The 56,493-nt window shown below is 65.0% G+C and carries 51 protein-coding genes and 1 tRNA gene (2 of these 52 cut by a window edge); 21 read left to right on the top strand and 31 right to left on the bottom strand.

Annotation, left to right across the window (positions count from 1 at the left end):
* Window positions 1–16 carry the end of a helix-turn-helix domain-containing protein gene (locus ACAM55_RS02965; protein WP_369654598.1) on the top strand. Its footprint begins 290 nt before the window's first position, so the window shows 16 of its 306 coding nt (coding positions 291–306); its start codon lies beyond the left edge, outside the window; its stop codon occupies window positions 14–16.
* A gap of 382 nt (window positions 17–398) precedes the next feature.
* Window positions 399–2,237 carry a hypothetical protein gene (locus ACAM55_RS02960; protein WP_369654597.1) on the top strand — a complete coding sequence of 613 codons (1,839 nt, stop codon included), beginning with the start codon at window positions 399–401 and terminating at the stop codon, window positions 2,235–2,237.
* Window positions 2,238–2,324: 87 nt separating this feature from the next.
* Here the strand turns inward: ACAM55_RS02960 and ACAM55_RS02955 are convergent, their stop codons facing one another.
* The 7 genes from ACAM55_RS02955 to ACAM55_RS02925 form a co-directional block, all read right to left on the bottom strand.
* Entirely contained in the window at window positions 2,325–3,449 is a 1,125-nt protein-coding gene (locus ACAM55_RS02955) for a PIN domain-containing protein (RefSeq protein WP_369654596.1), read from the bottom strand.
* 1 nt (window position 3,450) lies between these two features.
* Window positions 3,451–3,990: a hypothetical protein gene (locus ACAM55_RS02950; protein WP_369654595.1), complete on the bottom strand. Its 540-nt coding sequence runs from the start codon at window positions 3,988–3,990 to the stop codon at window positions 3,451–3,453.
* Complete coding sequence (locus tag ACAM55_RS02945) at window positions 3,987–5,510, bottom strand: DEAD/DEAH box helicase (protein ID WP_369654594.1); 1,524 nt, start codon at window positions 5,508–5,510, stop codon at window positions 3,987–3,989. Before ACAM55_RS02945 ends, ACAM55_RS02950 begins: the two co-directional genes overlap by 4 nt.
* A 151-nt stretch (window positions 5,511–5,661) precedes the next feature.
* Window positions 5,662–8,019: an ATP-binding protein gene (locus ACAM55_RS02940; protein ID WP_369654593.1), complete on the bottom strand. Its 2,358-nt coding sequence runs from the start codon at window positions 8,017–8,019 to the stop codon at window positions 5,662–5,664.
* Window positions 8,020–8,065: 46 nt separating this feature from the next.
* Complete coding sequence (locus ACAM55_RS02935) at window positions 8,066–8,458, bottom strand: very short patch repair endonuclease (RefSeq protein WP_369656325.1); 393 nt, start codon at window positions 8,456–8,458, stop codon at window positions 8,066–8,068.
* Between the two features lie 55 nt (window positions 8,459–8,513).
* Window positions 8,514–9,473 (bottom strand): Eco29kI family restriction endonuclease, encoded by a 960-nt coding sequence (locus ACAM55_RS02930; protein ID WP_369656324.1) that lies wholly within the window; start codon window positions 9,471–9,473, stop codon window positions 8,514–8,516.
* Entirely contained in the window at window positions 9,473–10,633 is a 1,161-nt protein-coding gene (locus tag ACAM55_RS02925; RefSeq protein WP_369654592.1) for a DNA cytosine methyltransferase, read from the bottom strand. The genes ACAM55_RS02930 and ACAM55_RS02925 overlap by 1 nt, the downstream gene beginning before the upstream one ends.
* A gap of 830 nt (window positions 10,634–11,463) precedes the next feature.
* Here ACAM55_RS02925 and ACAM55_RS02920 point away from each other — a divergent pair.
* Complete coding sequence (locus ACAM55_RS02920; RefSeq protein ID WP_369654591.1) at window positions 11,464–12,162, top strand: hypothetical protein; 699 nt, start codon at window positions 11,464–11,466, stop codon at window positions 12,160–12,162.
* 270 nt (window positions 12,163–12,432) lie between these two features.
* Here ACAM55_RS02920 and ACAM55_RS02915 read toward each other — a convergent pair whose 3' ends face one another.
* From ACAM55_RS02915 to ACAM55_RS02880, 8 genes are all read right to left on the bottom strand, one after another.
* A complete protein-coding gene (locus ACAM55_RS02915) occupies window positions 12,433–13,152 on the bottom strand; it encodes a hypothetical protein (protein ID WP_369654590.1) in 720 nt (239 codons plus the stop codon).
* A complete protein-coding gene (locus ACAM55_RS02910) occupies window positions 13,149–13,613 on the bottom strand; it encodes a Panacea domain-containing protein (RefSeq protein WP_369654589.1) in 465 nt (154 codons plus the stop codon). The genes ACAM55_RS02915 and ACAM55_RS02910 overlap by 4 nt, the downstream gene beginning before the upstream one ends.
* Window positions 13,614–15,532: 1,919 nt before the next feature.
* Window positions 15,533–16,279, bottom strand: coding sequence for a lysophospholipid acyltransferase family protein (locus tag ACAM55_RS02905; RefSeq protein ID WP_369654588.1), 747 nt, complete (start codon window positions 16,277–16,279; stop codon window positions 15,533–15,535).
* A gap of 25 nt (window positions 16,280–16,304) precedes the next feature.
* The gene (locus tag ACAM55_RS02900; RefSeq protein WP_369654587.1) at window positions 16,305–17,591 is read right to left on the bottom strand and encodes a dihydroorotase; all 1,287 of its coding nucleotides are present in this window, start codon (window positions 17,589–17,591) and stop codon (window positions 16,305–16,307) included.
* A complete protein-coding gene (locus ACAM55_RS02895) occupies window positions 17,588–18,550 on the bottom strand; it encodes an aspartate carbamoyltransferase catalytic subunit (RefSeq protein WP_369654586.1) in 963 nt (320 codons plus the stop codon). The genes ACAM55_RS02900 and ACAM55_RS02895 overlap by 4 nt, the downstream gene beginning before the upstream one ends.
* Window positions 18,550–19,047 carry a bifunctional pyr operon transcriptional regulator/uracil phosphoribosyltransferase PyrR gene (gene pyrR / locus ACAM55_RS02890; protein ID WP_369654585.1) on the bottom strand — a complete coding sequence of 166 codons (498 nt, stop codon included), beginning with the start codon at window positions 19,045–19,047 and terminating at the stop codon, window positions 18,550–18,552. The genes ACAM55_RS02895 and pyrR overlap by 1 nt, the downstream gene beginning before the upstream one ends.
* Window positions 19,044–19,490: a Holliday junction resolvase RuvX gene (gene ruvX, locus ACAM55_RS02885; RefSeq protein WP_369656323.1), complete on the bottom strand. Its 447-nt coding sequence runs from the start codon at window positions 19,488–19,490 to the stop codon at window positions 19,044–19,046. The genes pyrR and ruvX overlap by 4 nt, the downstream gene beginning before the upstream one ends.
* Before the next feature lie 11 nt (window positions 19,491–19,501).
* Window positions 19,502–20,101 (bottom strand): YqgE/AlgH family protein, encoded by a 600-nt coding sequence (locus ACAM55_RS02880; protein ID WP_369654584.1) that lies wholly within the window; start codon window positions 20,099–20,101, stop codon window positions 19,502–19,504.
* Here ACAM55_RS02880 and ACAM55_RS02875 point away from each other — a divergent pair, their 5' ends adjacent.
* The gene (locus tag ACAM55_RS02875) at window positions 20,102–21,604 is read left to right on the top strand and encodes a deoxyribodipyrimidine photo-lyase (RefSeq protein WP_369654583.1); all 1,503 of its coding nucleotides are present in this window, start codon (window positions 20,102–20,104) and stop codon (window positions 21,602–21,604) included.
* 41 nt (window positions 21,605–21,645) lie between these two features.
* Here the strand turns inward: ACAM55_RS02875 and ACAM55_RS02870 are convergent, their stop codons facing one another.
* The 6 genes from ACAM55_RS02870 to ACAM55_RS02845 all read right to left on the bottom strand — a co-directional run bounded on the left by ACAM55_RS02870 (window position 21,646) and on the right by ACAM55_RS02845 (window position 31,618).
* Window positions 21,646–27,654 (bottom strand): Hpt domain-containing protein, encoded by a 6,009-nt coding sequence (locus tag ACAM55_RS02870; protein WP_369654582.1) that lies wholly within the window; start codon window positions 27,652–27,654, stop codon window positions 21,646–21,648.
* 28 nt (window positions 27,655–27,682) lie between these two features.
* Window positions 27,683–30,007, bottom strand: coding sequence for a methyl-accepting chemotaxis protein (locus ACAM55_RS02865; RefSeq protein WP_369654581.1), 2,325 nt, complete (start codon window positions 30,005–30,007; stop codon window positions 27,683–27,685).
* Between the two features lie 42 nt (window positions 30,008–30,049).
* A complete protein-coding gene (locus ACAM55_RS02860) occupies window positions 30,050–30,583 on the bottom strand; it encodes a chemotaxis protein CheW (protein ID WP_369654580.1) in 534 nt (177 codons plus the stop codon).
* A 19-nt stretch (window positions 30,584–30,602) separates the two neighbouring features.
* The gene (locus tag ACAM55_RS02855; RefSeq protein WP_028259710.1) at window positions 30,603–30,968 is read right to left on the bottom strand and encodes a response regulator; all 366 of its coding nucleotides are present in this window, start codon (window positions 30,966–30,968) and stop codon (window positions 30,603–30,605) included.
* Window positions 30,968–31,366 (bottom strand): PleD family two-component system response regulator, encoded by a 399-nt coding sequence (locus ACAM55_RS02850; RefSeq protein WP_028259709.1) that lies wholly within the window; start codon window positions 31,364–31,366, stop codon window positions 30,968–30,970. The genes ACAM55_RS02855 and ACAM55_RS02850 overlap by 1 nt, the downstream gene beginning before the upstream one ends.
* Window positions 31,367–31,447: 81 nt before the next feature.
* Complete coding sequence (locus ACAM55_RS02845) at window positions 31,448–31,618, bottom strand: rubredoxin (protein WP_007838397.1); 171 nt, start codon at window positions 31,616–31,618, stop codon at window positions 31,448–31,450.
* A 111-nt stretch (window positions 31,619–31,729) separates the two neighbouring features.
* Between ACAM55_RS02845 and ACAM55_RS02840 the strand changes: the two genes are divergently transcribed.
* Both ACAM55_RS02840 and hemL read left to right on the top strand, forming a co-directional pair.
* Window positions 31,730–32,692, top strand: coding sequence for a hydroxymethylpyrimidine/phosphomethylpyrimidine kinase (locus ACAM55_RS02840; RefSeq protein ID WP_369654579.1), 963 nt, complete (start codon window positions 31,730–31,732; stop codon window positions 32,690–32,692).
* The gene (gene hemL / locus ACAM55_RS02835; RefSeq protein ID WP_369654578.1) at window positions 32,692–33,987 is read left to right on the top strand and encodes a glutamate-1-semialdehyde 2,1-aminomutase; all 1,296 of its coding nucleotides are present in this window, start codon (window positions 32,692–32,694) and stop codon (window positions 33,985–33,987) included. The genes ACAM55_RS02840 and hemL overlap by 1 nt, the downstream gene beginning before the upstream one ends.
* Window positions 33,988–34,012: 25 nt before the next feature.
* Here hemL and purH read toward each other — a convergent pair whose 3' ends face one another.
* From purH to dusB, 3 genes are read right to left on the bottom strand one after another with little or no spacing between them, the layout of a single operon-like run.
* Window positions 34,013–35,620 carry a bifunctional phosphoribosylaminoimidazolecarboxamide formyltransferase/IMP cyclohydrolase gene (gene purH, locus ACAM55_RS02830; RefSeq protein ID WP_369654577.1) on the bottom strand — a complete coding sequence of 536 codons (1,608 nt, stop codon included), beginning with the start codon at window positions 35,618–35,620 and terminating at the stop codon, window positions 34,013–34,015.
* Window positions 35,621–35,636: 16 nt separating this feature from the next.
* Window positions 35,637–35,873, bottom strand: coding sequence for a Fis family transcriptional regulator (locus ACAM55_RS02825; RefSeq protein ID WP_007838304.1), 237 nt, complete (start codon window positions 35,871–35,873; stop codon window positions 35,637–35,639).
* 23 nt (window positions 35,874–35,896) lie between these two features.
* Window positions 35,897–36,955 (bottom strand): tRNA dihydrouridine synthase DusB, encoded by a 1,059-nt coding sequence (gene dusB, locus ACAM55_RS02820; RefSeq protein ID WP_369654576.1) that lies wholly within the window; start codon window positions 36,953–36,955, stop codon window positions 35,897–35,899.
* 181 nt (window positions 36,956–37,136) lie between these two features.
* Between dusB and ACAM55_RS02815 the strand changes: the two genes are divergently transcribed.
* Entirely contained in the window at window positions 37,137–37,607 is a 471-nt protein-coding gene (locus ACAM55_RS02815) for a YqaA family protein (protein WP_369654575.1), read from the top strand.
* Window positions 37,608–37,623: 16 nt separating this feature from the next.
* On the opposite strand, the gene ACAM55_RS02810 is transcribed toward ACAM55_RS02815, so the two are convergent.
* Window positions 37,624–38,298, bottom strand: coding sequence for a glutathione S-transferase (locus ACAM55_RS02810; protein ID WP_369654574.1), 675 nt, complete (start codon window positions 38,296–38,298; stop codon window positions 37,624–37,626).
* A gap of 10 nt (window positions 38,299–38,308) precedes the next feature.
* Entirely contained in the window at window positions 38,309–39,400 is a 1,092-nt protein-coding gene (ychF, locus tag ACAM55_RS02805) for a redox-regulated ATPase YchF (RefSeq protein ID WP_369654573.1), read from the bottom strand.
* 203 nt (window positions 39,401–39,603) lie between these two features.
* Here ychF and ACAM55_RS02800 point away from each other — a divergent pair, with 203 nt between their 5' ends.
* The 6 genes from ACAM55_RS02800 to rbsD all read left to right on the top strand — a co-directional run bounded on the left by ACAM55_RS02800 (window position 39,604) and on the right by rbsD (window position 45,690).
* Complete coding sequence (locus tag ACAM55_RS02800) at window positions 39,604–40,560, top strand: sugar ABC transporter substrate-binding protein (RefSeq protein ID WP_369654572.1); 957 nt, start codon at window positions 39,604–39,606, stop codon at window positions 40,558–40,560.
* A 35-nt stretch (window positions 40,561–40,595) separates the two neighbouring features.
* Window positions 40,596–42,215: a sugar ABC transporter ATP-binding protein gene (locus ACAM55_RS02795; RefSeq protein ID WP_369654571.1), complete on the top strand. Its 1,620-nt coding sequence runs from the start codon at window positions 40,596–40,598 to the stop codon at window positions 42,213–42,215.
* A complete protein-coding gene (locus tag ACAM55_RS02790) occupies window positions 42,212–43,207 on the top strand; it encodes an ABC transporter permease (protein WP_369654570.1) in 996 nt (331 codons plus the stop codon). Before ACAM55_RS02795 ends, ACAM55_RS02790 begins: the two co-directional genes overlap by 4 nt.
* 28 nt (window positions 43,208–43,235) lie before the next feature.
* On the top strand, window positions 43,236–44,333 hold the full coding sequence (locus tag ACAM55_RS02785) for a LacI family DNA-binding transcriptional regulator (RefSeq protein WP_369654569.1): 1,098 nt from the start codon (window positions 43,236–43,238) through the stop codon (window positions 44,331–44,333).
* Window positions 44,334–44,401: 68 nt separating this feature from the next.
* On the top strand, window positions 44,402–45,298 hold the full coding sequence (rbsK, locus tag ACAM55_RS02780; protein WP_369656322.1) for a ribokinase: 897 nt from the start codon (window positions 44,402–44,404) through the stop codon (window positions 45,296–45,298).
* Entirely contained in the window at window positions 45,295–45,690 is a 396-nt protein-coding gene (gene rbsD / locus ACAM55_RS02775) for a D-ribose pyranase (protein ID WP_369654568.1), read from the top strand. Before rbsK ends, rbsD begins: the two co-directional genes overlap by 4 nt.
* A gap of 18 nt (window positions 45,691–45,708) precedes the next feature.
* Here rbsD and ACAM55_RS02770 read toward each other — a convergent pair whose 3' ends face one another.
* Window positions 45,709–46,590, bottom strand: a complete 882-nt coding sequence (locus tag ACAM55_RS02770; RefSeq protein ID WP_369654567.1) for an MOSC domain-containing protein — start codon at window positions 46,588–46,590, stop codon at window positions 45,709–45,711.
* 75 nt (window positions 46,591–46,665) lie between these two features.
* On the opposite strand from ACAM55_RS02770, the gene ACAM55_RS02765 reads away from it, so the two are divergent.
* The 4 genes from ACAM55_RS02765 to ACAM55_RS02750 all read left to right on the top strand — a co-directional run bounded on the left by ACAM55_RS02765 (window position 46,666) and on the right by ACAM55_RS02750 (window position 51,258).
* A complete protein-coding gene (locus ACAM55_RS02765) occupies window positions 46,666–47,811 on the top strand; it encodes an FAD-dependent monooxygenase (RefSeq protein WP_369654566.1) in 1,146 nt (381 codons plus the stop codon).
* Between the two features lie 20 nt (window positions 47,812–47,831).
* Complete coding sequence (locus ACAM55_RS02760) at window positions 47,832–48,554, top strand: DsbC family protein (RefSeq protein WP_369654565.1); 723 nt, start codon at window positions 47,832–47,834, stop codon at window positions 48,552–48,554.
* Window positions 48,554–50,404 carry a M61 family metallopeptidase gene (locus ACAM55_RS02755; RefSeq protein ID WP_369654564.1) on the top strand — a complete coding sequence of 617 codons (1,851 nt, stop codon included), beginning with the start codon at window positions 48,554–48,556 and terminating at the stop codon, window positions 50,402–50,404. The genes ACAM55_RS02760 and ACAM55_RS02755 overlap by 1 nt, the downstream gene beginning before the upstream one ends.
* A gap of 74 nt (window positions 50,405–50,478) precedes the next feature.
* A complete protein-coding gene (locus ACAM55_RS02750; protein WP_369654563.1) occupies window positions 50,479–51,258 on the top strand; it encodes an enoyl-CoA hydratase in 780 nt (259 codons plus the stop codon).
* A gap of 45 nt (window positions 51,259–51,303) precedes the next feature.
* Here the strand turns inward: ACAM55_RS02750 and ACAM55_RS02745 are convergent, their stop codons facing one another.
* Together ACAM55_RS02745 and ACAM55_RS02740 are read right to left on the bottom strand one after the other, a co-directional pair.
* A complete protein-coding gene (locus ACAM55_RS02745; RefSeq protein ID WP_369654562.1) occupies window positions 51,304–52,521 on the bottom strand; it encodes a hypothetical protein in 1,218 nt (405 codons plus the stop codon).
* The gene (locus tag ACAM55_RS02740) at window positions 52,518–53,186 is read right to left on the bottom strand and encodes a sigma-70 family RNA polymerase sigma factor (RefSeq protein ID WP_369654561.1); all 669 of its coding nucleotides are present in this window, start codon (window positions 53,184–53,186) and stop codon (window positions 52,518–52,520) included. Before ACAM55_RS02740 ends, ACAM55_RS02745 begins: the two co-directional genes overlap by 4 nt.
* Window positions 53,187–53,332: 146 nt before the next feature.
* On the opposite strand from ACAM55_RS02740, the gene ACAM55_RS02735 reads away from it, so the two are divergent.
* Window positions 53,333–53,409 (top strand) — tRNA-Met (locus tag ACAM55_RS02735).
* Window positions 53,396–53,539: a hypothetical protein gene (locus ACAM55_RS02730; RefSeq protein ID WP_369654560.1), complete on the top strand. Its 144-nt coding sequence runs from the start codon at window positions 53,396–53,398 to the stop codon at window positions 53,537–53,539. The genes ACAM55_RS02735 and ACAM55_RS02730 overlap by 14 nt, the downstream gene beginning before the upstream one ends.
* Before the next feature lie 119 nt (window positions 53,540–53,658).
* Here ACAM55_RS02730 and alkB read toward each other — a convergent pair whose 3' ends face one another.
* Window positions 53,659–54,309 carry a DNA oxidative demethylase AlkB gene (gene alkB / locus ACAM55_RS02725; RefSeq protein WP_369654559.1) on the bottom strand — a complete coding sequence of 217 codons (651 nt, stop codon included), beginning with the start codon at window positions 54,307–54,309 and terminating at the stop codon, window positions 53,659–53,661.
* Window positions 54,306–55,757 (bottom strand): PLP-dependent aminotransferase family protein, encoded by a 1,452-nt coding sequence (locus ACAM55_RS02720; protein ID WP_369654558.1) that lies wholly within the window; start codon window positions 55,755–55,757, stop codon window positions 54,306–54,308. Before ACAM55_RS02720 ends, alkB begins: the two co-directional genes overlap by 4 nt.
* Window positions 55,758–55,855: 98 nt before the next feature.
* Between ACAM55_RS02720 and ACAM55_RS02715 the strand changes: the two genes are divergently transcribed.
* A complete protein-coding gene (locus tag ACAM55_RS02715; RefSeq protein WP_093016889.1) occupies window positions 55,856–56,044 on the top strand; it encodes a DUF2970 domain-containing protein in 189 nt (62 codons plus the stop codon).
* Window positions 56,041–56,493, top strand: partial view of a cytochrome c gene (locus ACAM55_RS02710; protein ID WP_369654557.1) — the 5' portion only. The gene runs 264 nt beyond the window's last position; 453 of the gene's 717 nt are visible here — the first part of the coding sequence; the start codon lies at window positions 56,041–56,043; the stop codon falls past the right edge of the window. The genes ACAM55_RS02715 and ACAM55_RS02710 overlap by 4 nt, the downstream gene beginning before the upstream one ends.

Raw genomic sequence — 56,493 nt, 5'->3', positions numbered from 1 at the left:
CCGCCGAGCCGGCTAGCAGCCCCAGTCACACTCAGACAAGGTACGTCGTCGAGCCGAGTAATCCTCCGGCAATCTACAGGCAGCGCAGGCATCGATTGACCGGCCTTCTCACTCGCCCACTGTGAAGGTGCTCCTGGTGCTGGGGGAGCGACCCGCCAACCAAGTACAGGAATGTTGCAGCGGAGCTCGGAATAAAGGTGATTGAAAAAACGTCAAGATCCCAAGCCTGCGCTATCGATTGAAAGGCGTACCGTCCTCCTTCTAGCGACTTCTCTCCCGCGACCCCGCTCTCAACGCAAATTTCTTCAACTTCGCACACCACCGTCAACGGAGTTCATCATGCACAGGTCCAACCCAGTGCAAATTGGGTCAAAAAATCAGAATAGATTGGCGTAACAGTGACCGCAAACACCATCGTAGATTTTCTCCGCGCCGCTGCAGACTCGGAGCTGGCAAGACTGGAAAGTGTGCTACCGAGCGATCCCACATGGAGATTTCTTCTATTTTTAGAAATCCAGCGCGTGTTCGACGTGGCTTGCGTCCAACAGGCCTTGCGCAACGAGGAACATTACAACGGCAAGCATCATTTTGACATCCTCCGTTGGGGTATGAATTTGGCAACGTCGCTTTTGCTTACTCCAATCGAGACTTTACATAGTGTGCCTATAGTTGCAACTTCAGATGAATATCGAACGGACGCAAGAAATTTGCTATGGAATTTCGGTGCCATTTCCCTTGCCCAGAGAACGGCCGATATGGTGCATCGGGAGTTCTTGCTAGCAGAACGGGATGGGAAATCAATCAATCTCAGGGATTCCGGCAGCGGTCCTATTCAATACATGGATCACATTGAGATTGACTTATTGCGACGATCAGAAGCTGCTATCTTCAAGGATAAGGCTTCCGCGCAAGGTTGGACAGTTTGCAACCCTGAAGAAATCAATGATAAACTAAAATCACAAGGCAACTATATTGCTCGCCAGCATAAAAATTTCGGTCCTTTGCTCCATCAGGAGGAGTTGAAAGCACTTATGCTTCCGCTCATATTCCCATGGATTACCCCGGGCGGAACGATGATAGGCTATGGGGCATCGGATGAGGTAGACGCGCATTTCCTGCTGGAAGCGCAGCCGATTATTGATGATTTTCGAATGGATGCTGGTATTCACGCAAACGTGAACTTCGGCGACTATTCAGGTTGGGATGTAATAGTAGTCGCAACTGTACTTCTAAGCTTCTTCCGCAAGCACGTTGCCTTCGTTCTCCTCGCGCGCCAGCACTTCCCTGAAATAAGCACCCGCGAATGCTTGACAATCTGGGGGCCCAAAGATGGATTAGCGGAATCTGTTCATCTGGCCTCCCAGCTTCCAAAGGATCGGATTGAAGCGGTCCTGAAATCGCTGACGTTGACTATGGAAGATCTCGGACGCCTGAAAAGCGATACGACACCCCTTCTGCCCATGCTAATCGATCTCGGTAACGGCTTTTTTCTTAAGCCGACATCAGGCATTACGAAGAATCCATTGGCAGCGTTCCTCAAGATCGCCCAGTGGCGCAACCCATCAACTCGCAACTTGATTTCGTTGCCGAGAGAGTCCTGGTTCCGACAAGAACTGTACAGTTTATTTCGAGGATCCAGATATTGGTGCGTCCCAGGCAATATCACTTTGCGCCATGCCGGGAAGCGACTTACCGATGTCGATGCTGCGGTATTCGATCGCACCACAGGCGAGCTCACGCTATTTCAGCTTAAATGGCAAGACTATTCGACGAACAACATCGGCGAATTGCGAAGCAAGGCTAGCAATCTCTCTTCTGAAGTGGATGCATGGGGCGAGCGTGTCACGGAGTGGATCAGCAACAACCCTCCTCATCAAGTTGCGAAGGCGCTCAGACTCAAAATCCGTGGGAATCGGGGAATTACCGCCTTGTTCCTGGTATGTGTATCTCGTTCCATTGCAAGGACACATGGCTATGGTTTTCCCTTGACCAACCCTTACCTTTCGATAGCATCGTGGTCACAGTTCCAGCGTGTAAGAGGCGAAATCGGCCCTGCACCCAGGGTATTGTCAAAAATCCACGAACTGCTCAGGGACGAGGAGCATTTGTCGCCGGTGAACGGGACGCCGCACCGGGTGACGGTCCAACTCCGAGACTTTGAAATGAATTTTGAGGATCTTTGGAACAGCTGGGACGACGGCGATGTCAAAGGGAAACCGTACAAGCGGACGTCCTAGCTTCCGGGAACAGTCTCAACATTGCTCAGCGCCGCAACAAGCGCGGCACCACAGAGAATTCGGGGTTGGGGTGCTCGCTAGTACGAGTTAAATTTCCCGACCGAGCTCCAAATCCTCGCTCGACGCATCTTCAACGCGCAAACGCCCGACAACACGCTCCAGCTCATCATCGATCAAACGGAGCTTTTCCCGCAACTCCGTCTTGTTCAGCATGGATCTGACACCATCAACAGACGGAGCCCCCGAGAGCGTAGAAATAATGGCATCTCGATCATCCTCAAGTCGTACGATGCTTTCGCGCAATGCTTTGGCGCCTGCAAGATCGATCACGCGCTTGCGAGCCAATCCGTCGCTTAACAGGCTTTTCTCTATCTGATCGACGCCACCTTGAATTTCAGGGTGACGTTCCGCCGCGATGCGCAGAAACTGCGTGAACTCGTAGATATGGAAATCTTGCCCCGTCGCCTCGCGAAATTCCTCCAGCAAATCAGGGCGGGCGCCGAGCTTCCGCCCCCGATGTATCCACCACCAATCTTCCTTCGCGTCATCGGAGATGAAGATGACCGGGCGTTTCTCCGCCTTGGACTTCTCGATCACATCTTTCCAAATGATCAGATCCCCATACTTGTCGAACTCCCCAGCATCCTTTTTTGCGTCCTTGTAGCCTGGCGGAATCTTTCGCGCATATCGATCCTCCCCCTCTTTTTTGATGGTCGCCAAGCGGTCGGACTTCCATTGCGATCCCACCCGGCCCGCGAACAATTCAGTGAGGCGAGTCACCGCCGAGGCTATGTCGTTGGTGGGATGACTGTCGCGGGCGATCGCCATGCGTTCACGAAAATCCTCCATGGCCATATCCAACGCCGCGACCTCCCGCTCCACGTCGATCGTGGGATGCGCCCGCAGTTGGCGAAGCTTCTCCTTTGCTTGTCCCAGCGCCGTCTCATGGTCCTTGATGAGGCGGTCGTAAGCATCTTGCGCGCCGAACTCGACCTCAAGGCGATTTCGATGGAATTCGAGTCCCACCTGATATGGAATCCATAGCGACTCCTTGAGGACTTCAAAAACGCGCAAAAGCTCATCTCGCACGGGGGCGGGATGCCGCAGACAATGAAGGAGGACGTTCGTGTCGGGAACGAAGATGGCGCGCTCCCAGATTTTCGCCAGCTCATCGGGCGTCTTGGGAAACCAGCCCGGAAAATCCGCTTTCATATCATGCCTCCATCCATTCGATCCGTTCGATGCCCAAGCGGTGAGCCGCATCGCGCACAAGTTCTCGCTCCGCTGGGGCCACGGTCTTTCCAGACTCGAACAGGATGACCGCGAACGGCCTCGCCCCCCTGTTCCGCTTGCCCCTCTCGAAAGACGCGAAAAGAATCAATTTCCAGTCGCGGCTCTTGCCCCAACAAATCACACGACCATCATCGAGCAGCATTCCATGCGGTTTGATGAAGTTGCCAATGACCGAGGAGGTTCGTGGGTCCATGGACAAGGCCCTCCAAACGTCGCCTTCCGTCAAGGACAAGCGCTTGCGCTCGTAGGGTTTCAGCAAGGAGTCCTTGATGTAGACACGGACCTTGCGAGGGTCCATGAAATGCCCCAACCGAGCCCCGATCTCGGCGGAGCGAGTCCATTTCTCATAGTGACTTGAGCGATCCACATCGGATATGGTCGACCATCCGAGCTCATCTGCTTCCGCCCAGAGCTTCGCGCGAATATCATCTCGTATCTCCTCCGGAATTCGCATTGTCATTGGATATTTCCTGGAGGTGGCGATATCGGGAAATCGAAGGCCGGGAGTTCGAGCCGAGCATCACCTTCGCGCGCGAACAGATCGGCTTGATCTTTCATCCAATCAAGCATGAAGGTGCCGGCGCTCTCGTCTCGAAACTGAATCACTCCGGGCAATCGCAGGCGCTCGACATCTCCACGAGCCGCTTTTTCCAACTCGATGACTTCCGCGATCCGTCTGAGATCGCTCACGAAATCGAGAACGACGACTTTGGACTTTCTCGGGCTCACGCGCAGCCCGCGCCCCAACTGCTGCACGAAAATTCTGCGACTGTGGGTCACTCGCATGAAAGCGATCATGTCCACGTCTGGGACATCGACGCCCTCGTTGAATAGGTCTCTGGTCGTCACCACGTCAAGATTGCCCTTTCTGAATGCGGCCATCACGCGATCACGCTCTCGCGGGGGCATCTCGCCAGTGATCGATTCGGATCTCAGACCGAACAAACCCAGCATCGCGGCGAAGCTCTTGGCGTGAAGAACGGTCGAGCAGAACACGATCACTGATCGTCGCTTCTCGCTATCGAACACAGCGCGAATACTTCTCGCCGCCTCCTCGTCGCGTGTGGGTAGAAGGAGAAGTCGATTCAGCTGAGTGATCGAGTAGTTGTTGCGCGAGTGTGTCTTGACGAACTTCCAGTCGATGTTGTCCGCGAGCAACCGATAGTCCGCCTCGCAAAGAAACCCTCGTCGCAGTCCTTCAGCGATACCAATTCGAACTACGGGCGGCCCCAGAAGGGCATCGATGTCGTACCCGTCACCACGCCAAGGCGTCGCGGTGGCACCGCCGATCAACGCGTCAGAAAACTGGTCCGTGACCCGCTTGAATGTGTCCGATCCCACATGATGCGCCTCGTCGATCAACAGCACCCCGAAGCTTGGGAGGGTATCCAACTTGGACACGGCGCTTTGCACGGTTGCGAAGGTGATGCCGTCCCAAAAAGATGGCACCTCCCCTCCGACGAGCCGGTGCGTCGGAATCCATTTAGGCAACTGATCCCAGAAGGATCGCTGCAACTGATCAACAAGTTCCCTTGTGCCGGCGAGGACAAGGGCGCGGCCATGCGGCACGGCTTCGTCGCGAAAGAGTTGGGCGAGCGCCTCGGCCATCACCACCGTCTTTCCCAAACCAGTCGCCAGAACCACTTGCCCGCGGCCGGTCTCTCGCAGGGAGGCCACAAGCCCCTCGATCGCCTCGTCCTGGTAGTCGCGTGGCTCACGGCGAGCGCGAGGATATTCAGGGCTACGGCGAGCCATTTCGAGCAATGCCCCTGGCCCCAGTATCTCGATCTCCATTCCCAGCGTGCGCCAACGTCGCACCGCAACCAGGGTAGCCGGCCCCGCAGGCCGAGAGGACGCCACGAGAATTCGATCGGCCTGATAGTAACGAGCAGCCTCGGCGACATCATCAACGACCGTCGCGGACGGAGACCCCGCGACGGCGTACTTGCAGCGGATCACCCACAGCTTGCCTTGCTTCACTCCAAGCACGTCGGCGCCACCGTTCCCCGGACTCCCCACCATTCGAACGTCCTCGAAAGCGTTAGAGACTAAAAGGCGAGCGACATCCCTCTCGAATGCCTGCCATGGCCCTTTCAGTAGTCGACGCGCGTCAAGGAACGGTTCTCTCATCTCATTCGGAGAGGTCCGGCCTCAGCAATCGCAATGAACAAGTTGCTCGAATGATGGCGTCTCGATCCGCGCGCTCCAGCTCAGTGGGTGTTTGGTGCGTGAGCCAGACCGCATCCCCGAGATACGCGTCATAGCGCGATCGGACGCGTTCCCTGGCTTCCTCGGTGATCCTTGGCGAGCCAAAGTCGATCGTCTCGTAAGGGTCCTCCCAGTACTTTCCATCCAGGAAGAGCTCGGGGTGGCGCACGAAGCAAGCTCTGACCGACTGCGCGTCCGCGTAGTCCCAGAAACGACCATCCGCGATGACCGGACGATGGTCGGTGACGCCGCGCGCGGCCATCCGACTGGTAATGGATTCACGCTCCTGATCGGTCAACTCCGAAAAGAGCGCCGCCCCTTGTCCGGCGGGAAGGCGTTGCGAAATCGCTCTGCCGATATCACCCATGACCGTGGTTGCCTGGGCGATGATCCCATTCGGATCCAAGCGGCTGTCGACACAGTACTGATTGCGAAAGTCGGAGAGCACCTTCGCGATGGCGACATCCGGGAGTTGTCCCTTGAGGAATTCAACGGTCCGATAGGACAGCTCGGTCAGCAGCGCGTCAAGGGGCGTCATCGTGGTCGAGCGGAAGACATCGTTTCCAACCTCGACAAGGAACCCATAGGTTCTGGTCGCGACATCGTCCAGCTTGAGCAGCCACGGCACACCTGGCGGCAATTCGGGATCGTCCACCTCAACAGCGAACGCCTGAATCTCGTATTCGACCCTGTATGTCGGATGCGCGTACTTCCGGGTCAACTCATACAACGGCCGTCTTGGTGGAGCTACCGGGGGAGCTTCGGGGGACGGGTCCGCGTTTTCCGACGCTCCTGAATCGTCATTTGGTGGGGTATTCCCACCGGAAACGGTATCGCCACCGCCCAGGAAACCTTCCGGGACGCCCGAGTCTCCACCCTTTGGATCCGGCGATCCGCCGTGGTCACCCAGAGCCTCCCGATCTTGTTCCTCCACCAATTGCCACCAGCGCTCGTCCGTCAGATAGTCAGCGTCACCAGTCGCGAAGGACTCGGCCATTTGCATCGCGCGGTCGTTGTCCTTCACCACCATGACTCGCGACCATAGTCCGTTCTTTCCCTGTGGACTGGAGCGGCGGAAGGCCTGAAACAACCGATAGAGAGGACTTTGATTGCCGTCATATCCGCGCTGCTTCGCCGCCACCGGTCTCAGCGGCCCCTCTCCACGGACAAGGCGGACCATCTCGTTCCAAGCGGGGTCGTCGCGTTCGAACCGATCCTTGGTGTAGCTGACCCGGCAGTGGTCAAGATGAATCTCGCCCACGAAGCGCCCCCGATTGCGCGGGTCATCAATCGGATATTCCTCCTCTGAGTTCTCGCCATCGCTCCAAGTAAATAGGTCTTTGTTGGCGATCTCGATCTTCCGTCCGTTGCGAATGAAGTCGATACCAAACTCGGTTTTATCAAGGTATCTTTGCAAACCGATCCAACCACGCAAACGTCGAGGCGTTTCGATGATTTCGCACTGAGGACTGCTCGTAGGGCACGCCTCCTCATCCCGACCCAGCGTGCGCATGCAGTGCTTGCAATACCGCCGAGGGGCCAAGGACACATCGATTCTTTCTACGGCATGGACCGTCGTGCCGTCGGGCAACTCGACGGACCGCTGTTCATCCCAAACACAATGCCGCTGCGCGTTGATCCGCGTGTTGTTGACCAGCAGTCGAATCCTTCCGGCATCCGAGTTCTGCAACAGTGCCGCGTAGGTTCGCGCCAGTTGCTTTCGGATAGTCTTGAGATTGTTAGCGCGTGCCAAGTACGCACGTTGATCGGGTTTGAGTCGCGAGATGATGATCTGAGTCCCATGCTCGGTATGCTCCCGCTTCGCTTTGGTCTGTCGAGGCACCTTGAAGCTTTGCGTCGTTCGCAAGGCGTGCAAGTCGATGCGGACGCCCACCCATTCCGGGTCGCCCGCCCGTGTCGTCCAGACTTCGGTAACGAGGCCAAGGCGGGCGGTCGCGATGTTGAAGCCCATCCCGAACAGACCAAGATTCGATAGGGGATCATTCCCCGTCCATCCCGCGCGGACAGCTTTTTCGAGAGTTTCGAGAGACATCCCCGGGCCGTTGTCCTTCACCACGACTTGACTCGAATCGCTGTCCATCGTTGGTATCGACACGGAAATCTCTGGATTGTCTACTTGATTTCCCGCCCGAGTCGCGTGCAGGAAACCGTCCATGCCGTTGTCAATCAGCTCGGCCAAGCAACGCCACTGCTGTAGATTGATCTCACCAAGCATTTGAAGCACGCGCGGGTCCGGCGTGAGATCGAGATCTTGCGGCATTGATGGAAACCCCTCTTAAATTTGATATCGATTTTCTTCGAAGAATTTATTGCTTTCGCGCTCTCCCGCGCTTACGCGCTGGGAAGGCCCGCGCCGCCCTTGGCTCCACGGCGCGAATTCTCTGGGCCAAATCACTTAGCGCGCTGAGGTCCCTTGTCTCGCATTCCCATATCACCAGCACGGTCCACCCGATAGCTTCAAGCGCTTCTCGCTGTCGTTGATCCCGCAAGACATTCGCCGTCAGCTTCGGCTCCCAGAAATCCAATCGAGATTTCGGCAGCCGCGCCGCAGGACACCCCGCGTGGCGGTGCCAGAAGCAACCGTGGACGAACAACACCACTCGCCGCGAAGGAAACACCAAGTCAGGAGAGCCAGGCAAACTGCGGTCATGAAGTCGGTAGCGAAGCCCGGCGGCGTGCAAGGCGCGACGAACGCGCATCTCCGGTTTGGTATCGCGCGCGCGCACAAGCGCCATTTGCGCGGACCGCGCCGAATCAGTCGGGGGCGAAGAGGCCTTGGGAAGCGTCATCTTCCGCTACCGCCGCCAACGCGACAGCATCGTCATCCGCAACCTCCTCGCCAGGCGTCATGGCGGCGTTCTGCGCGAAGGTCGCAAGAAAGTCACGGACGATCCGAGCTCGGCTCGTGTGCGGCGGATTGTTATCAAAATGCTCGCCGATCCGCTGGACGATGAGCTCTGGGGACATCTTGTCCTCCAAGTCCTCGGACATCGCCCACGCTCGGCCAGGGTGCATTACGTCCCATGGAGACCTCTTGTTCGCGCGCGTTTTGGCGGCGTCCCCATGCTTACTAATTCCCCAGCAAATCCCAATCTCGTTGTTCCATATCGGCCTGAACATGCTGATCAGATGACGCTCCGCCACCAACTGCGCGTTGGTCGCGCAAACGAGACGGCGACATTCGAAATCCTCGACCCGCAAAGGATCTCGCAAATGAAGCTTGACGGCATAGCTTCCGACTGTGCGGATCATTCGCCGATGGTCGGCAAGTCGCCCATACAACTGGGGGCCTTGTTCGCGCGCGGTTCGAGCATCGGCCTGCTTGGGATCCGCCTTCCCGACATAGATTGGCGTCTCGGTCCTCGATACCGCGTGGTAAGCAGGATGATCGCCGCTGTAATAGATCGCGTAAACCCCGGAGCCATAGGTGCGCGCGATACGCTCGATGGGTACTCGCTCCTGTGCCATAAGCGCCAAGGAGACGAGGCGCCCCGCCGTATCGGGATTCGCGGGGTCGAACGACGCGCCGGGCTCCTTGATGGGATCCATGCCCGCTCGCGTGGCCTCGATTTCACCCGTGAGCGCGAGCAGCTCCGCCATCGCCTTGGTCGCGGCTGGTCGTGACAGCGAAGGCAACAGCGAGCGCAGTTGACCGAGTCGCTCGCGAATTTCGCCGATGACGGCTTGCTCAGGCTTCCGAGACCTCGTCACCATCACGCGGCGATTCGTTGCCGATCGTCCGTGTCGTCCAGAATTCGGACGAGCCATTTCCCGACAGCCTCCGCCAACTGAGAGGGAACGGCGTTTCCAAGTTGCCGCATGCTCTCCGTCCACGAGCGAGGGAAATGGTAAGTATCCGGCAACCCTTGGAGGCGAGCGGCTTCCCTGATGGTGAAGTACCGCACCGAACCATCGTCGCGCACCATCATGTTTTCACCACCCGGCACGCCATGGTCGCCAGCCTTCAGCGCCTTGGCTGGCTGATCGAGAGGGCTACCTGTATGACCAGGGTAGACCCGCGCGCCATCCTGGAACACATGATTGGTCTTTCCGTCCGGCTCGCCGAGACCATGCAACGCATCGCGCACGGTGATCCACGCGGCTTCATCCGGTGCTTCATCACGAATGCGGAGCCTCTTGACGGTGGCGAGGTCGGAAGACGCGATTTGTGTATCGTCCGGCTGCCGCATGCCATGCCGGCTCCAATACTCCCCCGTCACCCATTGTTCCCAAAGCAGGCGCTCACGCGAATGGGTCGGAACGAGAGGAGACAGCACAGCGCCAAGATCCGCGCGCACACCAGCGATGATGACGCGATGGCGCTTCTGCGGCGCCCCATAGTCTGCGGCGTTCACGCGCGCCACAAGAACATCATAGGTTGGCGCGTGCCGCAGATCGCCCAGTCGCGCCGTGTGCGTGATGTGATCCTCGCCAATGAGCCGCGGCACTTCGGGATGGTGCAAATGAGCGACGATCCAGCCAAGATAGTCAGCGAAAGCCGCCCGCGTGAGCCCTCGCACATTTTCGAAAAGAAAGGCCCGCGGTTGTGTCTCGCGGACGGCCCGAATCGCCTCGGGCCACATATCCCGCGCATCGTCTTGCCCCTGATGCTTGCCCCCTATCGAGAATGGCTGGCAAGGAGGCCCGCCGGCCACCAGATCAAGGCGGCCGGCGAATCGGTGCCAATCGACGTCACGCACATCCGCCCGTTCGAGTGGCCAATCGCGCACATGTTGAATGCGACGACGTCGGTTGTGGTGAACAGTCGCAACCGCTTCCTCATTCCACTCCGCCATCAACTCATGATGAAATCCAGACCTCGAAAGGCCCAGGGCCAAGCCACCACAGCCACTGAATAACTCGATACTACGCATGGGTGTGTCCAATCTTGGTGATCCTCTGGCCATCGAAAGCCGCCGGAGAGAAGTTGCAGTGGACTCTCATGTTCTTCTGCTCTTTCCCTTCACAGGGGGTCGAATACTAGTGACCTCGTCCCTCATAGGCTGAACTGAAACGCTAGCGGTGAACAAGCTGGATTGCTTGCCGCCACCGTTGTGCTCGGCGAAAGACCTCATGAACTCCCTAAGAACGTCGGATGCATGCCTGTTCTCCGCGACGCATGCGCCTTGGAACGCATCGCGAAGCTCCTTTTCCACACGGATCCGAATCCCGACGTCCTTCGATGACATAAAGCATGCTAGCATGGATACACATATGTGTATCCATATGCATGATACTGTATTTTCATACAGTGTCAACTGAGGATGCACCATACCAAGGCGTCGGGCACGCCTTGTCTTCCCGCGAAAGGGAGCCATGGAAACCACGGATCTTGCGGCGAACTGGGTCGGCCTAGGGCACAGTGGCATCGACGGGCCGCCAAGCGGAGTCAAAGATCGACGCCGGCTGGATGCGCTCTGCGGGCGGTCATGGCATTTGGTGCCGACAATGCCGCACTACCCGGATCGCCAGCGATACGAACCCCTCTCAGCTTTACATCTTATGGCAGGCGGAGCCGCCGATACCCTCTCTTAGTTACTTGACTAGGAATGTCGCGGTGACGCGAAATGCCGCTGTTGCCACGGATATCGCTGCGGCAAAGGCCAAGTGACATGCTTGAAACGTTCCGTTTAGCACCTGCGGCCAACCTACTGGGCAATACCCGCACTTCGGCGCCGCTCGCCGCAGACGTTAGGCGGCCATCATGACGCGTTCCTTTGGGCTCGTGGATTACAAGGTTCAGGAAGCGGAATTCTTTCTGCTTGAAATTCATCGCCACGGTCGAAAGATCGACTTTTGGGCAGTTCAGTTCTGCGTTTCCGCGTTCGTCTCCGCAGCGCGCAGCGTCACGTTCGCGATGCAGGCAACCCTCAAAGGCCATCCGGAATTTGATGCGTGGTACGTCCCTCGCCAGCAAGCGCTGCGAAAAGACCCCTTATCGCGCTTCTTTCATGAGTTTCGAACAGTGTCACAGCACCTCGGAGAGAACCTTGTCTCCGGCGGGTCTCACAGCAAGGCGGGCACCTTCTACTACTTCGTTCCCTGCCGAGACTTGCCGAACGTCCCAAACTTGGACGTGATCACCGCATGCGAAACATACTTCAACAGCGTGCTTGAACTCGTCTATGAGTGCTACGACCATTTGCGATGCATTGTTGACGGTCAGTGGTACTTCACGGAGGAAAACTTCGCGCGCATGGGCAAGACTATCGAGGATGCCGAGGAGGAACTTGGCATGCCGCGTGGCTGGACCGATATCAAACAGCCGGGGATCGAGCCGCATCGTTGGCACTTGTTGAGACGGAATGCAGACAGCTGCAATATTCAAGTCCAGTTTCACAAATGGCTGGAAAAGGATCTTGAGCGGCCCCCGGCTCCGCCGCCATATGTACCGGGCGTCTAAACAACTCTCGTCACGGATATTGAGCGTCTGCTTCCAGAACTGCCGCTCGACCACTCGCGGAGCGAAGGAGCACCGGGTGATCGCATTGCCGCGCGCCCCGTTACCTTCTGCATCCACCCTGCAGTCTTCCCGTAGCCACCCCCATGATTGAAGGTGTTGCGGCGACCGACTTAGCGGCTAAATTTCCCGTCCCAACCTTGGTTGGCAGAGAGGGGATTGCGCAGCCTGCGAGGTAGTCGCTGATCAAGCGCATCGTCGAGTAATCCGCAGTCAAAAAGAAGGCGCTTGGCCAGCAGCGGAAAGCGCCAAGTTCGATGCGACTGCTGCGCCAGCGTTTGCGAATTGCTCGTAGAGCTCGTCGCGTTCCTTGCACACTGCTTCGAATTCGCCACGAAGCGCGTCATGGTCGTCGTGGAGCTTGCGGTTTTCATCACGCACCACTTCAACGCAGGCCGGGGAGAAGCCTGGTACCGTCGCGTATTCGCGATGCGTCTTCGGCTTCTCGCCGGTCCGTGGGTAGAGGTTGTGGGCGGGGTCGAACCAGATGACGTGGAATGACTTGTTCCAGACGAAGCCGTGGATACGGCCGTAGCCCTTGCCGTGGACGCGGACCTCGAACGCCGTAGCAGCGACCTTCTTGGCGTTCTCGTCCGGATCGCCGTTGTTGGCGAGCTCCGCGCCAAACTTCGCCTTGATTTTGTCGACCAACCCTTCCGGGAAGGAACTTCTGATGCCCTTCTCATTCCGAAAGATGGGTTTCGGAATCAGGCTTTCGTGCGTCTGCTGGAGGATGTCCGCCTCGGTGCTTTGGCCGAGCTTGTCGATGCAGTTGAAGATCTTCTTGTAGTGGTCGAGCTCCAACCCATGGAGGAAGAACAGGTCAGCCGTGTCCCAGTCGACGAAGTCGAAGGACACGCGCAGTCGCGTCGATTCAACCTCCTTGTGGTCGTCTTCGGAGATACGTAGAAGCTTGTCGCGCTTCGACTTCATTCTTCCCCGCGGAGTTTCCGGGCGAAGAAGCGCTCCATCGTGTCCTTGCTGATGGTGGCTTCGCTGTTGGCGGTTTCGGGCAGATCGCCGCGAGCCGATGCCCAAGGCCGTTCGCGATGCGTCATCGTGCTGAGCGCCGCGCCGTCGTATCGCCCATACGCAGCGACGATGCCTTCCAGATGCTCGATTACCTGCGGCTCCATCTTCGGCGGCTCAACTTCCGCCGCGATAGGCCGCCATTTGAGATCCTTGTATTCCTGATACATGTCCGGAACGACGGGGCCGTGCTGCCAAGCTTGGAAGTCGTCCTTGAAGAGCGGCTTCCCTTCGGCCAAGGCGTAGCCCTGCGCGTAATAGCACAGTTTTTGTAGCTTCATCGGCGAGGGGCTCTCGTCGAACAGCTCCCTGTGAATGTCGAGGATGGCCTTTTGGACGGCATCCAGTTCGGGCGACATTGCCATTTCTATTTCCTAGCGGCGACTAAGCGCCGGACAAGTGCAGCGGCCGACCATGGGGATCGGCAATTCGCGCATTTCGACGGGCAGGGACGGGATTTCTCGCCGGCAAGCGGCGGCCTCGGACTGAAGCATTGTCGCAGCATCCAGAATTCGTGCCAATCGCGCATCCGCCGCAGTTAGCAAGGGGAGAGCCCGAATCAGTGAGTTTTTCGGCCGCCACAAGCGCGTCAAAGTTCGAGCGGCAACGCGCCACTCAGACAGCAGGGACTCTTCGGGCGGAGGCGCCATGTGCAGGCCCACCGGGCGGCTGCTTCCAGCCGGGCGGAAGGTTGATCTCGGAAGGCCCGTCGACCGCAGCGTCGACAAAATCGGCTCGAAGCGTCCTCATGCGATGCATCCAAGCCATGCATTGAAATTTATCGGTACTTTTGCCGGTATCTTTTTTCTGCCAGTGTGAAGAATCCAATATCCATGCAGATTTTTGACATACGTGCGATTCCTGTCGAAGCACCAAAGACCCGCATCACGGCGTCTCACTCCACCTCAGAAACCCGCACGCTCCAAGGCGTAGCGGGTTTTTCTTTGCCAGAGGGCGTCATCGCGCGGTGCTGCACCTAAACCCAAGCACTGTCAAAAAGCCAGCCTGTGACATGACAAATGCCCCTCGCACTCACACCTTTGCCGACTTAGGCTATCGATGCACTCAATCGAAAGGCGGTCGACATGGACGTACTCGAATGGATCATTCTCCACGCGGTAGTTCTGATCATCGCCGCAGCCATCTACGACTTCTGGCGAGGCTGCAAGGGCCTGTGAAGGTTGCGATCCGTGAAAGCTACCTTGCCGCAACTGCCAGCCGTTGCTTCGCCGCCCGCGGCTCACGCGGTGGGTGCCGGGAAGCGCGGGGCTGCGATGGCAATTTCAAGGTGCTTGCGTCAGGGGGTGCGTCGCCTGTTCGTTGCGTTCCAGTGGGCGACGGTAGTCCTGGTTCTCGCCGTAGGGTGGACGGCGCGTCCCCAGCCGATCGAACAGCTGATTCCATGGGAAAAGAACGGGAGTGCTTTTGCCGGTCCGCGTCTGATACCCGCCAACCACGACCCCTTCGCCGTGAAAGCCCTGCCTGCGCCCAGGCGCGAAAAGCCTGTCAACTTCCCGGCGCAGCCGGCGTCTTCGAGTCCTGCGACGCCTGCTGGCGTTGCGGTGGACCGACCAGTGCGGCGGGTCCGGTCTGCTCGCCCAGGTCTTTGCGCCCAAGACCTCTCACGAGGCGGCGCGGTATGTGGTGTGTTCTCAGAAACTGCGCCAGAGCCTCACTGCGCGCAGGTTCGGATGCCGGTAGAAACATGTGCATCACGCTCATGGTGTCGTCCCGTAAAAGCCAGAAATGCAATATGGCTGGCTCGCTTCCAGCAGGACCCGGAGCCTTGGGTTTGACGCGGCTCTGGCGTGCCGCAGGCGGATTATGGGCGTCGAATTCCGATGCGGTTGCACAGCCCCTTGGCGAGTAGTGTTGCTGGCACGCTTAGGGCTTACCGGTGGGTGCCCTTCTCGTCATTTACTTACTTTTTACTACTGCTCGCTACGCTCCCCTGGCGTTCCAGGCCAGGCGTACCAGCGGGAACCCCCAGCCGAAGTGTAGGCACCCGCCCACGCGCACGGGCTGGTTTCTCCCGCAAGCGATGGCCGCGAGCACCGCCAATGTAGAACCCTATCTATTCAACGGAGACGCCGATCATGAAAAGCATCATCCTCTGGCTCTGCGGAGTGCCGCTGGTCGTGATCATCGGCCTGAAGATCTTCGGCATTCTTTGAATGAAGAAGTAAAGAAGCGAATCCCGGTTCCTCCTCACGGCGCAATACTGCGTCGTTAAGCGCTCCCTCGGGAGCGCTTTTTTTCGGCCTCGCTCACGCGGTGGGCAGGGTCAGTGGGTGTCGCGGCGCAGTTGCTGCACGTCCTGGTGCAGCGCCTGGGCCCACGCGCGCCGCTCGCGGCCAAGCGACTGCTGCGGCTCGCCGAAGCGCACGATGGCCAGGAGCGGCGGTGCGCGCAGCGTGTTCCAGAGCGAGGTCAGCAGGTTGTCGTCGTCGATGTAGCGCGGCGCCTGGCTGGTTTCACCTGTGGCCGCATCGGCAAAGCGCAGCGCGGCGGGCAGCACCGGTGCGCCGGAAGAAATGGCGGCCTGCAAGAGGTTGGCATGAAAGGGCAGCAACCCGTGGCCGTCGCTGGTGGTGCCCTCTGGGAACACGCCGATGCGGTCGCCATCCTGAAGCGCCTCGGTCATGTGGTGCACCACACGCATCGCGTCGCGCCGGCGCTCGCGCTCGATGTAGAGGGAGCCCGCGCCGGTGGAGAGCGTGCCGATCAGCGGCCAGTGCTTCACGCCGGCCTTGGAGACAAAGCGCACGTGGCACGCGGCGTGGATGGCGGTGATGTCGAGCCATGAGAGGTGATTGCAGATGAGCAGCACCGGACCTTCCGCGGGCGGCGTGCCCTGCACCTTGAGCGTGACGCCCATGATCTCGAGCAGGCGCCGCGACCACTGCTGCACGCGCAGGTTGCGCTCTTGCTGCGACAGGCCTGGAAAGGTGAAGCGGATGGTCCACCAGCCGCTGAGCGCATGCCCCACCGCGTGCAGCAGGCGCCAGCAGGCCTTCAGTGAATGAACCATCGAGACGTGAATCCTCTCTCTTTGTCTAGCCGTGGACCACGCGGCCCGCGACCAAGGTGTGGCGCGCGCGCCCCTGCAGCGGGTAGCCTGCGAACGGCGTGTGCTTGCCCTGGCTCTTGAGCGCCTCGGGCTGCACCTGCCATTCGATGGCCGGGTCGAAGATGCACAGGTCGGCCACTCCGCCCTCGGCGAGCCGGCCGATGCCGGTGGCCGCGTCGGTGGCCGTGAGCAATCGCGCGGGTGCGGAAGTAATGACTTCCAGCGCGCGCGACATGCCAGCGCCGCTGCGCTCGCCCCATTGCAGCGCGAGCGGGAGCAGCAGTTCGAGCCCGGTGGCGCCGGGTTCGGCTTCGGCAAAGGGCAGCGTCTTGGCGTCGGCCTCGACCGGCGTGTGGTCGGACACCAGCGCGTCGATGGTGCCGTCGGCCAGTCCGGCCGAGAGCGCGTCGCGGTCGCCCTGCTGGCGCAGCGGCGGGTTGAGGCGCGCGCGGCTGTCGAAAAAGCCGATGTCGGTGTCGGCAAGGTGCAGCGAGTTGATGCTGACGTCGCAAGTGAGCGGCAGGCCCTGGGCCTTGGCCGCGCGCACCAGCGCCACGCCCGCGGCGCTGGAGATGCGGCACAGGTGCACGCGCGCGCCGGTGCTCTTCATGAGCTCGACGATGGTGAAGATGGCGATCGTTTCCGCCGACACGGGCACGCCCGACAGGCCCAGGCGCGTGGCCAGCGGCCCGCTGGCCGCCACGCCCTTGCCAAGGTCGCGGTCTTGCGGGCGCAGCCACACGGTGTAGCCGAAGGTGCTTGCGTAGAGCAGCGCGCGCTGCAGCACCTGGGTGTCGGCCAAGGCCACATCGGCCTGGCTGAAGCCGATGCAGCCGGCCTCGGTGAGCTCGGCCATCTCGGTGAGCACGCCGCCGGCCAGGCTGCGCGTGAGCGCGCCGAGCGGGAACAGGCGTGCGCCCTGCAGTTTTTCGGCGCGGAACTTGAGCATCTCGACCAGGCCGGGCTCGTCGAGCACCGGGTCGGTGTCGGGCGGACACACGAGGCTGGTCACACCGCCCGCAATGGCCGCGGCCATTTCGCTTTCGAGCATGCCTTCGTGTTCGTAGCCCGGCTCGCGCAGGCGTGCAGCGAGGTCCACGAGGCCGGGTGCGACGATGCAGCCCGCGGCATCGATGGTGCGGTCGGCCTTGAAGCCGGCCGGCATGCCACCGATGCCGGCGATCTTGCCGTCGGCAATGGCGATGTCAGCTTTCTTGTCGGTGCCCGAGGCGGGGTCGATGACGCGGCCGTTGGTGATCAGTGTTCTGCTCATGCTTCGTTTCCTGCCACGATGCTCATGACGGCCATGCGGACCGCGATGCCGAAGGTGACCTGCGGGAGGATCACGCTCTGCTTGCCATCGACCACGGCGGAATCGATTTCCACGCCTCGATTGATGGGGCCCGGATGCATCACGATCGCATCGGGCTTGGCCCGCTGCAGTTTCTCCGGCGTCAGGCCGTAGGTCTTGAAGAACTCTTGCGACGAAGGCAGCAGTGCACCGCTCATGCGTTCGTTCTGCAGGCGCAGCATGATGATGACGTCGCAGTCCTTGATGCCTTCTTCGAGCGTGTGGCACACGCGCACGCCCATGCCGGCCATGTCGCCGGGCACCAGCGTCTTGGGGCCAACCACGCGCACTTCGGCGCAGCCCAGCGTGGTGAGGGCATGAATGTCGGAGCGCGCCACGCGCGAGTGCAGCACGTCGCCCACGATCGCCACCGTGAGGTTCGAGAAGTCTTTCTTGTAGTGGCGGATCGTGTACATGTCGAGCAGCCCCTGCGTGGGGTGCGCGTGGCGGCCGTCGCCGGCATTCACCACGTGCACGTGGGGCGCCACGTGCTGCGCAATGAGGTAGGGCGCGCCCGATTCGCTGTGGCGCACCACGAACAGGTCGGCGGCCATGGCGCTCAGGTTGGCGATGGTGTCGAGCAGCGACTCGCCCTTGGTGGCCGAGGAGCGCGCGATGTCCAGGTTGATGACGTCGGCCGACAGGCGCTTGGCGGCGATCTCGAAGGTGGTGCGGGTGCGCGTGCTGTTCTCGAAGAACAGGTTGAACACGCTCTTGCCGCGCAAGAGCGGCACCTTCTTGACCTCGCGGTCGCTCACGCTCGTGAAGTTGGCGGCGGTGTCGAGAATGTGCGTGACGATGTCCTTGGGCAGGCCCTCGATCGACAGCAGATGGATCAGTTCGCCGTTCTTGTTGAGTTGGGGGTTTCGCTTGTAGAGCATTACTTGCTTTCTTCCACCTTGAGGCTGAACGCGCCGTCGCTGGCGCGGGCCAGAGCGAGCAGTTGGGTGTTCGGCAGCGTCAGCGTCGTCGCGGAGAAATCGGCCGCCACCGGCAGTTCGCGCCCGCCGCGGTCGACCAGCACGGCAAGCCGCACGCAGGCCGGGCGGCCGAAGTCGAACAGCTCGTTGAGCACGGCGCGGATGGTGCGGCCGGTGTAGAGCACGTCGTCGAGCAGCAGCACGTCGCATCCGTTCACGTCGAAGGGCAGCGAGGTCTGCGCGCTGGCCGAGAGGCCGCGGCGCGCGAAGTCGTCGCGGTGCATGGCCGACGAGATGACGCCGGGCGCACCGGGCAGGCCCAGGTCTTTTTGCAGGCGCTCGACCAGCCAGGCGCCGCCGGAGGTGATGCCCACCAGCTTGGTTTGGGGGCGCATCAGCGCTTTTACGCCTTTGAGCAGCTCCTTGTAGAGCGCTTCGGCATCGGGTATTGAACTCAAGGGAGGCTCCTCAAAAATTGTTCCAGGATGATGCAGGCCGAGGCGGCATCGGCATCTCGGGCACCCGAGGCCAGCGCCTCGGTGGTGCTGTAGCGCTCGTCGACCTCGAACACCTGCAGATTGAACCGCCCGCGCAGCTGGCGCGCGAACTTCTGCGCGCGGCGGGTGTTCTCGTGCGGAGCCCCGTCGGGGTGATAGGGCACGCCTATGACCAGCGCGTCGGGCTGCCATTCCTTGATGCGGGCCTCGACCTGCGCGAAGCGGGCATCGCCCTCGGCCTTGATGGTGGCCTGGGGGGTGGCGGTGCCCAGCAGGCGGTTGCCGCTCGCGACGCCGGTGCGCTTCAGGCCGAAGTCGAAGGCCAGGAAGCTCTGGAAATGCGAGGGAACGGCAACAGGAACGGGAACGGAAGAAGAAGCGGAGGGTTCGGGCGTGTCAGGCATGGCAGCGGCCATCACGCGTGTCCCGCTTCCGGCGACAGTGTCCATGCTTCCAGGCCCAGCAGCAGCAGCGCCCTGTCGTAGCGCTGCTCGACCGGGGTGTCGAAGATCACGGCCGGGTCGGCGCCGACGGTGAGCCAGCTGTTTTCGGCCAGTTCGGACTCGAGCTGGCCCTCGCCCCAGGCCGAATAGCCCAGCGAAACCAGCACTTTGCGCGGCCCGGCGCCGGTGGCCAGCGCCTCCAGCACGTCCTTGGAGGTGGTCATTTCGAGCCCGCCGGGAATGGTCATGGTCGAGGCATAGACCGATTCCTCGGGCTTTTCGGCATGGGAGAACACTGGCTCGTGCAGAACGAAGCCGCGTTCGGTCTGCACCGGGCCGCCCTGGAAGACGGGCGAGTCGCCGAGTTCGGGCCGCGCCAGGCGCAGCTCGATCTTCTCGAACAGCTCCTTGAGATTGATGTCGCTGGGCTTGTTGATGACCAGGCCCAGCGCGCCGCGCTCGCTGTGCTCGCAGAGGTAGACGACGCTGCGGTTGAAAGTTTTGTCTTCCATCCCCGGCATCGCGATCAGAAAGTGATGCGTGAGGTTCATCGGGGCAGAATCGGCAGCCATATGCCGCCGATTTTACTGGCCGTCGACAAGACCTATCCCAAAGGGCTCATGTGGTTTCGCCGCGACCTTCGCGTGGACGACAACGCGGCGCTCTACCACGCCCTGCGGGCCTGCCGGCAGGTGGTGTGCGTTTTCGTGTTCGACCGGGCGATTCTGGACCCCCTTCCCCGCGTCGACCGGCGGGTGGAATTCATCCGGGAATCGCTGGTGGAGCTCGACGACGAGCTGCAGGCGCTCAGCGGCGGGCTGATCGTGCGCCACGCGGCCGCGGCCGAGGAAATTCCGGCGCTGGCGCGCGAACTGGACGCGCAGGCCGTTTTTGCCAACCGCGACGACGAGCCCGACGCGCTGGCGCGCGATGCCCAGGTGCTCGGCGCCCTGGCCAATGCAGGGGTGGCCTTTCACACCTACAAGGATTCCACCGTTTTCGACCGCGACGAGCTGCTGACCAAGACGGGCCAGCCCTACACGGTGTTCACGCCCTACAAGCGGGCCTGGCTGGCCAAGGTGGATTCCTTCTTCCTGAAATCCTACCCGGTTCGCACCCACGCCGAGGCGCTGGCGCCACCGCCCGAAGCCTGTCGCGCGCCGGTGCCGTCGCTGGAGGAGATCGGTTTCCAGAAGAGCAATCTTTCCGAACTCGAGATTCCGACCGGCACCAGCGGCGCGGCGGCGCTGTTCGAAGACTTCTTCCAGCGCATCGACCGCTACGACGCGGCGCGCAACTTTCCGGCGGTGCGGGGGCCGAGCTACCTGGGCGTGCACCTGCGCTTCGGCACGGTGTCGATCCGGCAGGTGGCCGGGGTGGCGCACCAGATCGCGCTGCAGGGCGACTCGGGCGCGGCGACCTGGCTCAGCGAGCTGGTCTGGCGGGAGTTCTACTTCCAGATCCTTGCGCACTTTCCGCACGTGCATTCGGGCGGCGAATCGAAGAGCTTCCGGCCCGAGTACGACAAGATCCAGTGGCACCACGGCAAGCATGCCGACCAGCTGTTCGAGGCCTGGTGCCAGGGTCGCACCGGCTACCCGCTGGTGGACGCGGCCATGCTACAGATCAACCAGAGCGGCTACATGCACAACCGCCTGCGCATGGTGGTGGCGAGCTTTCTCTGCAAGGACCTGGGGCTGGACTGGCGGCGCGGCGAGCGCTACTTTGCGCTGCACCTGAACGACTTTGAACTGGCGTCGAACAACGGCGGCTGGCAGTGGGCCAGCTCCAGCGGCTGCGACGCGCAGCCCTACTTCCGCATCTTCAACCCGGTGACGCAAAGCGAGCGCTTCGACCCCGAAGGCAAGTTCATCCGGCGCTACCTGCCGCAGCTTGCGGGGCTGTCGAATGCGGCCATCCACGCGCCCTGGGCGGCCTCGCCGGTGGAACTGGAAGCAGCGGGCATCAAGCTCGGCGAGACCTACCCCCACCCGGTGGTGGACCATGCCGAGGCGCGCGAGAAGACGCTGCAGCGCTACGGCGTGGCGCGGGCCAAGGCGCTGCAAAAACAATAAAGGGGCCCGAGGGCCCCTTTATTTCCAGGTGAACGCCAGCGTCAGGCGGCCGCGGCCAGCGCCGGTTCGCTCGTGTACGCACGTACCAGGCGCAGCAGTTCCTCTTCCGAGTAGGGCTTGCCGAGGTAGTGGTTCACACCCAGCGTGCGGGCGTAGTCGCGGTGCTTCTCGGCGATGCGCGAGGTGATCATGATGATCGGCAGGCCCGCCATGGAGTCGTCCGCGCGGATGTTGCGTGCCAGGTCGAAGCCGTCCATGCGCGGCATTTCGATGTCGGACAGCACCACGGCCGGGCGCTCCTGCTGGAGCCGCTCGAGCGCCTGCAGGCCGTCGGCCGCGAGCGACACGCGATAGCCTTCGCGCTGCAGCAGGCGCTGCGTCACGCGGCGCACCGTGATGGAGTCGTCGACCACCAGCACCAGCGGAACCTGTGGCACCGGCGGAGCCAGCACCGGCAAGGGTTCGTGCGGCGCACCCTGCTCGGCAGCGGTCGGGGCGCCGTGCGCGGGCGCTGCCAGTGCGGCGGCCTGGCGCAGGCGCGCCTGTTCGCCATGCACCGCGGCCAGCGCCACCGGGTTGTAGATGAGGGCCACCGCGCCCGAAGCGAGCACAGAGATGCCAGCCAGACCCGGCAGGCGCGCAAGCTGCGGCCCGAGGTTCTTGACCACGACTTCCTGGTTGCCCAGCACTTCGTCCACGTGCAGGCCCACACGCTGCGCCGCGCTTCGCACGATCACGACGGTGTTGTTCTTGCTGGTGGGATGCTCGCTGCGGGCAGAGGCCTGCAGCAGTGCGCCGGCCCAGTAGAACGGCACCTGTTCGCTGCCGAACGGATGGCTGTTGTGCAGGTAGGCGGCTTCGAGCTCGGTGCTGCTCACGCGCTGCACCAGCTCGACCAGGTTGGACGGCACGCCGATCGACACTTCGCCGGCGCGCAGCATCACCACGTGCGTCACCGCAGTGGTGAGCGGCAGCACCAGCTTGAAGGTGGTGCCCTGCCCGGCCGTGCTGTGCGTTTCGATGCGGCCGCCGAGCGCCGCGATCTGCGCGCGCACCACGTCCATGCCGATGCCGCGGCCCGCCAGCTCGGACACCTGTCCGGCGGTGGAGAAGCCGGGCTTGAAGATCAGCTCGGTGGCTTCTTCGGCCGACAGTTCCCGGTCGGCAGCCAGCAGGCCAAGCGTGCGGGCACGCTCGGCAATGCGCTTGTGGTCCAGGCCGGCACCGTCGTCGCGGAAGCTCACCGAGACGTCGTTGCCTTCGTGGTGCAGGTCGATCACGATCAGGCCGTTGGCGTCCTTGCCGGCCTTTTCGCGTGCGGCCGGGTCCTCGATGCCGTGCGCCACGCAATTGCGCAGCAGGTGCTCGAAGGCGGGCGTCATCCGGTCGAGCACGCCGCGGTCCATTTCAATGGAGCCGCCGACGATGTCCAGGCGCACCTGCTTGCCGGTGTCCTTGGATGCCTGGCGCACCACGCGGTAAAGGCGGTCGGAAATGCCTTCGAACTCCACCATGCGCGTGCGCAGCAGGCCGCGCTGCAGTTCGCGCGTCTGGCGCGCCTGGACGCTGAGGTCGTCTTCCGTTGCCTGCACCGTCTTTTGCAGCGTGCGCTGCACGGTGGCCACGTCGTTCACCGACTCGGCCATCATGCGCGTGAGTTCCTGCACGCGGGTGAAGCGGTCGAACTCGAGCGGGTCGAAGCTCTGCTGCGAATCCTTGGCCTGCGCGAGGCGGGACTGCATCTGGCTTTCGGCTTGCACTTCGATGTCGCGCAGCTGCTGGCGCAGGCGGTCGAGGTTGCCGGTCAGGTCGGAGAGCGAACCGCGCAGCTGGCCCAGCTCGGCTTCCAGGCGCGAGCGGGTGATGATGACCTCGCCGGTCTGCGCCACCAGGCGGTCGAGCAGCTGGGTGCGGATGCGCACGGCCTGGCTCGACACCGCGCGCAGGGGCGCAAGCAGCGCAGGCGCGGGGCGCGGCAGGAGCGATGGCAGGGCGGTCGTCCCCGCTGCGGAGACGGAACCTTCGCCATCGTCGGCAGAGGCCGCTTCTTCGTCGTTGGCGGAGACGCCGGATTCGGCGGGAACCTGTACCAGCTGGACACCGGGCGAGGTGGCGGATGCCGTTGCCACCAGCTGAGCCACTTCGGCCTGGGTGGCATCGTCCGCGGCACGCAGCGCGTCGAAGGTGGCCTGCAGCGCATCGAGGCGCGTAAGCAGCTTTTCGATTTCGACCCGGTCGGCACCGCCCTGGGTGCCCAGGGCCTCGATCTCGGATTCCATGCGGTGCGCGCGCTCGCCAAGGCGCATGGCGCCGGCCAACCGGGCGCTGCCCTTGAGCGTGTGCAGCGTGCGCAGCACGGAGGCGCGCGGCGCGTTGTCGTCGGGGTGGTGTGCCCACTGGCGCAGCGCTTGGCCCAGCTGGGGCAGCAGTTCCTGCGCTTCTTCCTCGAAAATCGGGAACAGGTCGACGTCGACCGCATCGGCCATGTCGATGGCGTCTTCGGAGTCGTCCAGCGCCACGTCGGCCATGCCGTCGGAAGCCGCCATGTGCTGGTGCGGCCGGGTTTCGATGCGCGCGGACGCCTCGGCCGGCATGGGCGCGGCGGCGATGTCGCGCAGCGCCTGGAGCGTGCCTTCGGAGGGTTCGCGCAGGAAGCCCACGGCAAACTGGTGCAGCAGGCGGCGCAGCTCTTCGGCCGCGGCAACCAGCACCACGCCCTGTTCGCGCGAGCCGCTGCCTTGCATTTGCAGATGCTGCAGCGCGGCTTCGAGCAGGCGGGCCATGCCCGAGAGGCTGTGGAACCCGACCGTGGCCGAGCTGCCGGCCAGCGAATGGGCCAGCGCGATGGTCGAATCGGACAGCCGCTCGTGGGATTCGAGCGCCCACTCGCCGATTTCGGTGGCCAGTTGCCTGGACCATTCATCGGCCTCGTTGAGGTAGACGTTGTAGAGCGCGATGCCGATGCGCAGCGGCCCGATGACCTTGACCTGGTCTTCGGCGCCCGACACGGCAGCGGCCACTTCGGTGGCTTCGGCGGTTTCCCGGACCTCGGGCTGCGGGGCTGCTTCGGCCGCGGCAACAGCCGGCTCCTCGGCCAAGGCCGGCGCTTCGTCCACCGCAACCACGGCAGGCTCCTCGGGCTCCAGTTGCAAAGCGGGCGCTTCCACGGGCTCTTCGGCCGGCGGCACTTCGGCGACAAGCGGCTCGGGCTCGTGGGCAATGACCGGTGCCGGCTCGGGCGCCCAATCAAGGTCCGGCAAGCCGTCCAGCGCGGGCAGTTCGGGTACGGGCTCGGGCGACGGTGCGTCAGCGGCTTCGGTCAGGAACGAAGCGGTGGGTTCCGGCTCCGCCTTGGCCGGCTCCAGGAAGTCGAACTTCTCGCCGTCGGCCCAGACAGGCTCGTCGGCCGGGGCCGGCTTGGATTCGAAGTCGAGGAAGTCGGTCGACGTGAAGTCGTCTTCGGCTTCGGGCTTTGCGGCCTCCTGGGGCGCCTCTGCGGTCAGTTCGAACGCGGCAGCGGGTGCAGGCTCGAGCGGTGCCGCCGCGGGGAACGACAGGTCGGGCAGTTCCGGGAGTTCCGGCATCGGAAGCGGGGCAACCGCCGCCGGCTCGGCGGCAATGTGGCGCGCGGCCACGGCCAGGGCCTCCGCATCGGCGACACGCGCCGGCATGGTGGGCACGGGCTCGCCCGCCAGCAGCGCATCCGCCACGCGGCTGAATTGCGACGACTGCCAGCCATGCTGCGAGCCCGAAGCGATGGCTTCGACCCATTGGCTGAATTCCTCGAGCGCCTTGCGGGTGCCGACGAGCAGATCGGGCGTGGCGTCGCGCTGGTCGGCCAGCCAGGTGTTGAGCACCTGCTCGAAGGACCAGGCGGCGTCGCCGAAGTCGGTCAGGCCGACCATGCGCGAACTGCCCTTCAGCGTGTGGAACGCACGCCGCAGGATGGTGAGTTCCTCGGTGTCGTCGGGATGGCTGCCGAGCTCGTCGATCGCGGCCAGGCCGTTTTGCACCACCTCGCGGGCCTCGTCGAGGAAGATGTTCTGCAGGTCGTCTTCTTCGAGTTCGGTGACTTCGGTGTCGGGCAGTGCTGCGGGACCGGCGATCTTGTGGGTCCAGCTGTCGGCCTTGCGGCTGAATTCCTCGATGGGCGACACCTTCGCCTTGCGGTTGGGCGTGGCGAGCGCGGCGAGCTTCGACGCAATCTGGGCGTCGACTTCCTCGATGCTGAGCACGGCATCGCCGCCGGTAGTGGCACCCGGTGCCGCGGCATCCGCGGCGGCGCTGTCGGTGGCCTGGCGGCCCATCAGCGGCTTGAGTTCACCGGCTTGCTCGTCGAACACGAACAGGCGCTTGGCGAGCGTCGGCTGGTAGCCCAGCATGTCGATCAGGAACCCCAGGGCGCCCAGGTTGTTGCCGAGCGCGTCGAAGCTCTGCATCTCCTCGACCGGCGACGCATTGCCCACCAGCATCTGCTCGACATCGTCGCGCATGCGCTGGACGGTATGGGCGGCCTGGTCGAGCCCCAGCACCGAGAACACACCGCGCATCTGCAGCAGCTGGGTCGGAACAGTGCGCAGCAGGCCCTTCTCGGCCGGGCGGCGGAAGTACTGGTCGAGCGACTTTTCGAGCTCGCTCAGGTGGCTGCGCAATTCGTCGACCACGGTCCCCATGGTCTGGCGATCGCTCACGCGGCGATACAAATCCTCCATCCAGGGCTCCAGCGGCTCCGAATGCCCGCCTTCGCGAACGCGCTCGATGCGGCCCGCCAGCTGAAGGGTGCGGGAGGTGAGTTGCGGATCGCTCGGGTCGAGGTCTCCGAGCGCGGCTTCCAGGTAGAGCACCGAGGTGGCGACTTCCATCGCAAGCTCGGTATCCGGCGGCTGGCCGGAGCGCACGGAGGCTTCGACCGCATGCGTGAGTGCGTCCACCATCGGCAGGATCGGCGGATGCAGCCTCTGCAGCGACTCGCCGAGCTGCGCGAAGGTGTCGGCCACCTGGCGCGTGCGGGTGATGTCGCCGCCTGAAAGCGCCGACCACATTTCCTTGGCGGTTTCGATGCGCTTGCGCGCCTGCGCGAGCACCAGCGGATCGAAGCGGCCGAACTGCTCGACGCTGTAGTCGACATGCGGCTCGCCCGCGACGCCCCATGCGGCGCGCACGGTGCGCAGCGTGGCGGCTTCGTCGGAGGCCGTGGCGGGTACGGCCTGCGCGCAGAAGAACAACAGGTCCTGGCCGAGGCGGTCGGAAACCGCGCTGTCGCCGCGCGCCAGCGTGGCGTATTGCAGCAGCACGCGCGAGGCGGCGCGCTTGACGTAGGAATCGGCGGGGATCAGCTCCAGCGCCAAGGCTTCGAAAAAGCCCGCGGCGAGGGTCCAGAAACTTGCGACGCGGGGCAGCAGCGCACCGCGCCCGAGCCCCAGGCACAGCGCCTGCAGCCGGCGCGCGGCCTGCGGGTCGCCGGTCTTGACCAGCTGCAGCACTTCGCGGTCGAGCCGCGAACGCACGGCCGGGTCATAGGCCAGCGCGGCCTGGGTCAGCGCGGGTCGCACTTCGACCCAGCGCCACGCAACGCTCCAGAGATCGGCCGGATGCACGCGCTCGTTGCCAACCAGTTCGAGCACGTCGCGGTACTGCGGAAACAGCGCGACCGACGATACGGACTTGCCGGCCAGCAGTGCGTGGAGAAAATCGACGACGGCAAAGCCGGCGCGCTCGATCTTCAGGACCGCGCTGTCAGTGCAGCGCTGCGGCTCGGCAATGAAGCCCTGCACCGCGAACTCGATGGAGCCGAGCACCAGCGCAGGGGCGGTGTTGCCCACCATCTGCAGGGCACCGACGGACTGGTGCAGTTGCTGGCGAGCCATTTGCAGCGGGCCGCTCTCGAGATCCGAGGCAGTGCCCACGTCGCGCACGAAGCGCCGCAACGACTTGCCCACACCATCGAGGGATTTCTGGATTTCTCCCAGCACCCAGGCCAGCGGCCCGAGGTCTTCGGTGGCCGGCACGTTGCCGGCAATGGGGGCCGTGGCAGGGGTTTGAATCGACACGTTGGATGCTCGCCGTTCTTATCTTTTGTCAGGCAATCTTGAATCGGGCGACCGAGCGGCGCAGTTCTTCCGCCATCTGCGAAAGTTCGCGCACCTGCTGGGCCGTGGTACGGGTACCTTCTCCGGTCTGCTCGGTCACCGCAAAAATGTGCTGGATGTTGGCAGCCACCACGTTGGCCGAATCGGCTTCGCGGGACGCGGATTGCGAAATCTGCTCGATGAGGTCTGCAAGGCGGCGCGACACGCGGTCGATCTCGGTCAGCGCGGTACCTGCATTGTCGGACAGCTTGGCGCCCTCGACCACACCCTGCGTGGAGCGCTCCATGGCGCCCACCGCATCCTGCGTGTCGGTCTGAATGGCCTTCACCAGCGCCGAGATCTGGCGCGTGGCGTCCGCGGAGCGTTCAGCCAGCCGCTGCACTTCTTCCGCCACCACCGAGAAGCCGCGACCGGCTTCACCGGCCGATGCGGCCTGGATGGCGGCGTTCAGGGCCAGCACGTTCGTCTGTTCGGTAATGTCCGAGATCAGCTCGGTGATTTCGCCGATCTCCTGCGAGGATTCGCCCAGGCGCTTGATCCGCTTGGAGGTTTCCTGGATCTGGTCGCGGATGGAGTTCATACCGCCGATGGCGTTCTGCACGGCCTGCAGGCCCGAGGATGCAGCCTGCAGCGACTGGCGCGCCACCGTGGCGGACTCTTGCGCTTGCGAGGACACGCCGTTGATTCGCTCGGCCATGGTCAGCACCGACTGGCCGGTTTCGCGAATCTCGCGCAGCTGTTCGGTCGAGGCGGCGAGCAGTTCGGTCGAGGTGCTTTCCACCTGCGACGTCGTCTGCGCCACGCGGGTGGCCGTGTTCTGCACGTTGCCCACCAGCAAACGCAGTTCTTCCACCGTGTAGTTCACCGAGTCGGCAATGGCGCCGGTGATGTCCTCGGTCACGGTGGCTTCCTGCGTCAGGTCGCCTTCGGCCACTGTCTGCAGTTCATTCATCAGCCGAAGAATGGCGGCCTGGTTGGCGTTGTTGATGCGGCCGGCCTCGTCGCTGGCCTGCTCGGCCGCGAGACGTTCGCGTTCGGCGACGGCGGCACGTTCGCGGCCTTCGCGCACCTGCACGAAACCGATGGCGCCGGCCAGGGCCAGGGCGGCCAGCGAGAGCACGAACAGCATCACGATCGTTCCGGCGCCCAGGCCGGTGCGGGCGGACAGCTTGTCCTGCAGTTCGCCGAGCGATTTGCGCAGCGGTTCGCTGTCGGTCAGGATGCTGGCCTGCGCTTCGCGCGCGGCCACCAGGCCCTGCAGGTTGCCCAGAATGGCGGATGCCTGCGTGCGCATCTGCTCGTAGGTCTTGAGAATGGCTTCGAGCTGCTGGCGGGTCTGCGGGTCCTTCGAGCCGGGGAAACGCTGTTGCGCATTGCCGTCGAGCAGGCCGCGCGTGGTTTCCTGGAAGGTGTTCAAGTCCTTGCCGAGCAGGAACACGGCGTCGGGGTTCACGCCTTCGACCGTGAAGAATTCGTTGGTCGACTTGCCGATACGCTGGGTCAGCATCACGAGCTGGCCGGCGGCCGAGATTTCAGGCAGCGTGGCGTTCTGCTGCATCTTGAGCGATGCCACGGTTTCCGTCATTTCGAGCAGCGCGGACGACTGCTGGTTGATGTCGCGCAAGGCGGCGCCCACCTGCGTCAGGATCTGGCGCTGGGCCAGCACGGCCTTGGCGCTGGCGTCGGCACGGGCGACCAGCGGATTGATCTTGCCCATGTCCTCGTCGTACTGGTTGCCCACGCGTTCGAGGCGCAGCGCATCGTCGCCGTTGGTCAGGCCCTGCACGCGACGTGAGAGGTCGTCGGCGCTGTCCTTCACTTCGACGAACGCGGGCGCGCTGCCGACGAGGGCCTGGGAGATCGACTTTGCAAGCCGCTGCGACTGCATCAGCGACTGGCCAGTGGCCGCCACCTGCTGCGCAAGGCGCTCGGCGCGAAGAATGGCGGAGCCGGCCACCAGCAACAGCAGCAGCACCACGACCGCCAGCATGATCGCCAGGATCCGCTGCTGGCGCGCCGGGTTGGAGCCCGCTCGTCCCGCAGGAGCCTGCGCCTGGGCGGCTTCGGCCGATGCGGCATCGGCCTCGTTGGCGGCCTCGCCGACCGGCGTGGCACCGTCGGCAAAGCCGGTGGGCACCGGCTCGGCGGGGGTGCGGCCTTGTTTCCTGGCCAGGCGGACAGTCTTCTCGTCCGGCACCTGAACCGTGTCGACGTCGTCGAGCGATAAGGTGGAACCGGAGCCGTCGACGCGGGCCTTGTCGTTGCCGCTTTGAGCGGGCAGTAATTTCTTGAACTTGTCGGCGATCGAGCTCACGGTCGGTCCTTCAGGTGGTTGTCTTCTGGCTGTGCGGATGCACTAGGCGCCAATACTCAAAAACTGGGGTTGCTGCGAGAGCGCCTGCAGGTTGATTTCCTGCCAGCGCTCACCCGCCGCATCGGTGAAAAGATGCCCAAGCCAGGCGGGTGCTTCTGCGCCCGGAGGTTCCGCGGCCGTGAAGGCCTCGGCCCCCCGCAACCCCGCCAGTCGATCGACCAGCAAAGCGCAGTTGACTTCGAGCAGCTCGTTGAGGGCAACGAGCCGCGATTGCATGCGGGCCGCCTCGGTGGCGGCCAGGCCATCGGACGTGCCCGAGGCGAATGCCGACAGCTGCACCACGCCATAGAGGCCGCCGCGCAGGTTGGCAACGCCGAGGAACCAGGGTTCCGTGTAGGGCACGGGCTGGGGCGGCGTCCAGGGGAAGATCTCACCCGCGTGGCCCAGTGGAAAGAGGTACTTGCCCTCACCGGCCTCGACCGCGAGCCACGTGGCGGCCACGCCGGTGGTGCGCGCAGCCTGCAGGCGGCTCGCAAGCCGGGACTGGAAGGCGCGAAGAGCGTCGCGATTTGCCATGGACTCGGCAGTCTTCCGTTCAGGCCAGCGCGCTGATCTTGGACATCAGCTCGGCCGCGTTGACCGGCTTCACGATGTAGTCGCGGGCGCCCTGGCGCATGCCCCAGACGCGGTCGGTTTCCTGGTTCTTGCTCGTGCACAGGATGATCGGAATGGCGGCGTACTGCGGGTCGCGGGCGATGGCGCGCGTCAGCTGGAAGCCGTTCTGGCCGGGCATGACGACGTCCATGAGGATCAGGTCGGGCTGGTCCTCTTCGAGACGGCGCATGGCGTCTTCGGCGTTCTCGGCAGTCTTGACGGCAAAGCCGTTCTTCTGGAGCAGGTCGGACAGGAACAACAGTTCCGTCTTGGAGTCGTCGACGACGAGGATTTTTCGAATGGGCATTACTGCGCTTCCTGTTGAACGATGCCAAACTGCTGCACGGCCTGCAGCAATTGGTCTTTGGTGAAAGGTTTGGTCAGGTAGTCTTGCGATCCGACCATGCGGCCGCGGGCCTTGTCGAAGACGCCGTCTTTCGAGGAAAGCATCACGACCGGAACATTGGAGAACTGAGCATTGCGCTTGATGATGGCGCAGGTCTGGTAGCCGTCGAGGCGCGGCATGAGGATGTCGCAGAAAATCAGATGCGGCTTGTGGTCGTTGACCTTCGAGAGCGCGTCAAAGCCATCCTCCGCAAGGAGAACCTCGTGTCCGCCCTGCTTCAGAAATATTTCGGCACTGCGCCGGATCGTATTGCTGTCATCGATGACCAGCACCTTGTAACCTGATCCATTCGGCCCCATTGCACACACTCCTGCTGAGATGAGACTTGGATGCCCGCCGCACCGTACATCGGCGCAGATCGCGTAGCCCTATGCCATGCTTCAGATTTCAACCATTTCGAAGTCTTCCTTGCGTGCACCGCACTCAGGACAGGTCCAGTTCATCGGGACATCCGCCCAGGCCGTGCCTGCTGCGATCCCATCTTCCGGTACACCCACCGCTTCGTCATAGATCCACCCACAAATCAGGCACATCCAAGTTTTCGTATTCATCGGAGCTTAAAGTCCTTGTTCATTAAATGCAACGAGTGTATCTATGCGTATCTCACTGGCGGGCGGTAAACGTCGCGCCTATGCCACCATTGAGGCGATTTTGGCCCGCGTATGACCATTTACTTACATTCCGCAGACGACAACCGCAAACCGGGCAATCTTAACGACCCTCCGCCGGACGCTGAAGAGGCGGCCGAACGGGACCTGAATCCGCCCTGCGTGCTGGTGTTCAATGCCAGCGATCCGAGCGGCGCCGGCGGGCTGGGGGCCGACGCCCTGGCCATGGCCTCGGTGGGTGCGCACATGCTGCCAGTGGTCACTGGCGCCTACGCGCGCGACACGGCCGAGATATTCGACCATTTCGCTTTCGAAGAGGAGGCCATTGCCGAGCAGGCGCGCGCCATCCTGGAAGACGTGGAAGTCCAGCTCATCAAGGTGGGCTTCGTCGGCAGCCCCGACGCGCTGAGCACGATCGCCGAGACCGCCTCCGACTACCCGGAGGTCCCGCTGGTCGCCTACATGCCCAATCTTTCGTGGTGGGACGAGAACCTGATCGAGCCCTATCTGGATGCTTTCAGGGAGTTACTTCTGCCGCAGACCACAGTGTTGGTTGGAAACCACAGCACCCTCTGGCGATGGCTGCTTCCCGACTGGAGCGGCGAGCGTCCGCCCGGTGCGCGGGACATTGCCAAGGCCGCCGGCGAGTTCGGCGTGCCCTACACGCTGGTGACCGGCATGGTGCTGCCCGACCAGTTCATCGACAACGTGCTGGCCTCGCCGCAGTCAGTGCTTGCCAACGAGAAGTACGAGCGGCTCGAGGCCGTGTTTGCCGGAGCCGGCGATACCCTGTCGGCCGCATTGGCAGCCCTGCTCGCGAGCGGCACCGACCTGGTGGCCGCCACCACCGAGGCCCTGGCCTACATGGACCGCTGCCTGGACGCCGGATTCCGGCCCGGCATGGGCCACGTGCTTCCCGACCGCCTCTTCTGGGCCGAGCCGGAAGATGAAGACGACGACGAAGACCCCGATGCTGCCCCCGATTTCGCCCTGCCCCCTCACGACACCAGACATTGATGCCAAACGCTGACCAAAACGACATTCTTTTCGAGCGCGCCCGCGCCGTCATTCCCGGCGGCGTCAATTCGCCGGTGCGCGCCTTCAAGGCCGTAGGCGGCACGCCGCGCTTCATCCGCCGCGCCGAGGGCGCCTATTTCTGGGATGCCAACGACAAGCGCTACATCGACTACATCGGCTCCTGGGGCCCGATGATCCTCGGCCACGGCCACCCGGCCGTCGTCGAGGCGGTGCAGAAGGCGGTGCTCGAGGGCTTCTCCTACGGCGCGCCCACCGAGCGCGAGATCGAGCTGGCCGAAGCCATCCTCGCCCTGGTCCCGTCGATGGAGATGGTGCGGCTCGTGAGCTCGGGCACCGAAGCCGCCATGAGCGCGCTGCGCCTGGCGCGCGGTGCCACCGGCCGCAAGCACATCATCAAGTTCGAGGGCTGCTACCACGGCCATGCCGACGCGCTGCTTGTGAAGGCCGGCTCCGGCCTCGCCACCTTCGGCCACCCCACTTCGGCCGGCGTGCCGCCGGAGGTCACGCAGCACACGCTGGTGCTCGAGTACAACAACATCGCGCAACTCGAAGAAGCCTTTGCGCTGCACGGCAACGACATCGCCTGCCTGATGATCGAGGCGATTGCCGGCAACATGAACTTCGTGCGCGCCACGCCCGAATTCGCCGCCCGCTGCCGCGCGCTCTGCACGCAGCACGGCGCGCTCCTGGTGTTCGACGAAGTGATGACCGGCTTTCGCGTGGGCCTGCACGGCGCACAGGGCGTGCTGGGCATCACGCCCGACCTCACCGTGCTCGGCAAGGTCATCGGCGGCGGCATGCCGCTCGCGGCCTTCGGCGGCCCGCGCGCCATCATGGAACAGCTCGCGCCGCTCGGCCCGGTCTACCAGGCCGGCACGCTCTCCGGCAACCCGGTGGCCACGGCCTGCGGCCTTGCAACGCTGAAGGAAATTGCGCGCCCCGGTTTCTACGAGGCACTGTCGAAGAAGACGCGCTCGCTGGTCGACGGCCTCAAGGCCGCCGCCGCGGCCGAAGGGCAACCCTTCGACGCCGACAGCGAGGGCGGCATGTTCGGCTTCTTCCTGATGAACGAGTTGCCGCAGAACTACGCCAAGGTAATGACCACCGACAACGCGAAGTTCAACGCGCTGTTCCACGGCCTGCTGGACCGCGGCGTGTACATCGCGCCGGCGCTCTATGAAGCAGGCTTCGTGAGCGCCGCCCACAGCGACGAAGACATCGCTGCGACGATCGAAGCGGCACGGCAGATCTTCAAGGCCTCCCAGCCTCGTTGATTCTGATTGCCTGCGGGCGCGACGGTCAGTGGCGGAAGTGGCGCACGCCCGACAGCACCATGACCACGCCGCGCTCGTCGGCGGCATCGATCACTTCCTGGTCGCGCATCGAGCCACCCGGCTGGATGACGCAGCTCGCGCCGGCATCGACCACCACGTCGAGCCCGTCGCGGAACGGGAAGAAGGCATCGCTCGCCACCGCGGTGCCCTTGAGCGACAGGCCCGCATGCTCGGCCTTGATGCTCGCGATGCGGGCCGAATCGAGGCGACTCATCTGGCCCGCGCCCACGCCCATGGTCATGCCGCCGGCGCAGAACACGATGGCGTTGCTCTTGACGTACTTGGCGACCTTCCATGCGAACAGCAGGTCCTGCAGCTGCTCGGGCGTGGGTTGCTTCTTCGTGACCACCTTGAGGTCGCTCGCCGAAAGCTCGTGGTTGTCGGCGGTCTGCATCAGGAGGCCGGAGCCGACGCGCTTGACGTCGATCGCGTTGCGGCCGTTGTCCCAGTCTGTGGCGCCGCCCTTGGGCAATGCGATCTCGAGCACGCGCACGTTGAGCTTGGCCTTGGTCGCCTGGAACACCTCCAGCGCCTCGGGTGTGTAGGCCGGCGCCATCAGCACTTCGACGAACTGCTTGTTGACGGCTTGCGCGGTGGCAAGGTCCACCGGGCGATTGAAGGCGATGATGCCGCCGAAGGCCGAGGTCGGATCGGTCTTGAAGGCCTTGCCATAGGCTTCGGCCGCATCCTTGCCCACTGCAACACCGCACGGGTTGGCGTGCTTCACGATCACGCAGGCCGGCACGTCGAAGCTCTTCACGCATTCCCATGCGGCGTCGGCATCGGCGATGTTGTTGTAGCTCAGTTCCTTGCCCTGCAGCTGCTTGGCGGAGACGAGCGAACCGGGCGCCGGATACAGGTCGCGGTAGAACGCGGCCTGCTGGTGCGGGTTCTCGCCGTAGCGCAGGTCTTGCACCTTGACGAAGCGGCCGTTGCTTTGCGCCGGGAACAGCGCACGCGTGGGCGCAGGCTGTCCGATGCTGGCGTCGAAGTCGATGGCCGAGAGGTAGTCGCTGATGGCGCCGTCGTAGTCGGCGATGCGGTTGAACGCGGCCACGGAGAAGGCGAACTTGGTCTTGTCGCTGAGCTTGCCGCCGGCCTGGAGCTCGGCCAGCGCCACGGGGTATTGCGAGGCGTCGGTCAGCACGCCCACGTCCTTCCAGTTCTTGGCGGCGCTGCGCACCATGGCCGGGCCGCCGATGTCGATGTTCTCGATGGCGTCTTCCAGCGTGCAGCCGGCCTTGGCCACTGTCGCTTCGAAGGGATAGAGATTGACCACCAGCAGGTCGATGGTGTCGATGCCGTGTTCCTTGATGGCCGCCACGTGCGCGGGCATGTCGCGCCGCGCCAGCAGGCCGCCGTGGATCTTGGGATGCAGCGTCTTCACGCGGCCGTCGAGCATTTCGGGAAAACCGGTGTGGTCGGCCACTTCGGTCACGGGCAAGCCGGCATCGGCCAGCAGCTTGGCGGTGCCGCCGGTGGACAGCAGCTTGATGCCCAGCGCATGCAGCGCTTGCGCGAATTCGAGGATGCCGGTTTTGTCGGAGACGGAGATGAGTGCGGTCTGGGCCATGGAATATGCCGTGGAGTTATTTCAAAAGTTTGTGTTCAACCAGCTTCTTGCGAAGCGTGTTGCGATTCAGGCCCAACCATTGCGCGGCCTTCGACTGGTTGCCCTCGGCGCGCGTCATCACGACGTCGAGCAGGGGTTTCTCGACCACCCGCACCAGCATCTCGTACATGCCGTCGGGCTCGGTGCCGCGCAAATCGCGAAAGTAGCTGTCCAGACTGGTGCGCACGCAGTCCTCGATGTGTTTCTTGCTCATGCTTTTTCTTCTCTTCTTCTCTCTCAATCAGCGGCGCAGGCCGCCTCCTCTTCACCTGACAGCTCTTCGGCCGCCTGGTGCACGGGCATGCGGTCCATGCGGTCCGCCAACCCGTCGAAATAATCGCCGACCGCGCGCAGTTGCGCCGTCGAGTCTTCGATGGTGTTCATCCGTGCGCGAAAGGCTTCCCCGTCCGGCAGCGTACGCACATACCAGCCGATGTGCTTGCGCGCCGTGCGCACGCCGCTGAACTCTCCGTACAGCGCGTAGTGCTCCACCAGGTGGTCGAGCAGCAGGCGGCGAACCTCGGCAACCAAGGGCGGTGCAAGGTGCGTGCCGGTATCCAGGAAATGAGAGATCTCGCGAAAGATCCAGGGCCGCCCCTGTGCGGCGCGGCCGATCATCACCGCGTCGGCGCCAGTGGCCGCGAGCACGTCGCGCGCTTTCTCGGGCGAGCGGATGTCGCCGTTGGCCACCACCGGCACGCGCACCGCGGACTTCACGGCAGCAATCGTGTCGTACTCTGCGTTGCCCTTGTAGCCCTGCTCGCGCGTGCGGCCGTGCACGGTGAGCATCTGCACGCCGGCGGATTCGAAATCGCGCGCGAGCTTCACCGCGTTGCGGTGCTCTTCGCTCCAGCCGGTGCGCATCTTGAGCGTGACCGGCACGTTGAAGGGCCGGGCCGCATCGACCACGGCGCGCACGATCTCCAGCGCCAGGGGCTCGTCGCGCATCAGCGCAGAACCGGCCCACTTGTTGCAGACCTTCTTGGCCGGGCAACCCATGTTGATGTCGATGATCTGCGCGCCGCGCTCGATGTTGTAGACCGTGGCCTCGGCCATCATGGCCGCATCGGTGCCGGCGATCTGCACCGCAATGGGGCCCGGTTCGCCGTCGTGGTTGGCGCGGCGCGATGTCTTGAGCGTGTTCCAGAGTTCCTTGCGCGAGGTGACCATCTCGCTGACCGCGTAGCCCGCACCGAGCGCGCGGCACAGCATGCGGAAGGGCCGGTCCGTCACGCCGGCCATGGGCGCGACGAACAGCCGGTTTTCCAGCGTGTGGGTGCCGATCTGCAAGGTCATGAGAGGGAAGGTGTCGCGCGTTCGGCTGCTGAAAAATGAGGCACGATTGTAGCCACGCGGCGTTTCGTCGACTGAAACGATTTGCGCCCGGGGTACCGGCGCAAACACCCTTGTGCACGGCGCTTTTTCCGACCGCGATCTGAAAAGGCACTGCCTATACTGCGTCGACTCATTTCACTTTATGCAAGCCTGGCTCGACGCTCTTCTCGCGCTACTCGCGCTTCCGCAGTACGGACTCTCCACGCTGTTCATTGCGGCCTTCGTCTCGGCAACGCTGTTGCCGGTGGGCTCCGAGCCGATTCTTTTCGGTCTGCTCAAGCTCAATCCCGACATGTTCTGGCCGGCCATTGCGGTGGCAACGGTGGGCAACACGCTGGGCGGTGCGGTCGACTGGGGAATGGGCTACGGCGCGCACAAGGTGGCCGACAAATACTCGCACTCGAAACATCATGTGCGCGTATTGGGCTGGCTGGAACGGCTCGGCCCGAAGGCATGTCTTTTGAGTTGGCTGCCGATCGTGGGCGATCCGCTGTGCGCGGTGGCGGGCTGGCTCAAGCTGCCCTTCTGGCCATGCCTGGGCTACATGGCGATCGGGAAGTTCCTGCGCTATGTCAGCATGACGGTCGCGCTTCTCTACGTGTTTCCGTCGTGACGCCGCCGCTGCAACTTCAGCTCAGGAGGCCGTAGGGGCCGCCGCGTTCCAGTGCGCGCTGGTAGGCAGGGCGCGCATGGATGCGCTGCAGGTATGCCATCAACCTGGGCCGCTTCGCATCGAGGCCGCCGCGCGCCTGCGCGGCTTCGACCGGGAAGCTCATCTGGATGTCGGCGCCCGTGAATTCGTTGCCGGCGAACCACTCGCCCTTGCCGAGTTCGGCCTCCATGAAATTCAGGTGGCTCTCGATGTTCGGCGTGACGATGGCCGCCTTGGCCTTGCCGGCAATCATCTTGGCGATCGGCTTCGCGAAGAATGGCATCTTGCCGTTCTCGATCTTGTCGAACACCAACTTGAGCAGCAGCGGTGACATGGCCGAGCCTTCCGCGAAATGCAGCCAGTAGCGATAGCGCACAGCCTCCGGCGTGCCCGGCGCGGGCGCCAGCCGGCCATTGCCATGGCGCTCGATCAGCGTCTCGATCACGGCGCCCGATTCCGCCAGCGCAAGACCGTCGTCCGTCGTCACCACCGGCGACTTGCCAAGCGGATGAACGGCCCGCAGCGAAGCGGGCGCCAACATGGTCTGCGGATCGCGCTGGTAGTGAACGATCTCGTAGGGCAGCCCGAGTTCTTCGAGAAGCCAGAGCACGCGCTGCGAGCGCGAGTTGTTGAGGTGATGGACGGTGAGCATGTGGCGAGCTTTACGAGCTGAAGAGGAAGTTCATCACGTCGCCATCCTTGACGACGTATTCCTTGCCTTCCGAACGCATCTTGCCCGCATCCTTCGCACCCTGTTCGCCCTTGAAGGCGATGTAGTCCTCGAAGGCGATGGTCTGGGCACGGATGTAGCCTTTTTCGAAGTCGCCGTGGATCACGCCGGCGGCCTGGGGGCCGGTGTCGCCGATGTGGATGGTCCAGGCGCGCACTTCCTTCACGCCGGCGGTGAAGTAGGTCTGCAGGCCCAAGAGCTTGAAGGCCGCACGGATCAGGCGGTTGAGGCCCGGCTCGTCCTGGCCGATTTCGGCGAGGAACATCTTCTTGTCCTCGTCGTCCATCTCGGCCAGATCGGCTTCGATCTTGGCGCAGATGGCGACCACCGGCGCGCCCTGCTTGGCTGCATATTCGCGCAGCCGGTCCAGGTACGGGTTGTTCTCGAAGCCGTCTTCCGCCACGTTGCCGACGAACATCGCGGGCTTGGCGGTGATGAGCGTGAACGACTTGACCAGCGGCAACTCTTCCTTCGTGAACTCGAGCGCGCGCACCGGCGTGTTCTCGTTCAGCGCGGCCTGGCAGCGCTCGAGCAGCCCGACGAGCTTTTGCGCATCCTTGTCGCCCGAGCGCGCCACCTTGGTGTGGCGGTGCAATGCCTTCTCGACCGTGGCAAGGTCGGCCAGGCAGAGCTCGGTCTGGATCACTTCGATGTCGGAGATGGGGTCGACCTTGCCGGCCACGTGGATCACGTTGTCGTCGTCGAAGCAGCGCACCACGTTCACCGTGGCGTCGGTTTCGCGGATGTGCGCGAGAAACTTGTTGCCCAGGCCTTCGCCCGTGCTGGCGCCGGCCACCAGGCCGGCAATGTCGACGAATTCGACGATGGCGGGCACCACGCGCTCGGGCTTCACGATCTCGCTGAGCTGCGCGAGCCGCGGATCGGGCACTTCCACCACGCCCACGTTGGGCTCGATGGTGCAGAAGGGATAGTTCTCCGCTGCGATGCCGGCCTTGGTCAACGCATTGAAAAGGGTGGATTTACCGACGTTGGGCAGGCCGACGATGCCGCATTGCAAACTCATGGGGGGTCCTCTTGGGTAACCGGCGATTTTAAGGGAGGCGGTCCGGGACGCGGTTTCGCTCCAAAGGCCGGCGTTTTTGGGGACGAACCGGGATCAGGGTTAAACCCGATTAGCAAACGTTTGCGCAAACGTTTTCGTTGGTTAACATCGGCACCCCGGCTTTGGACCGGCGCACCCGCTCAACCCCTCAGGAGACAACACCCATGAAGTTCACCCGCCGTACGCTGCAAAGCGCAGCCGCCCTGACGCTGCTGGGCGCCCTTGCTGCCTCGCCCGCCCTCGCGCAGGACAAGCCCAAGGTCGCGCTGGTCATGAAGTCGCTGGCCAACGAATTCTTCCGCACGATGGAAGATGGCGCCAAGGCGCACCAGAAATCGCACGCCTCGCAGTACACCCTGGTGGCCAACGGCATCAAGGACGAGACCGACACGGCGGCCCAGATCAAGATGGTCGAGCAAATGATGGCGCAGAAGATCAACGCGCTGGTCATCGCGCCGGCCGATTCGAAGGCGCTGGTGCCGGTGGTCAAGGCCGCGATCGACCGCGGCATCCTGGTGGTCAACATCGACAACCAGTTCGACACGGCCGCACTGAAGGAAAAGGGCATCCAGGTGCCTTTCGTCGGCCCCGACAACCGTGCCGGCGCCAAGCTGGTCGGCGACGAGCTGGCCAAGAGCCTGAAGGCCGGCGACAAGGTCGGCATCATCGAAGGCGTGTCGACTACCTTCAATGCCCAGCAGCGCACCCTCGGCTACCAGGACGCCATGAAGGCCGCCGGCGTGACGGTGGTGGGCGTGCAGTCGGGCCAGTGGGAAATCGACAAGGGCAACACGGTGGCGGCCGGCATGATGCGCGAGCACCCGGACCTCAAGGCGCTGCTCGCGGGCAACGACAGCATGGCGCTCGGCGCGGTCGCGGCGGTCAAGGCCGCCGGCAAGACCGGCAAGGTGCTGGTGGTGGGCTACGACAACATCGGTGCCATCAAGCCGATGCTGAATGACGGCCGCGTGCTCGCCACGGCCGACCAGTTCGCAGCCAAGCAGGCGGTGTTCGGCATCGAGACCGCGCTCAAGGCGCTGGCCGAGAAGAAGCCGCAGTCGAGCATGCCCGCCGAAGTGAAGACCGACGTGGTGCTGGTCACCAAGACTTCCGCAAAGTAAGAAAAAGGCCGACGTTGAACGCACCTGCCGACACCATGAATGCCGGCCTTGCCGTCCCCGTGCTCTCGCTGAGCGCGCTCGGCAAGGACTATGCGGCGCCGGTGCTCGACGACGTTTCTCTTGTACTGAATGCCGGCGAAGTGCTCGCGCTCACGGGCGAGAACGGGGCCGGCAAGAGCACGCTGTCGAAAATCGTCTGCGGTCTCGTGCAACCGACGCGCGGCCAGATGCTGCTCGACGGCGCACCGTTCCAGCCCGCATCGCGCCGCGATGCCGAACGCCTGGGCGTGCGCATGGTCATGCAGGAACTGGGGTTGGTCACCACGCTGTCGGTGGCCGAGAACCTGCTGCTCGACCGGCTGCCCAACCAGACCGGCTGGATCCGCCGCGGCAAATTGCACGAGCTGGCCGCGCGCCAGCTCGCCAAGATCGGCATGCAGAACATCGACCCGGCCACGCCCGTGGCGCGGCTGGGCATCGGCCAGCAGCAGATGGTCGAGATCGCGCGCAACCTGCAGGACGACACGCGCGTGCTGGTGCTCGACGAGCCCACCGCCATGCTCACGCCGCGCGAAACCTCGCATCTGTTCGAGCAGATCGAACTGCTGAAGGCGCGCGGCGTGGCCATCGTCTATGTGTCGCACCGCCTCGAAGAGCTGCAGCGCATCGCGGACCGCGTGGCGGTGCTGCGCGACGGGCGCCTGGTGGACGTGCGCGCCATGGCCGGCGTGCGCGAATCCGAGCTGGTGCAGCGCATGGTGGGCCGTGCGGTGCACGAGCACGAAGGGCGCGACCGCCGCGTGGCCGGACCGGTGCTGCTGAGCGCGCGCGGCATCGGCCGCGCACAGGTCGTGCGTGACGTCGACATCGACCTGCGCGCGGGCGAAGTCATGGGCCTCGCAGGCCTGGTCGGCTCCGGCCGGACCGAACTGGTGCGGCTGCTGTTCGGTGCCGACCGCGCCGACCGCGGTGAAATTCTTCTTTACGACGGCACATCCAATGCGGAGCCGGTGCAGCGCGCCCGCAAGGGCTGGCGCTCGCCGATGCAGGCGATCCGCGCGGGCATCGGCCTGGTGACCGAAGACCGCAAGTCGCAAGGGCTGCTGCTCACGCAATCGATCCGCGTCAATGCCACGCTGAGCGACCTGGGCGCCATTTCGCGCGCGGGCTGGCTGCAGCGCGCCAGGGAGCGCGGCATTGCGCGGCGCCTGGTGGAACTGCTGCGCATCCGCTCTCGCAGCATCGAGCAGCCGGTGGCCACATTGAGCGGCGGCAACCAGCAGAAGGTGGTGTTCGCGCGCTGGCTGCACCGCGAATGCAAGGTGCTGCTGCTCGACGAGCCCACGCGCGGCGTGGACGTCGGCGCGCGCGCCGATCTCTATGCCGAACTCGACCGCATGACCGACGCCGGCAAGGCGCTGCTGATGGTGTCGAGCGACCTGCGCGAGCTGATGGCCATGTGCGACCGCATCGGCGTGATGAGCGCCGGCCGGCTGGTCGCGGTGTTCGAGCGCGGCCAGTGGAGCGAGCAATCGCTGCTCGCCGCCGCATTCACCGACGCGGCAGGACGCGCCGCCGCCGCCGCGACCCCGACGGCGGGATCCGCCATTTCCGATTCGAATCCGGCCCAGCCGGCCACCGCCGACACACCATGAACGCAGTCGCTCCGACATCTGCCACGACATCCGCCCCGCCCTCCGCTCTCAAGGGCCAGCTGGGCACCTACCTTGGCCTGACCGTCGTGCTCGTGGGCATGGTCGCGCTCTTCGGCACGCTGAGCGAATATTTCTTCACGCGCGAAACCTTCATCTCGATTGCCAACGAAATTCCCGCGCTGGCGGTGATGGCGGTCGGCATGACCTTCGTGCTGATCATCGCGGGCATCGATCTCTCGGTGGGCTCGGTGCTTGCGCTCAGCGCAGCCGTCACGGCCGCAGCCATCCTCCAGTGGAAGCTCTCGGTGCCGGTGGCTGCCGCGCTGGGACTTGCCACGGGGCTGGTGTGCGGCACCGTCACGGGTGCCGTGTCGGTCGCGTGGCGGCTGCCGAGCTTCATCGTCTCCCTGGGCATGCTCGAAGCGGTGCGCGGCGGCGCCTACCTGGTGACCGATTCGCGCACGCAGTACGTGGGCGACGCCATCTCGGGCCTTGCCGCGCCGTGGGTCGGCGGCATCTCCGCGGCCTTCGTGCTCGCGGTGGTGCTGGTGGCCGTTGGCCAGCTGGTGCTCACGCGCACGGTCTTCGGCCGGCACGTGGTGGGCATCGGCACCAATGAAGAAGCCATGCGGCTCGCGGGCATCGATCCGCGGCCGATCCGGATCATCGTGTTTGCGGCCACGGGCCTCCTGGCCGGGCTGGCGGGACTGATGCAGTCGGCGCGGCTCGAAGCGGCCGACCCCAATGCTGGTGTCGGCATCGAGCTGCAGGTGATCGCGGCCGTGGTCATCGGCGGCACCAGCCTCATGGGCGGGCGCGGCTCGGTGGTCAACACCTTCTTCGGCGTGCTCATCATCGCGGTGCTCGAGGCCGGGCTCGCGCAGGTGGGTGCCAGCGAGCCGAGCAAACGCATCATCACGGGCGCGGTCATCGTGGTTGCGGTGATCATCGACACCCTGCGCCAGCGCCGCGCCGATCGCCGCCTGGCCTGAAGCTGCAAACAAGGAAGGGGAACACGCCATGGCCACCATCAAGGACGTCGCACTGCGCGCGGGGGTTTCGGTTACCACCGTCTCGCATGTGGTCAACGACACGCGCCATGTGAGCGCGAAGGGGCGCGAGCGCGTGCAAGAGGCCATCCGCGAACTGGGCTACGTGCCCAACGCCATGGCGCGCAGCCTCAAGAGCAACACCACGTCGACGCTCGGCATGCTGATTCCGAACAGCTCGAACCCCTACTTCGCCGAGATCGTGCGCATCGTGGAAGACCGCTGCTTCGGCGCCGGCTACACGCTGGTGCTGTGCAACACCGACGACGAGCCCCACCGCCAGAGCGTGTACCTTCAGGTGCTGGCGGAGCGCCGCATCGACGGCCTGATCGTGGTGTCGACCGGGGCCGGCGACGACGATTCGCTCGTCACGCAGTTGCACGGGCTGCGCATTCCGACCGTGCTGGTCGACCGCGAGATTGCAGACCCGGCCTGCGACCTGGTGGAAACGGCCCACATGCAGGGCGGCCTGCTCGCTGTGCGGCACCTGCTGTCGCTCGGCCACAAGCGCATTGCCTGCATCGGCGGACCGGTGGGCGTGATGCCGAGCGAGCAGCGCATCGAGGGCTGGCGCATGGCGCTGGCCGAAGCCGGCGCCACACCGAACGCCGACGCGCTGCTGTGGCGCGGCGGCTTCACGAGCCAGGGCGGCTACGAGGCGATGCACGCCATCCTGCGCACCGAGCACGCACCCTCGGCCGTGTTCGTCTGCAACGACCTGATGGCCATCGGCGCCCTGCGCGCCGCGCATGAAAGCGGCGTGCACGTGCCGGACGACCTCTCGATCGTCGGCTTCGACGACATCGAGCTTTCGGCCTACACCAGCCCGCCGCTCACCACCGTGGCGCAGCCCAAGGAGCGCATCGGCGCACTGGCGGTCGACATGCTGCTGGAGCGCGTGGGCGGCAAGCGGCGCGATGCGCGCAAGGTGGTGCTGCAGCCCGAACTGCGCGTGCGCGCCTCGACCGCACGGCATGCGAGCTTCCGCGAAGTCCCCTCCCCTTCTTCTTCGTCCGCGCCTTCGTCCGAGACGCCATCAACGGCCAACCAAAAGTCCCGCGCCCCGTGAGCTCAACGCCTCCTTCTTCTTCCAGCGCCGCCCAGCCGCCGCGCATCGTGGTGCTCGGCAGCCTGAACATGGACATCGTGCTGCGCGTGCCGCATGCGCCGGCCGCGGGCGAAACCCTGCAGGGCCATTCGATCAACCACATTCCGGGCGGCAAGGGCGCCAACCAGGCCGTGAGCTGCGCGCGCGAAGGCGGCCGCGTGGCCATGATCGGCTGCGTCGGCAACGACGCGCATGGGCAGGCACTGCGCGATGCGCTCACGCAGGACGGCATCGACACCGCCGCGCTGCGCACCGACGACGCCGAGCCCACGGGCACGGCGTTGATCCTGGTGGAAGACAGCGGCCAGAACCGCATCGTGATAGTCCCCGGCGCCAACGCGCAGGTCGAAATCGACGAGGCCGCGCTGCGGCATCAGCTGCAGGGTGCGGCCTTCCTGGTCGCGCAGTTCGAGACGCCGATGGACCAGGTGGCGCGCGCCATCTCGGTGGCGCACGGCGCAGGCTGCAAGGTGCTGCTCAACCCGTCGCCGGTGCAGCCCATCGCCGAGCCGCTGTGGCCGCGCATCGACACGCTGGTCGTCAACGAGATCGAGGCGCAGGCGTTGTGCGGCCAGGCGGCCGACAGCCCCCAGGAAGCCGCGCTGGCCGGCCAGGCCCTGCGTGCCAAGGGTATTGCGCGCGTGGTCGTCACGCTGGGGGCACGCGGCGCCGTGGCCATCGATGCCGACGGGGCTCGCCACCATCCGGCGCCCCAGGTGCGGGCGGTCGACACCACCGCCGCCGGCGACACCTTCCTCGGCGCGCTGGCTGTTGCATTGGGCGATGGCCAGGCATTCGACGAAGCGGTGCGCCTGGGCATCCGCGCGGCTGCGCTGTGTATCCAGCGGCCCGGCGCCCAGCCCTCCATTCCGCAGCGCGCTGCCGTGCTGCAGAGCCCCATGCCTCCCGACTGGATCGCGCTGTGAAACGTACGGCCTTGCTCAACTCCGACCTCTCGCAGGTGATCGCCTCGATGGGCCATGGCGACATGCTGGTGATCGGCGATGCCGGCCTGCCGATTCCCGACGGCCCCCGGCGCATCGACCTGGCCGTGACGCGCGGCGTGCCGCTGCTTGCCGACGTGTTGCAGGCCGTGCTGTCCGAGATGCAGGTCGAAGGCGTGGTGGTGGCGGACGAGGCGCTGAACGGCGCGAAAGCCCTGCCCGCCTGGTATCCGCAGTCGCTCGGCATTGCGCCGCAGACCGTGTCGCATGAGGAGTTCAAGCGCCGCAGCGCGAAGGCCCGCGCCATCGTGCGCACGGGCGAATGCACGCCCTACGCCAACATCATGCTGATTGCCGGCGTTGCATTTGGCTAACCCGGCTGGCTCTACTATTTATTCGAAGCGGTAGTTCGCGCCCACGGCCTGCCCGACCTTGAGCATGTGCTCCACGCCCTGCAGCACGATGCAGTTCATGCCGAAGGTGATGCGCCCGTCGACGCGCGCATCGGCGCGGTAGGTGCGCAGCATGTCGCCGACCTCGGGGCTGCTCACGGCGGTGGCCGGGTCGATGTCGGGAACCGGGCAGCGCGTGCAGGGCTTGACCGGCTTGAGCTCGGCCTCGCCTTCGTTCGTCGCGATGTGCAGCGCATCGACCCTGTCTTCGTCGTGCGACTCGATGCCGGCCAGCACGATGTTCGGCCGGAAGCGCTCGATGCCGACCGCATCGTGGCCCGCGGCAGCCAGCCGCTCGTTGAGTTCGGCCAGCGAGCCCTCGCTGGCCACCAGCAGCGGATAGCCATCGGCGAACTGGTTCGTCGCCTCGATGCCGCCGGTCCATTGCAGGCTCGACAGGCGCTTGTGCTCGGGGTCGAAGCGCACCAGGCGCAGCGCCTGCAGCTGGCCCGGTTCGGAGAGAAAATCGCTGAACCACTGGGCGGCGATGTCGCCCATGTCGTAGGCGGCCACGTCGTCTTTCCAGACGCGCACGCGCACCGGCTTCTCGACCCGGTCGAAGGCCAGGTGCAGGGCCAGCATGCCCGGCGCGCGGAGCACCACTTCCGTGTGCTTCATCTGTGGCCGGATCAGCGCCATGCGCGGCAACTGCCGCTGGGTGACGAACTCGCCCTGGGCGTCGACCACCATCCAGGCACGGTCGAACTCGAGGCCGGTTTCGGTCAGCAGCGCCTCGGGGAGCTCCACCCCCGCGCACGATTTGACGGGGTAGACGAACAGGCGCGCAATGGTTGCCTCGAGGTCGAAAACTGGCTGTGGCACGTGGAGGTTCCTTGGAATTCGGCAGCGATTGTCCCGCATCGTCCTTGTGGTGGGCATAGTTCTTACAATGGCCCGATGGCCCTTTCCCCTGAAGTTTGCATACGCGGCGCCGGCATCGTGGGCCGCACGCTGGCCCTGCTGCTGGCGCGCGAGCGCGTGCGCGTCGCGCTGGTGGTTCCGCCCGCCACGGCGGGCAAGGAAGACATCCGGGCCTACGCGCTCAACACGGCCTCCCGCACTTTGTTGGAATCGCTGCGCGCCTGGCCCGATGCGGCCCACGCAACGCCGGTGCGCGAAATGCTCGTGAACGGCGACGAAGGCGGCCGCGTGCAGTTCAGCGCCGTGCGCCAGAAGGTCGACGCACTGGCCTGGATCGTCGACGTGCCGGCGCTCGAGCAGCAGCTGGCCGATGCGGTCCGCTTCCAGCCCCAGGTCGAGGTGGTGTCCGAGCCCGTTGCCGCGCCGCTCACGGTGGTGTGCGAGGGCAAGGCCAGCGCCACGCGCGACGCACTCGGCGTGAGCTACGCCGTCACCCGCTATCCGCAGCATGCGATTGCGGCGCGGCTCGAAGCGGCGCAGTCGCACGACGGCGTTGCGCATCAGTGGTTCAACGACCACGGCGAGGTGCTGGCCCTGCTGCCGATGGGCGGCGTGCACAGCCGCTCGCTTGCGCTGGTGTGGTCGGTCGACCAGCTTCGCGCCCCCACGCTGCTGGCGCAGAGTGCCGATGAATTCAACGCCGCCGTGAGCGAGGCCAGCCACGGCGTGCTCGGCACTCTTCACCTCACGAGCGAGCGCGCCGCCTGGCCGCTGTCGCGCGCCATTGCCGACCGATGGACGGGCACCATGCCCCAGGCTAAGGGTGCGTCGCAAGCGCCGTCGCAAACCTGGGCACTGGCCGGCGACGCCGCCCACACGGTGCATCCGCTGGCGGGCCAGGGCCTCAATCTCGGCCTGGCCGATGCGGCCATGCTGGCCGACGTGATCAAGCACCGCGACTACTGGCGCAGTGTGGGCGACCCGCGCCTGCTGCGCCGCTACGAGCGCGCCCGCCGCGCCGACGTGCTGCAGATGAGCCTCGCCACCGACGGCCTGCAGCAACTTTTTTCGCACAGCATGGGTCCGCTGCCCGTGCTGCGCAACTGGGGCATGCGCGGCTTCGACCGCACGCGCCTCCTCAAGCATTGGATCGCCAACCAGGCGATGGGCTTGAAGGCATGAATCCATCGACCGGACTTTCCATGAAACTCGTACGCAACCTTCTTCTCGCCGCCTGCACGCTGGGTGCGGCCGTCGCGGCCCTTGCCGGCGAAGCCGAGATCCGCAAGAACCTTCCGGCGCGCATTCCGCAGTTTCCGGCCATCGACGAGGTCACCAAGTCGCCGCTGCCGGGCCTCTATGAAGTGCGCGTGAACGGCTTCCAGATCTACTACACCGACGAGCAGGGCAACTACCTGCTGCAGGGCAACCTGATCGACGTGAAGGCACGCAAGAACCTGACCGAGGAACGCGTCGAGAAGCTCAGCGAAGTCTCCTTCGACAAGCTGCCCGTGAACGACGCCATCAAGATCGTGCGTGGCAACGGCAAGCGCAAGCTCGCGGTGTTCGAAGACCCGAACTGCGGCTACTGCAAGCGCTTCGAAAAGGACATGAAGGCCGTCGACAACGTCACCGTCTACCTGTTCCTGTACCCCGTGCTCGGGCCCGATTCGGCCGTGAAGTCGCGCGACATCTGGTGCAGTAAGGACAAGGGCAAGGCCTGGGGCGACTGGATGGAAACCAGCGCCAAGCCCGCCACCGCGGCGAGCAGCTGCGACGTGGCCGCGCTCCAGCGCAACGTGGAGTTCGGGCGCAAGTACAACATCACCGGCACGCCCACGCTGATCTTCAGCGACGGCACCCGCGCCCCGGGCGCCATTCCCGCGGAGCAGGTCGAGAAGCAACTCACCGCTTCCAAGAACTGATGGCCGCGCCAGCCGTCTCGCGGCGCGCAGTGGCTGCGCCGGCCGCCGCAGTGCGCTACCGCGTCGAATGCGCGGACCTGCACGCGCACCTCTTCGCCGTCACCCTGACCATCGAGGCACCTTCGGCGCAACAGCGCGTGGCACTGCCGGTGTGGATTCCGGGCAGCTACCTGGTGCGCGAGTTCGCCAAGAACCTGCAGGGCCTGCGCGCCACGCAGGGGCGCCGCAAGCCCGTGCTGACGCAACTCGACAAATGCAGCTGGCAGATCGATTGCGTGCCGGGCCAGCCATTGGTGCTGCACTACCAGGTCTGCGCCTACGACAACTCGGTGCGCACCGCCTGGCTCGACGCCGAGCGCGGCTTCTTCAACGGCACGAGCCTCTGCCTGCGGGTCGAAGGCCAGACGGAAGCGCCGCATGCGCTCGAGATCGTCGCGCCTGCGCCTTCGGCCGACGGCGCGCGCTGGTCGTGCGCCACCGCCCTCGTGCCCTCGAAGATCGACAAGCACGGCTTCGGCCGCTACCTGGCCGCCGGCTATGACGAACTGGCCGACAGCCCGGTCGAGATGGGCGCCTTCTGGAGCGCCGAATTCGAAGCCTGTGGCGTGCCGCACCGCTTCGTCATCGCGGGGGCCGCGGCCTCCTTCGACGGTGAACGCCTGATCGCCGACACGCAGGCCATCTGCGAAGCCGAGATCCGCTTCTGGCACGGCGACAAGGCCGGCAAGCGCGGCGGGCCCAAGCCGCCGATCGACCGCTACGTTTTCATGCTCAACGCAGTCGACGACGGCTACGGCGGGCTCGAGCACCGGCACTCCACCGCGCTGATCTGCAACCGGCGCGACCTGCCGCAGCGCGGCACGAAGAAGCAGCCCGAGGGCTACACCACGCTGATGGGCCTCATCAGCCACGAGTACTTCCACACCTGGAACGTCAAGCGCATGCGGCCCGCGGAGTTTGCGCACTACGACTACAGCCGCGAGAACTACACGCACATGCTGTGGTTCTTCGAAGGCTTCACCAGCTACTACGACGACCTGCTGCTGCGCCGCGCCGGGCGCATCGACGACGCGGGGTACCTGCGCCTGCTCAACAAGACCATCAACCAGGTGCTGCAGACGCCGGGCCGGCTGGTCCAGTCGGTGGCCGACGCGAGCTTCGACGCCTGGGTCAAGTACTACCGGCAGGACGAGCAGACGCCCAACAGCACCGTCAGCTACTACACCAAGGGCGCACTGGTGGCGCTGTGCTTCGACCTCACCCTGCGCCGCGAAGGCAAGGGCACGCTAGACGACGTGATGCGTCTCCTGTGGACCCAAGGCGACGGCGGCCCGATCAGCGAAGCCGACGTGGCGGCCGCGCTCGAAGCCGTGGGCGGCCGCTCGTATGCGGAGGAACTGGCGCAGTGGGTGCATGCGACCGACGAGCTGCCGCTCGCGGAGCTGCTGCGCGCGCACGGCGTTGCAGCGCTCGAAGACCCTTCGCAGCCGGCGCAGGCCCTCGGCCTGCGCGTGGCCGAAGCCAACGGCAGCGTTCAGATCAAGGTGGTGCTGCGCGGCGGCGCGGCCGAAAAGGCGGGCTTCTCGGCGCATGACGAATGGATCGGCGTCGAGCTGCCGGCGGTCGGCAAGAAGGGCCAGCAACGGCCCGCGCAGGCCTGGCGCATCGCCAAGCTCGACGACCTGGCGCTGTATCTGGGCGATGCCGCGCGCTGCACCGCGCTGGTGGCACGCGACCGCAAGCTGCTCCGGCTGCCGCTGGTGCGGCCGGAGGGCGCCACCACGTGGCGGCTGTTCCTGCACGACGCCACGAAAGTCGCCTCCTGGCTCATGCCCGGCGCGCGGCGCTGATCGCGCTTCCGGCAGCACGGCGTGCCGGGGCTGGGTATAGTGAACCGCGTTTTTTCCTTCCCCCGGAGACACCCATGAGCTACGAAAACATCGAAGTGCGGACCGAAGCAGGCAAGGTCGGCATCATCACCCTCAACCGGCCCAAGGCCCTGAATGCGCTGAACGATGCGCTGATGACCGAGCTGGGCACCGCGCTCAAGGCCTTCGACGCCGACGAAGCCATCGGCTGCATCATCCTCACGGGCAGCGAGCGCGCCTTTGCGGCCGGCGCCGACATTGCCGCGATGGCCAAGTACAGCTTCATCGACACCTACAAGGGCGACTACATCACGCGCAACTGGGAAACCATCCGCTCGATCCGCAAGCCGGTGATCGCGGCCGTGAGCGGCTTCGCGCTGGGCGGCGGCTGCGAGCTCGCGATGATGTGCGACTTCATCATCGCGGCCGACAACGCCAAGTTCGGCCAGTCCGAGATCAAGATCGGCGTGATCCCAGGCGCCGGCGGCACGCAGCGCCTGCCGCGCGCGGTGGGCAAGAGCAAGGCGATGGACATGGCGCTCACCGCCCGCATGATGGATGCGGCCGAGGCCGAGCGCGCGGGGCTCGTGAGCCGCGTGGTGCCTTATGAAAAACTCGCCGACGAAGCGCTCGGCGCGGCGCTGGTCATTGCGGGCTACTCGCAGATCGCGGTGATGGCGGCCAAGGAGTCGGTCAACCGGGCCTTCGAGAGCGGCCTCTCCGACGGCGTGATGTTCGAGCGCCGGCTGTTCCATGCGCTGTTCGCCACGGCCGACCAGAAGGAAGGCATGGACGCCTTCCTGGGCAAGCGCCAACCCGATTTCAAGAACGCCTGAACCTCATCCTCTGAGGAGAGCGGGCGCAGCGCGCCTGCCAGGGCGCTACTGGCGCGCGAGAAGCGCCCGCAACGCTGCGAGGGTCGATGCCGGTGGCGTGCCGACCGTTGCGCCGCCACCCTGCCCCGCTTGTGGTGTCCAGCGCACCTGGTCGCCCGCGAACTCGAGCACTGCGAGCAGCGTGGCGCCGCGGTACAACTCCAGCCGCGCATCGACCGGCGCGGCCAGTTCGGCCCCCGGCGCCGTGGCCGAACGCGCGACCGCATTCACCAGCGCGGCCAGCCCCTCCGTATCGCCTCGCGCCTGGCGCACGCCCTGCCCGGCGCGCATCAGGTTCAGGGAGGTCCACCGGTCCAGCGCAGAAAACGCCGATGTGTCTTCCGGGCCGGCCTTGGCCGCGGCGGGCGCGGGCGCGCGGGCAGCGGGAGCCTGGCGCAAGGTGCCGGAAGCCTCGGTATTGGCACTGGCACTGCGCTGAGCGGCTGACAGGCCCGCAGAAGCGCTGCTGTCGGCCGACTCGCGCGTCGGGGGCGGAGCGGCTGGTGCCACGGCGGCGGCCTCGGGCGCGCCTGAGGCATCGCGGCTTCGCTGCCGGCTTTCCGGTTCGTTTTCTTCGCGTCGCTCCTCGGTGCGTGGGAACGCCCGTGGCGCAGGTGCGGATTGCTCGGCCATCGGTGCTGGCGGCGCAGGCGCAGCCGCAATGACCGGCGCAGGCGCGGCCGGCTTGTCGGAGGGCACTGGTGCCGGTGCCGTTCGGCGCACCGCCTCCTCTCTTCGTTGGACCGGCTCTCCGCTCGCCGCGCCTCGCACCGCTTCGGCCGCAGGCTGCGCCGGAGCCGGCGCTGGCGCTGGCGCTGGCGCGGGAGGAACAGGGGCCGGCGCCGGAGCGGACGCGGCAGGAGGCGCGGAGGCAACCCCGGCTTCTCCGTCGAGCCGCGCATCGGGCACGGGCTCGCGGTGCCAGAGCACGGTGACGAAAGCCGCCACGAGCATGGTGGCAAAGGCGGCATTCCACGGCATGCGGGCATGCGTTTCGCCACCACCGAACAGCCGGCGCCACCACGGCGCGGCCACCACAGGCGCCGTCGCGGGCACGGTCGCAAGGTTGTGCGCCATCTTCCGGATCGCGTCACGGGTATGCGGGGCGGGCAGCGCGTCGCGGTCCGGCGCATGGTCCAGCGCGCGGCGCAACACGGGGTCGCGCAGCGCGCCGTCGTCGCCGTCGAATTCCGGGGTGTTGTTCTCGCCGCCGCCGTTGCTCATGCGCGCTGCTCCAGAACCGACAGGTAGCGTTCCATGCAGCCACGCAATTTCTGCAGGCCGTAGCGCAGGCGGCTGCGCACGGTCTCGAAGCCGAGCCCCAGGCTGGCCGCGAGCGCTTCGACGGTCAGGCCGTCTTCATGGTGCAGCAGGAAGGCGGCACGCTGCTCGGCCGGCAGTTCGTCGAGGCAGGCCAGCAGGCGCCGGCCGGCGGCGCGCCAGAACGCGAGCTCTTCGGCCGACGGATGCGCCGCGGCATCGAGGGCCGCGCCGCGCACGCCGCGGTCGAGCGTGGGTACTGCGTCGTCGCCATCGTCGGGGTGGGCATCGAGCGCCACTTCGCGCCCGCTCACGCGCAGGCGGTCCATGGCCACGTTGTGCGCGATGGTGAAGGCCCAGGTGCGCCACGCGGCGCCCTGGGGCGAGAAGCTGTCGCGCGCGGAAATGATGCGCACCCAGGTGTCCTGGAACACCTCGTCGGCCTGCGCGGCCAGCCGGGCGCCCAACAGCCGCTTGACGAAGCGGAACAGCCCGCCCTCGTGGCGCGCGTAAAGCACGTCGAACGCCGCGCCGTCGCCCTGCGCGTACGCCAGCATCAGCTGGTCGTCGGGCATGGCGTCGCGCTCGGTGGCGGCTTTGGAGGAAGGGGCGCGGGGCAGCGCAGACATCGGCGGATTTTCACCCGGGCTTGTACGGTCGGCGGACCGCTTCGGGGTTGAGCGTCGCAAAAAAGACACCGCATCCGGCGCGTCGGCTTGATCCAGGTCCCGCGGCCTGCGCTATAATCTTGGGCTCGGTGCAAAACTGCCCGAACGGCTCTTTAGCTCAGTCGGTTAGAGCGATGGAATCATAATCCACAGGTCCGCGGTTCGAGTCCGTGAAGAGCCACCAACATCATCAAAAAGCCTTGCGAGTCAACGACTTGCAAGGCTTTTTTGTTTTTCCGGTGCGCCGTTTTCGCACCTCTTCCATCCGGTTTTTCCTGCCGCCGGACCCGGTGCCCGTTCAGCAGGCAATGTGACGCGAACCCGCGCCGTTGCTGGCTTTGGCGACCCGGGTCCTCAGACAACCCACAGAGTTGTGCACAGAAAAGCAGGACAAGTCATCCGCTTGACTTGGGCGAAATGTAGGCCCCTCGACTCAACCCGCCTTGCGAAAAGTCAGGTTGATGCGCCGCCTGCCCAGCAGCGCATGCGGCCTGTCCTCGAGCGGCAGCACGCCGTGGTAGCGCAGCCTGTCCGGACCGCCCCACACCACGACATCGCCGTGCACCAGCGGAATGCGAATGGCCTTGTCGCTGCGCGCCAGACCGCCGAACAGAAAAGTGGCCGGCATGCCGAGCGAAACCGAGACGATGGGGGCGTGGTAGTCGCGCTCGTCCTTGTCCTGGTGCAGCGACAGCCGCGTGCCGGGCTCGTAGCGGTTGACCAGGCAGGCGTCGGGCTCGAAGCCTTCGAACCCCGCTTCGGCGGCAGATGCTTGCGCCAGGCGCTCGAACACCGCGGGCATCGGGGGCCATGGCCGGCCGGTTTCGGGATCGAGTTCGGCGTAGCGATAGCCGCGCCGGTCCGAGATCCAGCCCAGGCGGCCGCAGTTGGTCATCGCCACCGACATGGTGAGGCCGCCCGGGGTCACGAGGTGCCGGAAGGCGGCGTGCTGTTCGACCTCATGCAACGCGGGCAGAAGATCATCCACGAAGGTCAGCGCGAAACCACGCAGCACGAATGCACCAGGGCCGATCGCCTCGTTACCGCGCGGCGGTTCGGCATCGGAGAAAAGATCGAGCGTCACGCAACGATTTTCTCGCGCGCCGGGCCGTCGGCTGCCGCCGCGGCCACCAAACGCCCCAAGGTCTGCATCGCCTTTTCGGCCTGCCCGTCCCAGGCATGGCCATAGTTCAGGCGCAGGCAATGCGCAAAGCCGCGCGTGGCCGAAAAGATCGGCCCCGGCGCCACGCTGATGCCGAGCCCCAGTGCTTGGGCGTGGATGTCGAGCGCGTTCACATGCGCCGGCAACTCGATCCACAGGAAATACCCGCCCAGCGGCCGCGTGGCGCGCGTGCCCGCCGGAAAGCAGTGCCCCACCGCCTGCGCGAAGCTCGCCTGCTGCACCGCCAGCTGCTGGCGCAGCTTGCGCAGGTGCTTGTCGAGACCGCCCTTCTCCAGGTAACCTGCCAGCGCGAGTTGCGCAGGCACCGAGGTACTGAGCGTGGTCGTCAGCTTCAGCCGCGCCACGGCACGCGTGAAACGCCCAGGCGATGCCCACCCGATGCGGTAGCCCGGTGCCAGGCACTTCGAGAACGAAGAGCAATGCAGCACGAGGCCCTGCGTGTCGAAGGCCTTGGCCGGCGGCGGCCGCCTGTCACCGAAGTAGAGCTCGGCGTACACGTCGTCCTCGATCAGCGGCAGCGCATGCCGCGCGAGCAGTTCCACCAATGCCTTCTTCTTCGCGTCGGGCATGAGGCTGCCGAGCGGGTTCTGAAAGGTGGTCATCAGCCAGCAGGCCTTGGGCCGGTGGGCCGCGATGGCGAGCTCCAGCGCAGCCAGGTCGATGCCTTCGCGGGGATGCGTGGGCACCTCGATCGCGCGCAGGCCCATGCGCTCCAGCGCCTGTAGGGCCGCATAGAAGGTGGGCGATTCGACGATCACCGAATCGCCCGGGCGCGTGACTGCCGCGAGGCACAGGTTGAGCGCCTCCATCGCGCCATTGGTGATGACGATTTCATCGGCCGGAACCTGCATGCCGTCGCCCAGGTAGCGCAGCGCGATCTGCCGGCGCAGCGCCGCGCTGCCGGGCGTGAGGTCGTCCACGGTGCTCCACGGGTCGAGCGACTTGGCGCTCGCGGCCATGAACTGGCCCAGGCGCGCAAGCGGAAACAGCAGCGGGCTCGGAAACGCCGAGCCGAAGGGCACCACCTTGCGCGACATGCTGGCCTCGAGGATGTCGAAGACGTGGTCGCTCACGTCGAGAGACTTTGGGCCGTCCGCCGGACGTGACGTGTGGTTGGCTTCGGGCGGCGCATCGCGCAGCGCACCGCCGGTGACGTAATAGCCCGAGCGGTCCCGGGCGCGCACCAGGCCGCGGGCTTCCAGCAGGTAGTAGGCCTGGAACACCGTGGACGCGCTCACGCCGCGGCTCTCGCCGGTATGCCGCACCGACGGCAGGCGGTCACCGGGCTTCAGCGTGCCGTGGCGGATGGACGCCTCGACGTCGGCGGCAAGGGCTTCGTAGCGCTTCATGTCAGGACGGCCTTCATTCGAGGAGACTTTATCTGCTCCGGTGATTTGGTTCGGATCTGCATCTGTTTTTTCGGGGCCGGTTGCGGCACAGTCGGTGCATGTCCAATTTCATGCGCGCGGTACGCGCGGTTCTCTGGAGTTTCATCGGGCTTGGCGGCCGCCGCGCGGACGCCGACCGGCGCACCGAACAAGTCGGCCTGTTGCCGCTGATCGGCGTCGCGCTGGCCACGGTGCTGCTGCTCATTGCGGGGCTGCTGGCACTGGCGCATTTCGCGGCCGGCGCATGAGGAAGGCGGCCCACCGGCTCGCCGGATTCGCGCTGCTGTTGCTCGGCCACGGCATCGCGGCCATGGCGGCGACAGCCGCCACGCCCTCCGGCACCGACATCGAGCGGCGCGTGGCCGCCTGCATCGCCTGCCACGGCCGCGAAGGCGCCACCACCAACGCCGGCTACTTTCCGCGCCTGTCCGGCAAGCCCGCGGGCTACCTGTTCAACCAGTTGCGGAGCTTCCGCGACGGCCGGCGTTTCAACGCCGACATGACCTACATGGTGCAGCACCTCTCCGACGCCTATCTGATGGAAATGGCCGAGTACTTCGCGGGCCTGGACCTGCCGTATCCGCCGGTCTCGCTCGCGAGCGACGCACCACCCGCGCAGTTGGCGCGCGGCCGCCAGCTGGCGCTCGAAGGCGATGCCGCGCGACGCATTCCGGCCTGCGTGCAGTGCCACGGCGCC

Origin of the sequence: Variovorax sp. V213, from assembly GCF_041154455.1 — a bacterium.
Taxonomy (GTDB): Bacteria; Pseudomonadota; Gammaproteobacteria; order Burkholderiales; family Burkholderiaceae_C; genus Variovorax.
Note: the sequence above shows the minus strand (reverse complement) of the source record. Positions and strands in the feature narration are given on the sequence as shown.

Bases quoted from the DNA above. Each gene is read 5' to 3' on its own strand.
- ACAM55_RS02810 (WP_369654574.1), bottom strand. From the start codon at position 38,298: ATGCTCACCGTCCATCACCTCAACAACTCGCGCTCGCAGCGCGTGCTC.
- ACAM55_RS02790 (WP_369654570.1), top strand. From the start codon at position 42,212: ATGAACGCAGTCGCTCCGACATCTGCCACGACATCCGCCCCGCCCTCC.
- ACAM55_RS02910 (WP_369654589.1), bottom strand. From the start codon at position 13,613: ATGGCAATGTCGCCCGAACTGGATGCCGTCCAAAAGGCCATCCTCGAC.
- ACAM55_RS02855 (WP_028259710.1), bottom strand. From the start codon at position 30,968: ATGCCCATTCGAAAAATCCTCGTCGTCGACGACTCCAAGACGGAACTG.
- ACAM55_RS02715 (WP_093016889.1), top strand. From the start codon at position 55,856: ATGTCCAATTTCATGCGCGCGGTACGCGCGGTTCTCTGGAGTTTCATC.
- ACAM55_RS02740 (WP_369654561.1), bottom strand. From the start codon at position 53,186: ATGTCTGCGCTGCCCCGCGCCCCTTCCTCCAAAGCCGCCACCGAGCGC.
- hemL (WP_369654578.1), top strand. From the start codon at position 32,692: ATGCCAAACGCTGACCAAAACGACATTCTTTTCGAGCGCGCCCGCGCC.
- ACAM55_RS02880 (WP_369654584.1), bottom strand. From the start codon at position 20,101: ATGGCTGCCGATTCTGCCCCGATGAACCTCACGCATCACTTTCTGATC.
- ACAM55_RS02815 (WP_369654575.1), top strand. From the start codon at position 37,137: ATGCAAGCCTGGCTCGACGCTCTTCTCGCGCTACTCGCGCTTCCGCAG.
- ACAM55_RS02895 (WP_369654586.1), bottom strand. From the start codon at position 18,550: ATGCTCTACAAGCGAAACCCCCAACTCAACAAGAACGGCGAACTGATC.
- ACAM55_RS02940 (WP_369654593.1), bottom strand. From the start codon at position 8,019: ATGCCGCAAGATCTCGATCTCACGCCGGACCCGCGCGTGCTTCAAATG.
- rbsK (WP_369656322.1), top strand. From the start codon at position 44,402: ATGGACATCGTGCTGCGCGTGCCGCATGCGCCGGCCGCGGGCGAAACC.
- dusB (WP_369654576.1), bottom strand. From the start codon at position 36,955: ATGACCTTGCAGATCGGCACCCACACGCTGGAAAACCGGCTGTTCGTC.
- ACAM55_RS02935 (WP_369656325.1), bottom strand. From the start codon at position 8,458: ATGCGCGTTCGTCGCGCCTTGCACGCCGCCGGGCTTCGCTACCGACTT.
- ACAM55_RS02930 (WP_369656324.1), bottom strand. From the start codon at position 9,473: ATGGTGACGAGGTCTCGGAAGCCTGAGCAAGCCGTCATCGGCGAAATT.
- ychF (WP_369654573.1), bottom strand. From the start codon at position 39,400: ATGAGTTTGCAATGCGGCATCGTCGGCCTGCCCAACGTCGGTAAATCC.
- ACAM55_RS02920 (WP_369654591.1), top strand. From the start codon at position 11,464: ATGACGCGTTCCTTTGGGCTCGTGGATTACAAGGTTCAGGAAGCGGAA.
- ACAM55_RS02905 (WP_369654588.1), bottom strand. From the start codon at position 16,279: ATGGTTCATTCACTGAAGGCCTGCTGGCGCCTGCTGCACGCGGTGGGG.
- ACAM55_RS02950 (WP_369654595.1), bottom strand. From the start codon at position 3,990: ATGACAATGCGAATTCCGGAGGAGATACGAGATGATATTCGCGCGAAG.
- ACAM55_RS02915 (WP_369654590.1), bottom strand. From the start codon at position 13,152: ATGAAGTCGAAGCGCGACAAGCTTCTACGTATCTCCGAAGACGACCAC.
- ACAM55_RS02750 (WP_369654563.1), top strand. From the start codon at position 50,479: ATGAGCTACGAAAACATCGAAGTGCGGACCGAAGCAGGCAAGGTCGGC.
- ACAM55_RS02745 (WP_369654562.1), bottom strand. From the start codon at position 52,521: ATGAGCAACGGCGGCGGCGAGAACAACACCCCGGAATTCGACGGCGAC.
- ruvX (WP_369656323.1), bottom strand. From the start codon at position 19,490: ATGCCTGACACGCCCGAACCCTCCGCTTCTTCTTCCGTTCCCGTTCCT.
- ACAM55_RS02900 (WP_369654587.1), bottom strand. From the start codon at position 17,591: ATGAGCAGAACACTGATCACCAACGGCCGCGTCATCGACCCCGCCTCG.
- ACAM55_RS02825 (WP_007838304.1), bottom strand. From the start codon at position 35,873: ATGAGCAAGAAACACATCGAGGACTGCGTGCGCACCAGTCTGGACAGC.
- ACAM55_RS02765 (WP_369654566.1), top strand. From the start codon at position 46,666: ATGGCCCTTTCCCCTGAAGTTTGCATACGCGGCGCCGGCATCGTGGGC.
- ACAM55_RS02755 (WP_369654564.1), top strand. From the start codon at position 48,554: ATGGCCGCGCCAGCCGTCTCGCGGCGCGCAGTGGCTGCGCCGGCCGCC.
- ACAM55_RS02795 (WP_369654571.1), top strand. From the start codon at position 40,596: ATGAATGCCGGCCTTGCCGTCCCCGTGCTCTCGCTGAGCGCGCTCGGC.
- ACAM55_RS02860 (WP_369654580.1), bottom strand. From the start codon at position 30,583: ATGGCAAATCGCGACGCTCTTCGCGCCTTCCAGTCCCGGCTTGCGAGC.
- ACAM55_RS02925 (WP_369654592.1), bottom strand. From the start codon at position 10,633: ATGCGTAGTATCGAGTTATTCAGTGGCTGTGGTGGCTTGGCCCTGGGC.
- ACAM55_RS02840 (WP_369654579.1), top strand. From the start codon at position 31,730: ATGACCATTTACTTACATTCCGCAGACGACAACCGCAAACCGGGCAAT.
- ACAM55_RS02760 (WP_369654565.1), top strand. From the start codon at position 47,832: ATGAAACTCGTACGCAACCTTCTTCTCGCCGCCTGCACGCTGGGTGCG.
- ACAM55_RS02800 (WP_369654572.1), top strand. From the start codon at position 39,604: ATGAAGTTCACCCGCCGTACGCTGCAAAGCGCAGCCGCCCTGACGCTG.
- ACAM55_RS02875 (WP_369654583.1), top strand. From the start codon at position 20,102: ATGCCGCCGATTTTACTGGCCGTCGACAAGACCTATCCCAAAGGGCTC.
- purH (WP_369654577.1), bottom strand. From the start codon at position 35,620: ATGGCCCAGACCGCACTCATCTCCGTCTCCGACAAAACCGGCATCCTC.
- ACAM55_RS02720 (WP_369654558.1), bottom strand. From the start codon at position 55,757: ATGAAGCGCTACGAAGCCCTTGCCGCCGACGTCGAGGCGTCCATCCGC.
- ACAM55_RS02785 (WP_369654569.1), top strand. From the start codon at position 43,236: ATGGCCACCATCAAGGACGTCGCACTGCGCGCGGGGGTTTCGGTTACC.
- ACAM55_RS02850 (WP_028259709.1), bottom strand. From the start codon at position 31,366: ATGGGGCCGAATGGATCAGGTTACAAGGTGCTGGTCATCGATGACAGC.
- ACAM55_RS02955 (WP_369654596.1), bottom strand. From the start codon at position 3,449: ATGAAAGCGGATTTTCCGGGCTGGTTTCCCAAGACGCCCGATGAGCTG.
- ACAM55_RS02845 (WP_007838397.1), bottom strand. From the start codon at position 31,618: ATGAATACGAAAACTTGGATGTGCCTGATTTGTGGGTGGATCTATGAC.